At 67.1% G+C, this 57,671-nt stretch carries 51 protein-coding genes (1 of these 51 cut by a window edge); 29 read left to right on the top strand and 22 right to left on the bottom strand.

The genetic code is table 11. The features are described 5' to 3' along the window. The first annotated feature begins 21 nt into the window (after positions 1-21). The 7 genes from IEW24_RS10375 to IEW24_RS10405 all read left to right on the top strand — a co-directional run bounded on the left by IEW24_RS10375 (position 22) and on the right by IEW24_RS10405 (position 7,005). Positions 22-1,302, top strand: a complete 1,281-nt coding sequence (locus tag IEW24_RS10375) for a beta-ketoacyl-ACP synthase (RefSeq protein WP_188578156.1) — start codon at positions 22-24, stop codon at positions 1,300-1,302. Beyond that, the gene (locus IEW24_RS10380; protein ID WP_188578158.1) at positions 1,299-2,060 is read left to right on the top strand and encodes an SDR family oxidoreductase; all 762 of its coding nucleotides are present in this window, start codon (positions 1,299-1,301) and stop codon (positions 2,058-2,060) included. Before IEW24_RS10375 ends, IEW24_RS10380 begins: the two co-directional genes overlap by 4 nt. 15 nt (positions 2,061-2,075) lie before the next feature. Then, a complete protein-coding gene (locus IEW24_RS10385; protein WP_188578160.1) occupies positions 2,076-3,098 on the top strand; it encodes a zinc-binding dehydrogenase in 1,023 nt (340 codons plus the stop codon). A gap of 18 nt (positions 3,099-3,116) precedes the next feature. Then, positions 3,117-4,040: a lipid A biosynthesis lauroyl acyltransferase gene (locus IEW24_RS10390; RefSeq protein WP_188578162.1), complete on the top strand. Its 924-nt coding sequence runs from the start codon at positions 3,117-3,119 to the stop codon at positions 4,038-4,040. A 273-nt stretch (positions 4,041-4,313) separates the two neighbouring features. After that, positions 4,314-5,249: a GGDEF domain-containing response regulator gene (locus tag IEW24_RS10395; RefSeq protein ID WP_188578164.1), complete on the top strand. Its 936-nt coding sequence runs from the start codon at positions 4,314-4,316 to the stop codon at positions 5,247-5,249. A gap of 170 nt (positions 5,250-5,419) precedes the next feature. Further along, the gene (purE, locus tag IEW24_RS10400) at positions 5,420-5,902 is read left to right on the top strand and encodes a 5-(carboxyamino)imidazole ribonucleotide mutase (RefSeq protein ID WP_188578166.1); all 483 of its coding nucleotides are present in this window, start codon (positions 5,420-5,422) and stop codon (positions 5,900-5,902) included. Between the two features lie 2 nt (positions 5,903-5,904). After that, positions 5,905-7,005: a 5-(carboxyamino)imidazole ribonucleotide synthase gene (locus IEW24_RS10405; protein WP_188578168.1), complete on the top strand. Its 1,101-nt coding sequence runs from the start codon at positions 5,905-5,907 to the stop codon at positions 7,003-7,005. Positions 7,006-7,120: 115 nt separating this feature from the next. Here IEW24_RS10405 and IEW24_RS10410 read toward each other — a convergent pair whose 3' ends face one another. Together IEW24_RS10410 and IEW24_RS10415 are read right to left on the bottom strand one after the other, a co-directional pair. Next, positions 7,121-8,755 carry a methyl-accepting chemotaxis protein gene (locus tag IEW24_RS10410; RefSeq protein ID WP_188578170.1) on the bottom strand — a complete coding sequence of 545 codons (1,635 nt, stop codon included), beginning with the start codon at positions 8,753-8,755 and terminating at the stop codon, positions 7,121-7,123. 305 nt (positions 8,756-9,060) lie between these two features. Continuing rightward, a complete protein-coding gene (locus tag IEW24_RS10415) occupies positions 9,061-9,441 on the bottom strand; it encodes a DUF983 domain-containing protein (protein WP_188578171.1) in 381 nt (126 codons plus the stop codon). Positions 9,442-9,796: 355 nt separating this feature from the next. Here IEW24_RS10415 and IEW24_RS10420 point away from each other — a divergent pair, with 355 nt between their 5' ends. The 5 genes from IEW24_RS10420 to fabI all read left to right on the top strand — a co-directional run bounded on the left by IEW24_RS10420 (position 9,797) and on the right by fabI (position 14,952). Beyond that, entirely contained in the window at positions 9,797-10,459 is a 663-nt protein-coding gene (locus IEW24_RS10420; RefSeq protein ID WP_188578173.1) for a hypothetical protein, read from the top strand. Between the two features lie 121 nt (positions 10,460-10,580). Continuing rightward, the gene (locus tag IEW24_RS10425; protein ID WP_188578175.1) at positions 10,581-11,366 is read left to right on the top strand and encodes a DUF1217 domain-containing protein; all 786 of its coding nucleotides are present in this window, start codon (positions 10,581-10,583) and stop codon (positions 11,364-11,366) included. A 222-nt stretch (positions 11,367-11,588) separates the two neighbouring features. After that, positions 11,589-12,992, top strand: coding sequence for a bifunctional enoyl-CoA hydratase/phosphate acetyltransferase (locus IEW24_RS10430; protein WP_188578177.1), 1,404 nt, complete (start codon positions 11,589-11,591; stop codon positions 12,990-12,992). Beyond that, positions 12,989-14,182, top strand: coding sequence for an acetate/propionate family kinase (locus IEW24_RS10435; protein ID WP_188578179.1), 1,194 nt, complete (start codon positions 12,989-12,991; stop codon positions 14,180-14,182). Before IEW24_RS10430 ends, IEW24_RS10435 begins: the two co-directional genes overlap by 4 nt. Next, entirely contained in the window at positions 14,179-14,952 is a 774-nt protein-coding gene (gene fabI, locus IEW24_RS10440; protein ID WP_188578180.1) for an enoyl-ACP reductase FabI, read from the top strand. The genes IEW24_RS10435 and fabI overlap by 4 nt, the downstream gene beginning before the upstream one ends. A gap of 117 nt (positions 14,953-15,069) precedes the next feature. Here fabI and IEW24_RS10445 read toward each other — a convergent pair whose 3' ends face one another. From IEW24_RS10445 to IEW24_RS10465, 5 genes are all read right to left on the bottom strand, one after another. After that, positions 15,070-15,393 (bottom strand): hypothetical protein, encoded by a 324-nt coding sequence (locus IEW24_RS10445; RefSeq protein WP_188578182.1) that lies wholly within the window; start codon positions 15,391-15,393, stop codon positions 15,070-15,072. A 20-nt stretch (positions 15,394-15,413) separates the two neighbouring features. Continuing rightward, positions 15,414-15,908, bottom strand: coding sequence for a hypothetical protein (locus IEW24_RS10450; RefSeq protein WP_188578184.1), 495 nt, complete (start codon positions 15,906-15,908; stop codon positions 15,414-15,416). Positions 15,909-16,005: 97 nt separating this feature from the next. Then, positions 16,006-17,847 (bottom strand): phosphogluconate dehydratase, encoded by a 1,842-nt coding sequence (gene edd, locus IEW24_RS10455; RefSeq protein ID WP_188578186.1) that lies wholly within the window; start codon positions 17,845-17,847, stop codon positions 16,006-16,008. 273 nt (positions 17,848-18,120) lie between these two features. After that, positions 18,121-21,258, bottom strand: coding sequence for a multidrug efflux RND transporter permease subunit (locus tag IEW24_RS10460; protein WP_188578187.1), 3,138 nt, complete (start codon positions 21,256-21,258; stop codon positions 18,121-18,123). Then, positions 21,255-22,436, bottom strand: coding sequence for an efflux RND transporter periplasmic adaptor subunit (locus IEW24_RS10465; protein WP_188578189.1), 1,182 nt, complete (start codon positions 22,434-22,436; stop codon positions 21,255-21,257). Before IEW24_RS10465 ends, IEW24_RS10460 begins: the two co-directional genes overlap by 4 nt. Before the next feature lie 357 nt (positions 22,437-22,793). Between IEW24_RS10465 and IEW24_RS10470 the strand changes: the two genes are divergently transcribed. From IEW24_RS10470 to IEW24_RS10500, 7 genes are all read left to right on the top strand, one after another. Beyond that, positions 22,794-23,360: a sigma-70 family RNA polymerase sigma factor gene (locus IEW24_RS10470; protein ID WP_188578191.1), complete on the top strand. Its 567-nt coding sequence runs from the start codon at positions 22,794-22,796 to the stop codon at positions 23,358-23,360. A 3-nt stretch (positions 23,361-23,363) separates the two neighbouring features. Then, positions 23,364-23,876 carry a hypothetical protein gene (locus tag IEW24_RS10475; RefSeq protein ID WP_188578193.1) on the top strand — a complete coding sequence of 171 codons (513 nt, stop codon included), beginning with the start codon at positions 23,364-23,366 and terminating at the stop codon, positions 23,874-23,876. Continuing rightward, entirely contained in the window at positions 23,873-24,382 is a 510-nt protein-coding gene (locus tag IEW24_RS10480; protein WP_188578195.1) for a periplasmic heavy metal sensor, read from the top strand. Before IEW24_RS10475 ends, IEW24_RS10480 begins: the two co-directional genes overlap by 4 nt. Positions 24,383-24,409: 27 nt before the next feature. Then, positions 24,410-25,708, top strand: a complete 1,299-nt coding sequence (locus IEW24_RS10485) for an MdtA/MuxA family multidrug efflux RND transporter periplasmic adaptor subunit (protein ID WP_188578198.1) — start codon at positions 24,410-24,412, stop codon at positions 25,706-25,708. Beyond that, positions 25,705-28,800, top strand: a complete 3,096-nt coding sequence (locus IEW24_RS10490) for an MdtB/MuxB family multidrug efflux RND transporter permease subunit (RefSeq protein ID WP_188578200.1) — start codon at positions 25,705-25,707, stop codon at positions 28,798-28,800. Before IEW24_RS10485 ends, IEW24_RS10490 begins: the two co-directional genes overlap by 4 nt. Beyond that, entirely contained in the window at positions 28,797-32,045 is a 3,249-nt protein-coding gene (locus IEW24_RS10495) for an efflux RND transporter permease subunit (protein ID WP_188578202.1), read from the top strand. The genes IEW24_RS10490 and IEW24_RS10495 overlap by 4 nt, the downstream gene beginning before the upstream one ends. A gap of 390 nt (positions 32,046-32,435) precedes the next feature. Next, entirely contained in the window at positions 32,436-33,818 is a 1,383-nt protein-coding gene (locus tag IEW24_RS10500; RefSeq protein WP_188578205.1) for an MFS transporter, read from the top strand. Between the two features lie 27 nt (positions 33,819-33,845). Here the strand turns inward: IEW24_RS10500 and IEW24_RS10505 are convergent, their stop codons facing one another. Beyond that, the gene (locus tag IEW24_RS10505; RefSeq protein WP_244644294.1) at positions 33,846-34,367 is read right to left on the bottom strand and encodes a TspO/MBR family protein; all 522 of its coding nucleotides are present in this window, start codon (positions 34,365-34,367) and stop codon (positions 33,846-33,848) included. A gap of 104 nt (positions 34,368-34,471) precedes the next feature. Here IEW24_RS10505 and IEW24_RS10510 point away from each other — a divergent pair, with 104 nt between their 5' ends. Further along, a complete protein-coding gene (locus IEW24_RS10510) occupies positions 34,472-34,876 on the top strand; it encodes a DUF2177 family protein (RefSeq protein ID WP_188578207.1) in 405 nt (134 codons plus the stop codon). A gap of 9 nt (positions 34,877-34,885) precedes the next feature. Here IEW24_RS10510 and IEW24_RS10515 read toward each other — a convergent pair whose 3' ends face one another. Both IEW24_RS10515 and IEW24_RS10520 read right to left on the bottom strand, forming a co-directional pair. Beyond that, positions 34,886-35,686, bottom strand: a complete 801-nt coding sequence (locus tag IEW24_RS10515; protein ID WP_244644295.1) for a DUF1295 domain-containing protein — start codon at positions 35,684-35,686, stop codon at positions 34,886-34,888. Positions 35,687-35,790: 104 nt separating this feature from the next. After that, complete coding sequence (locus tag IEW24_RS10520; RefSeq protein WP_188578210.1) at positions 35,791-36,513, bottom strand: ChrR family anti-sigma-E factor; 723 nt, start codon at positions 36,511-36,513, stop codon at positions 35,791-35,793. Positions 36,514-36,708: 195 nt separating this feature from the next. Between IEW24_RS10520 and IEW24_RS10525 the strand changes: the two genes are divergently transcribed. The 3 genes from IEW24_RS10525 (at position 36,709) to IEW24_RS10535 (ending at position 40,192) form a co-directional block, all read left to right on the top strand. Then, complete coding sequence (locus IEW24_RS10525; RefSeq protein ID WP_188578214.1) at positions 36,709-38,097, top strand: NAD(P)/FAD-dependent oxidoreductase; 1,389 nt, start codon at positions 36,709-36,711, stop codon at positions 38,095-38,097. Beyond that, positions 38,094-38,894: a DUF1365 domain-containing protein gene (locus IEW24_RS10530; RefSeq protein ID WP_188578216.1), complete on the top strand. Its 801-nt coding sequence runs from the start codon at positions 38,094-38,096 to the stop codon at positions 38,892-38,894. The genes IEW24_RS10525 and IEW24_RS10530 overlap by 4 nt, the downstream gene beginning before the upstream one ends. An 86-nt stretch (positions 38,895-38,980) precedes the next feature. Next, on the top strand, positions 38,981-40,192 hold the full coding sequence (locus IEW24_RS10535; RefSeq protein WP_244644296.1) for an SAM-dependent methyltransferase: 1,212 nt from the start codon (positions 38,981-38,983) through the stop codon (positions 40,190-40,192). A 208-nt stretch (positions 40,193-40,400) separates the two neighbouring features. On the opposite strand, the gene IEW24_RS10540 is transcribed toward IEW24_RS10535, so the two are convergent. The 6 genes from IEW24_RS10540 to IEW24_RS10565 all read right to left on the bottom strand — a co-directional run bounded on the left by IEW24_RS10540 (position 40,401) and on the right by IEW24_RS10565 (position 46,518). Then, the gene (locus tag IEW24_RS10540; RefSeq protein ID WP_188578218.1) at positions 40,401-41,354 is read right to left on the bottom strand and encodes a cupin domain-containing protein; all 954 of its coding nucleotides are present in this window, start codon (positions 41,352-41,354) and stop codon (positions 40,401-40,403) included. 14 nt (positions 41,355-41,368) lie between these two features. Further along, a complete protein-coding gene (locus IEW24_RS10545) occupies positions 41,369-42,619 on the bottom strand; it encodes a Zn-dependent hydrolase (RefSeq protein ID WP_188578220.1) in 1,251 nt (416 codons plus the stop codon). Positions 42,620-42,626: 7 nt separating this feature from the next. Then, complete coding sequence (locus tag IEW24_RS10550) at positions 42,627-43,505, bottom strand: alpha/beta fold hydrolase (RefSeq protein WP_188578222.1); 879 nt, start codon at positions 43,503-43,505, stop codon at positions 42,627-42,629. A gap of 17 nt (positions 43,506-43,522) precedes the next feature. Further along, positions 43,523-44,656: a pyridoxal phosphate-dependent aminotransferase gene (locus tag IEW24_RS10555; RefSeq protein ID WP_188578224.1), complete on the bottom strand. Its 1,134-nt coding sequence runs from the start codon at positions 44,654-44,656 to the stop codon at positions 43,523-43,525. A gap of 87 nt (positions 44,657-44,743) precedes the next feature. Then, positions 44,744-45,523, bottom strand: coding sequence for an SDR family oxidoreductase (locus IEW24_RS10560; protein WP_188578226.1), 780 nt, complete (start codon positions 45,521-45,523; stop codon positions 44,744-44,746). 281 nt (positions 45,524-45,804) lie between these two features. Further along, positions 45,805-46,518 carry a GntR family transcriptional regulator gene (locus tag IEW24_RS10565; RefSeq protein ID WP_188578228.1) on the bottom strand — a complete coding sequence of 238 codons (714 nt, stop codon included), beginning with the start codon at positions 46,516-46,518 and terminating at the stop codon, positions 45,805-45,807. 274 nt (positions 46,519-46,792) lie between these two features. Between IEW24_RS10565 and IEW24_RS10570 the strand changes: the two genes are divergently transcribed. From IEW24_RS10570 to IEW24_RS10595, 6 genes are all read left to right on the top strand, one after another. After that, positions 46,793-47,689 (top strand): ABC transporter ATP-binding protein, encoded by an 897-nt coding sequence (locus tag IEW24_RS10570; protein WP_188578230.1) that lies wholly within the window; start codon positions 46,793-46,795, stop codon positions 47,687-47,689. A gap of 4 nt (positions 47,690-47,693) precedes the next feature. Then, positions 47,694-48,470 carry a class II aldolase/adducin family protein gene (locus IEW24_RS10575; RefSeq protein ID WP_188578232.1) on the top strand — a complete coding sequence of 259 codons (777 nt, stop codon included), beginning with the start codon at positions 47,694-47,696 and terminating at the stop codon, positions 48,468-48,470. An 85-nt stretch (positions 48,471-48,555) separates the two neighbouring features. Further along, positions 48,556-49,617, top strand: coding sequence for an ABC transporter substrate-binding protein (locus IEW24_RS10580; protein WP_188578235.1), 1,062 nt, complete (start codon positions 48,556-48,558; stop codon positions 49,615-49,617). After that, entirely contained in the window at positions 49,614-50,429 is an 816-nt protein-coding gene (locus IEW24_RS10585) for an ABC transporter permease (protein WP_188578237.1), read from the top strand. Before IEW24_RS10580 ends, IEW24_RS10585 begins: the two co-directional genes overlap by 4 nt. Beyond that, entirely contained in the window at positions 50,426-51,208 is a 783-nt protein-coding gene (locus IEW24_RS10590; protein WP_188578239.1) for an ABC transporter permease, read from the top strand. Before IEW24_RS10585 ends, IEW24_RS10590 begins: the two co-directional genes overlap by 4 nt. 4 nt (positions 51,209-51,212) lie before the next feature. Continuing rightward, a complete protein-coding gene (locus IEW24_RS10595) occupies positions 51,213-52,520 on the top strand; it encodes an LLM class flavin-dependent oxidoreductase (RefSeq protein ID WP_188578241.1) in 1,308 nt (435 codons plus the stop codon). Between the two features lie 9 nt (positions 52,521-52,529). Here the strand turns inward: IEW24_RS10595 and IEW24_RS10600 are convergent, their stop codons facing one another. The 6 genes from IEW24_RS10600 to IEW24_RS10625 all read right to left on the bottom strand — a co-directional run. Next, entirely contained in the window at positions 52,530-53,330 is an 801-nt protein-coding gene (locus tag IEW24_RS10600) for a VOC family protein (RefSeq protein WP_188578243.1), read from the bottom strand. 107 nt (positions 53,331-53,437) lie between these two features. Next, positions 53,438-54,238 (bottom strand): ABC transporter permease, encoded by an 801-nt coding sequence (locus IEW24_RS10605; protein WP_188578244.1) that lies wholly within the window; start codon positions 54,236-54,238, stop codon positions 53,438-53,440. Next, complete coding sequence (locus tag IEW24_RS10610) at positions 54,235-55,002, bottom strand: ABC transporter permease (RefSeq protein ID WP_188578246.1); 768 nt, start codon at positions 55,000-55,002, stop codon at positions 54,235-54,237. The genes IEW24_RS10605 and IEW24_RS10610 overlap by 4 nt, the downstream gene beginning before the upstream one ends. Next, positions 54,999-55,856, bottom strand: a complete 858-nt coding sequence (locus tag IEW24_RS10615; RefSeq protein ID WP_188578248.1) for an ABC transporter ATP-binding protein — start codon at positions 55,854-55,856, stop codon at positions 54,999-55,001. Before IEW24_RS10615 ends, IEW24_RS10610 begins: the two co-directional genes overlap by 4 nt. Before the next feature lie 10 nt (positions 55,857-55,866). After that, positions 55,867-56,883 (bottom strand): ABC transporter substrate-binding protein, encoded by a 1,017-nt coding sequence (locus tag IEW24_RS10620; protein WP_188578251.1) that lies wholly within the window; start codon positions 56,881-56,883, stop codon positions 55,867-55,869. Positions 56,884-56,983: 100 nt separating this feature from the next. Next, on the bottom strand, positions 56,984-57,671 hold the 3' portion of the coding sequence (locus tag IEW24_RS10625) for a CaiB/BaiF CoA transferase family protein (protein WP_188578253.1). It continues 512 nt past the right edge of the window; 688 of the gene's 1,200 nt are visible here — the last part of the coding sequence; the start codon falls outside the window, past its right edge; its stop codon occupies positions 56,984-56,986.

Genomic DNA, 57,671 nt, shown 5'->3' on the forward strand with positions numbered 1-57,671 from the left:
TGCTCAGATCAGGAGGCGCCTGTGGCGCAGATCCATAACGACAAGTCCGGCCGTCCCATCGTGGTCGTCACCGGCATCGGCATCGTCACTTCGCTCGGCCAGGGCAAGGCCGAGAACTGGAAGAAGCTGACGGCGGGCGAGTCCGGCATCCACCGCATCACCCGCTTCCCCATCGAGGGCATGCGCACCACCATCGCCGGCACGGTGGACTTCCTGTTCGACGAGCGCGTTGCCGCCCCGAACCTGTCGGAGAAGCTCGCCACCCTCGCCATCGAGGAAGCCATTTCGGAAGCCGGCATCGGCGGCAATGGCGATTTCCCCGGCCCGCTGTTCGCAGCCGTGCCGCCGGTGGAGATCGAATGGCCGGAGCGCAAGCAGCTCGCCGAGCAGGTGCCGAACCGTCCCCTCGTCTATCATGACCTGCTGGGCGCCGCCGCCACCGGCAAGTTCCGCCCGTGGCACCAGCGCTTCCTGTTCGGCTCCGTGGCCGATGCGCTGGCCGACCGCTTCGGCACGCGCGGCCAGCCGATCTCGCTGTCCACCGCCTGCGCGTCGGGCGCCACCGCCATCCAGCTCGGCGTGGAAGCCATCCGGCGCGGCGAATGCGACGTGGCGCTGGCCACCGGCACCGACGGCTCGGTGCATCCGGAAGCGCTGATCCGCTTCTCGCTGCTCTCGGCGCTCACCACCGCCAACGACAATCCGGCGGAGGCCTCCAAGCCCTTCGCCAAGAATCGCGACGGCTTCGTCATGGCCGAGGGCGCTGCCGCCCTCGTGCTGGAGAGCTATGAGCACGCCCGTGCGCGCGGCGCCAAGATCCTCGGCGTGCTGGAAGGCGCGGGCGAGATGGCGGACAATTTCCACCGCACCCGCTCCAGCCCCGATGCCAAGCCGATCATCGGCTGCATCAACCGGGCGCTGTCGGATGCCGGCGTCACCGTCGCCGACGTGGACTATATCAACGCCCACGGCACCTCCACGCCGGAGAACGACCGCATGGAGCATGTGGGCTTCGCGGCGGTGTTCGGCGATCATCTGAAGAACGTGCCGATCTCCTCCAACAAGTCGATGATCGGCCATACGCTGACCGCCGCCGGCGCCATCGAGGCCGCCGTGTCGCTGCTGACCATCCAGAACGGCCGCATCCCGCCGACCATCAATTACAACATCCCCGACCCGGCCCTGCCGCTGGACGTGGTGCCCAACGTCGCCCGCGATGCGCAGGTGAACCGAGTGATCTCGTCCTCCTTCGGCTTCGGCGGCCAGAATGTGTGCCTCGTGGTGGCGGGTGAGCCCGCGTGAGTGATGCCGTGAAGCGCGTTCTCGTCACCGGCGGCGGGCGTGGCCTCGGTGCGGCCATCGTCCGCACGCTGGCCCGCGCCGGCTTCGCCGTGACCTTCACCTATCGCAGCGCCGCCGCCGAGGCGGAGACGCTGATCGGCGAGGTGAAAGCCGCGCATCCGGATGCGGACGTGACCGCGCGCGCCGTCGATCTGGCGGACCGTGCCGCCGTCGAGGCGCTGGCGACCGATCTGGAGAATGGCGAGACCTTCTTCGGCTTCTGCCACAATGCCGGGGCGTCCTACGACACGCTCGCCGCCATGGTGGATCAGGACAAGGCCGAGGCGGTGATGCAGGTGAATCACCATGCCTTCGTGCGCCTGTCGCGCGCTCTGGTGCGGCCCATGACGCGGGCGAAGGCCGGCCGGATCGTCGCCATCGGCTCGGTGGCCGCCCTTCAGGCCAATCCCGGCAACGTGGCCTATGCCGCCTCCAAGGCGGCCCTGCTCGCCCATGTGCGCGGGCTGGCGGTGGAGACGGCGCGGCGTGGCGTGACCGTCAATTACATCGCCCCCGGCTTCATCGACACCGCCATGCTGGCCAAGTTCGCGGACTATCGCGAGCGCATGGAAAGCCAGATCCCCGCCGGCCGCTTCGCCCAGCCCGAGGACGTGGCTGAGGTTGCGGGCTTCCTCTTTTCGCCCGGAGCGAGCTATATCACCGGCGCCGTGATCCCGGTGGACGGCGGACTTTCCGCCCAGCTCGCCGCCCATCGCTGACCTGTCAGGACCAAAATGCGCGCCCTTCAACTCGTTTCCGACCGCAACCTCCAGATCGTCGACATGCCCGAGCCCGACGCCCCCGGCGCCGGCGAGGTGCAGGTGCGCGTGAAGGCGCTGGCGCTGAACCACATCGACGTGTGGGGCTGGCGCGGCATGGCCTTCGCCAAGCGCAAGATGCCGCTGGTGGTAGGCGCGGAAGCGGCCGGCGAGATCGTGGCGCTGGGCGCCGACGTGCGCGGCCTGAAAGTCGGCCAGACGGTGGCCATGTATGGCGCGCTGACTTGCGGACATTGCTCCAACTGCCTGAAGGGCCGTGACAATCTCTGCGAGAAGGTGGGCGGCGTGCTCGGCTTCCACGTGGACGGCTTCGCCCGCGACGTGCTGAACATGCCGGAGCGTCTGGTGATCCCGGCCCCCGAGGGCGTGTCCTTCGAGGACGCGGGCTGCGCCGGCATCACCTTCTCCACCGTCGAGCACATGCTGTTCGACAATGCCAAGCTGGAGAAGGGCGAGACCGTGCTGGTGCATGCCGGCGGCTCGGGCATCGGCTCGGCGGCCATCCGCCTCGCCAAGGACGTGGGCGCCACCGTCATCACCACCGTGGGCGATGACGAGAAGCATGCCAAGGCGGTTGCTCTGGGTGCGGACCACGTCATCAACTACAAGACCGACCGTTTCGAGCACGAGGTCCGCAAGATCACCAAGAAGGTGGGCGTGGACGTGGTGTTCGAGCATGTGGGCGTGGATACCTGGCAGGGCTCGCTGCTCTCCATGAAGCCCGGCGGCCGCCTCGTCACCTGCGGCTCCACCTCGGGCGTCTCCACGCAGATGAACCTGATGCAGCTCTTCCAGCGCCAGTACAAGATTTTCGGCTCCTTCGGCGCCACCATCAAGAACGTGGCCGATGGCCTCGAGAAGATGGGCCGCGGCGTGAAGCCGGTCATCGACACCGTGGTGCCGCTGGAGCGCTTCAACGAGGGCCTCGAGCGCCTCGAAAGCCGCAAGGTGTTCGGCAAGATCGTCGTGAAGTTCTGAGCCAGAACACCGACTGATATGGGGACCGCCAAACGGATATGGCGGCGCGTCATGCGCCGCATGCAGCCGGCGTTCGACACGTTCGTCGCCGGTTACGTGCGCGTCTCCATCTGGTGGATGCGGCTGTTTCCGGCCTCGTGGTCGTCCAACATCATCGGCAACCTCGGCCGCTGGTTCGGGCCGTGGTTCCTGGTGAGCAAGGTGGCGCGGTGCAACCTGCGCGCCGCCTTCCCCGAGAAGAGTCCGCGCGAGATCGAGGCGATTGTGGCCGGCTGCTGGGAGAATCTCGCCCGCATGGCCGGCGAGTTCGCCGTTCTGGACCGCATCTGGGATTATGACCCGGCCAATCCCGGCAAGGGCACCATCGAACTGGTGGGCGCCGACATCATGGCCCGGCTGCGTGACGACGGCCGACCGGCCTTGTTCTTCACCGCCCATACCGGCAACTGGGAGCTGAACGCCATCACCGGCGAGAAGCTCGGTGTACGCGGCGGCGTGCTCTATCGCGCGCCGAACAACCAGAAGGCCGCCGAAGTGGTGCTCGCCATGCGCGAGAAGACCATGCCCGGCCTGATCCGCGCCGGCCGCGCCGCCGGCCGGCAGATGGCGCAGATGCTAGAAGACGGACAGCACCTCGGCATGCTGGTGGACCAGCACTGGGGACAGGGCGTGACCGTCCAGTTCTTCGGCCGCCCCGCCGCCACCAACCCGACGCTGGCCCGCCTCGCCCGGCAGTTCGACTGCCCGGTGCACGGCATGCGCGTCATCCGCCTGCCGAAGAATCGATTCCGTATCGAGATCACCGAGGAAGTGCACCTGCCCCGCGATGCCGAGGGCAAGATCGACGTTCAGGACGCCATGCAGACGGTCTCCTCGGTGATCGAGGACTGGGTGCGCGAATATCCGGAACAGTGGCTCTGGCTGCACCGCCGCTGGCGGTGACGCACTCACTCTCCCGGACCCCTCAGCGCCGTCGCGATTCATCCACGGCAATGCTTTCCCGGCTACCGTTGATTGTGCACAGTCCGATGGAACAGCGTCAGGAAACCGCAGTTCCGCATGGTGTAGTACCAGCCTAAAATCCGACAATCGGCAGCTTTTTTCTTTGGTCTGAAGGCTGACAGTCCTGTCATGGGATTGCCATTACAGCCTCGCGCAAGCCCGGCACGGCAAAAGTTGCTCTAACGTCAAGCTCTTGTCGGTAATGAGGGACCAATGCGCATCGTTCTGGTGGATGCCAGCCGCGTCACGCTGAAGCTGATGACCAAAATGCTCACGGACAGCGGGCATGAGGTCGTGTCGTTCAGCGACGGCGCCGAAGCGCTGACCTACATGCACGAAGGCGACGAGTTCGACCTGCTGATCACCAGCTTCGAAGTCCCCAGCGTGCCCGGCATCCAGCTGTGCTGGGAAGGCCGCCTGATCACCAACGGCGGCCGCCCGATCTACGTGATCGCCATGTCGTCCAACAACGATGCCGACCATCTGGCCGAAGCGCTGGACAGCGGCGCCGACGACTTCATCCGCAAGCCGCCCTCCGCCGTGGAGCTGGAAGCGCGCCTGCGCGCCGCCGAGCGCCTCAATCAGGCCCGCCGCGAACTGGTGCGCATGGCGCTGCGCGACGGCCTCACCGATCTCGCCAACCGCCGCGCCTTCTTCGCCCAGGCATCGGACATGGTGCACAACGGCGTCCCGGCCTCGGTGGTGTTGTTCGACCTCGACTACTTCAAGAAGATCAACGACACCCACGGCCACGATGGCGGCGATCAGGCGCTGATCACGGTCGCCCGCGTGCTTGCCCGCTATTCCGGCCGCGCCGCCCGCGTGGGCGGCGAGGAATTCGCCATCCTGCTCCCCGGTGTGAGCGAGGCGGACGCCTATGAGGAAGCCGAGCACCTGCGCTGGACCCTCGCCGATACCGCCGTCGAGCTGAACAACGGCAAGGTGATCAATCTCACCGCCTCGCTGGGCGTCGCCGAGCGCAAGCCGGACGACACCGTGGACGAGTGGATGAAGAGCGCCGACGTCGCCCTCTATGCGGCCAAGAACGGTGGCCGCAACCGCGTGGTGATGTCGGAAGACGTGGACAGCGAGGCGCCCGCCATGGGCATCACCCGCACCGGCGGCGGCCGCGCCAAGGCGCCAATCTGACAGAGCCGGACCGGGTCGGAGTTTCGATCCGGTCCGTGGCTCCGCCTCCAGAAATTCGATAGCGAACGTCTTGCGGCTTTGGACAGGCTGGACGGGTTCGGGGCGCTTTCCCCTTGCCCCGGCACGGCTGATCCGATAAAGCCGCGCTTTCCTTTTGCGGGGATGATCCGATGGGACAACGGCCGGTGGCCGTCATCATGGGCAGCCAGTCCGACTGGGACACCATGCGCCATGCCGTGGAAACGCTTGAAACGCTCGGCGTCGGCTGCGACGTGCGCATCGTCTCCGCGCACCGTACGCCCGATCGCATGTATGCGTTCGCGAAAGCGGCGAAAGGCGAAGGCATCAAGGTGATCATTGCCGGCGCCGGCGGTGCCGCGCACCTGCCCGGCATGGTGGCCGCGCTCACGCCCCTGCCCGTTTTCGGCGTGCCCGTCGAATCGAAGGCGCTCCAGGGCGTGGACAGCCTGCATTCCATCGTCCAGATGCCGGCCGGCATTCCGGTGGGCACGCTGGCCATCGGCAAGGCCGGCGCCACCAATGCGGCGCTGCTGGCCGCCGCCGTGCTGGCCCTCGGCGACGACGACCTTGCAGACCGCCTCGATGCCTGGCGCGCCGCCCGCACCGATGCCGTCGCGGAGCGCCCTTCCTGATCATGCTGAAACCCGGTTCGACGATCGGCATCCTCGGCGGCGGACAGCTCGGCCGGATGATTGCCCTGGCCGCTGCCCCGCTCGGGCTGCGCACCCACATCTTCTGCCCCTATGAAGACAGCCCGGCCTTCCAGGTCAGCGACGCCTTCACCTGCGCCGCCTATGACGACATGGACGCGCTGGACCGCTTCGCCGCCAGCGTGGATGTGGTGACATACGAATTCGAGAACGTGCCTCTGGCCACCGCCGAGCGCCTCGCCCGGCACGTGCCCGTGCGGCCCGGCGCCAAGGCGCTCGCCATCACGCAGGACCGCCTCGCCGAGAAGACCTTTGTCCGCGATCTCGGTATCGGCACCGCGCCGTTCGCCGCCGTGGACGATTTGCCCGGCCTTGAGGCTGCGGTGACGCAGATCGGCCTGCCGGCGGTGCTGAAGACCCGGCGTTTCGGCTATGACGGCAAGGGACAGATAACCATCCGCCCCGGCGACGACCTCGCCGCCGCGTGGGAGACCATCGGCCGCCAGAGCGCCATTCTGGAGGGCTTCATCGCCTTCGAGCGGGAAGTCTCGATCGTCGCCGCCCGGCGCGAGGACGATGCCTTCGCGGCCTTTGATGTGACCGAGAACGTCCACCGCAACCACATCCTGCACCGCTCCAGCGTGCCCGCCACGCTGGCGCCGGAGGCCGCCCGCACTGCGCGCAGCATTGCCTGCCGCATCGCCTCGGCGCTGGATTATGTGGGCGTGTTCGCGGTGGAGCTGTTCGTCACCAAGGACGCGAACGGCGAGACCGTGATCGTCAACGAGATCGCCCCGCGCGTGCACAATTCCGGCCACTGGACGCAGGACGGTGCCGTGACCTCGCAGTTCGAACAGCATGTGCGCGCGGTGGCCGGCTGGCCGCTGGGCGATGCGGCGCGCCTCGGCCGGGCCGAGATGATCAACCTGATCGGCGATGACGTGGACCAGTGGCTGCCGCTGCTGGCCGAGCCCGGCGCCCATCTGCATCTCTACGGCAAGGGCGAAGCCCGCCCAGGCCGCAAGATGGGCCATGTGAACCGGCTGTGGCTGGACGAGAGCAAGGACGGCGGCAACTGCGGCTGAACACCCTGCTGCCCATCCTCCCCTGACATAAAAACACCCGCCGGCCCTTCGGGCACGGCGGGTGTTTTCGTTTCCGAGGGGCGCCACTCTCACGAGGGGCGCCCTTTTCGTTGCCTCAGGCGGCGCGCACCGTGGCGAGGAAGCGCTCGACTTCCTGCTTGAGGTGCAGGCCTTCCTGGCCAAGCGCACGGGCGGACTGGAGCACCTCGGAGGAGGACTCGCCGGTTTCGGCCGCACCGCGCGTCACTTCGGCGATGTTGCTGGAAACCTGCGCCGTGCCCATGGCCGCCTGCTGGATGTTGCGGCTGATCTCGGTGGTGGCCGCGCCCTGCTGCTCCACCGCCGCCGCGATCGCCTGCGCGATGCCGGAGATGCGGTTGATGGTGTCGCTGATCTCCTTCATGGCCGCGACGCAATCGCCCGTGGCCTGCTGGATCTGGCCGATCTGGCCGCCGATTTCCTCGGTGGCCTTGGCGGTCTGGTTGGCCAGTTCCTTCACTTCGGAGGCCACGACCGCGAAGCCCTTGCCTGCATCACCCGCACGCGCCGCCTCGATGGTGGCGTTCAGCGCCAGCAGATTGGTCTGCGAGGCGATGGCGGTGATCAGCGCCACCACGTCGCCGATGCGGCCGGCGGCCTGCGACAGCTCCGTGATGCGGCTGTCGGTGCGCTGGGCCTGCGAAACCGCCTCAGCGGCAATCTCGCTGGACGACTGCACCTGCCGGGCGATCTCGTGCACCGAGCTGGACAGTTCCTCGGCGGCGACGGCCACCGACTTCACATTGTTGGACGCATTGTCGGACGCCGAAGCCACTTCGTCGGAGAGCGAACGGGTAGTAGCCGCGGTGTTGGACAGCGAAGCCGCCGCGCCCTCCAGCCGGCCGGTGGCCGAGGAGACGGTGGTGACGATGCCGCCGACGGCGGTCTCGAACAGGGAGGCCAGCTCGGCCAGCTCCGCCTTGCGGCTCTGCTGGGCAGCCAGCTCCATCTCCTTCTGGCGACGCTCCATCTCGGCGGCGGCGACGGCCTTCTGCTTGAAGACGCTGAGCGCCTGCGCCATGGCGCCGACCTCGTCCTTGCGGTCCTCGCCCTCGACCTTCACCGACAGGTCGCCATCGGCCACCCTGTGCATGAGGTCGCCAAGGCGGCTGATGGGCCGGGCGATGGTGAACTGGCCGATGAGGAAGCCGAGGACGATGGCGAGCAGCGTGCTGCCGCCGATCAGCACATAGCTGGTGATACGAGCCGAGTCGGTGTCGGAGGTGAGCGCGTCGGAGGCGGCCAGAATGGTCTTGCCGGCCTTGTCGATCACCGGCGTGGAGCTGCGGCGGGCGGCGGCGATCTGAGGCACCGCGCTCTGCGCCAGCTTGCGCGCTTCCTCGATCTTGCCGGCCTTGGCCAGTTCGATGCCCTTCACCACGTCGGCGAACGGCTGGTCGAAGCTGCGGGCATAGCGGCTGTAGAAGTCCGCATTCTCGGGATCGAGCTTCACGGTGCTCGCGAGGATGTCGTCCACTTCCTTCTTGTAGGCATTCACCGTCTTGAGAAGGGCGTCGAAGTCCGGCTTCTCATAGGCAATGGCCTGAAGAATACCGGCCTCGAAATTGTTGGTGCGGATATTGGCGCGAACCAGAGCCAGCAACGCAGGCTGCTGATTTTCCGTCAGATAGGCATAGCGCGTGATAATTTCCGACGTGCGCGAATTGAGATAGGCCACCGCAGCGAGCGTAATGGCACCTACAACCGCCAATATAAGAGTAATCTTATATGCGATTTTGACGTTACTTATTTTCACGACCGAACCCCATGTGCAAACCACATGCCGGGGACGATATATCCTGCGACAAAAAATACCAAGACGAACTTTGGCAAATTTACAAATAACTCAAATTGACGTTACGGAAATTAAAGCACTAAACAATAGAAAAATCGATTACTTCAGACAATATACGCGCGATTTTTCTTATTTCATATTTAGCTTGTCTCAAGCTTGCACCGCAGCAAAGGCGCATATGATGACGTAATTCTCTGCGCGCACAGCCAGAGGGAGAGGACTCACCCTCCCTTTTCCACCAGACGCCCCTCCTCTGCCTTGTAGAAATACTGGCTGGCCACCAGCCATCCCTTGATCGGGCGCAGAGGAGGTATGCAGGTGATCAGCAGCAGCGGAAGCGTTGTCACCAGATGCACCCAGTAGGGCGCCTGATACGCCAGCTCCAGCCAGATCCCGAAGATCACCGAAGGCAGGCAGCCGAAGGTGATGACGAAGAATGCCGGACCATCGGCCGGATCTGCGAAACTGTAGTCGAGCCCGCACACGGTGCAGCTTGGTGCCAGGGTCAGGAAGCCGCGAAACAGGCGCCCTTCTCCGCAACGGGGGCAGCACCCGCGTATTCCGGTCTGGAGGGGAGACAGGGGCGGATAGCTGATGGCCATGACATACCTCACATGCAGTCAAATTGAATGCAGTCAATTTGCGTTTCGAATGCATACACTAAGGCATCAATCCGTTTTCGTGAAGGCGCAGTGACCAGAAGGCGCGATATCACGAAAATGTGATCGGAAGCCCAAGGCCTCCCGAACCGCGCAAAAAGACAACTTTTACATGATATTGCAGTGTATTAGACGTGAGCTGTGCAGTTTACGGAGCCCTGCCCGGCCGTTCGCACCGCTACGGCATGCGGCAACTCGCCGGTTAGAATGTGTCTCAAGGATCTTGCCCTGAAGGGCCGCTCAATCCTCAAGGCCGTGCGTGGGGCATCGGCACCGGATCGGGCGCGGAGACAGCGACATGTCCGTAACTCCCGTTACGCCCGTCGAAAGCACGAGCCAGCATGCGGTCGCAGCGCGGCAGAGCCGCGAAGCCGCCGAAGCCATGGCCGCTGCCGTGATGGCCGGCGATATGGCAGCCGCCCAGCGCTATCTCGTGATGATGCAGCTGCACGACATGAACCTGCCCGCAGCGCAGCGCAGCACCGCCAGCACGGAGGGTGTCGGCTCGGATCGCCACAGCGGTCTCGGCGCGCTGATCACGGCGGTGCAGTCCGGCAACATGGCACGCGCCCTCACCGCCATCGGCCGTGGCCGCGAGGGCAGCGATGAAGCCGCCGCCACCTCCCTCGCCACCCGCGCCGAGGAAATCGGCATCGCCGCGCCGAAGGTGATCGACAGCTCCAACGCGGGCGCGGTCCTCATCGACCTGTCCGCCCGCATCAATGCCGAGCTTTCCGGCGCGCGCAATCCGGTGCAGGTGGAAGCCGACAGGCGCAACACGTATGGCGTGGACGCGCCGCGCACCCAGGACACCACGGACAGGACCGGGGAAACCACGCTGCCCAACCGGCAGCACGTGCCGGGGCCGGGCGAGGAAGAGAACGGCAACACGCGCTTTTCGGAAGGCCGCGTTTCGCGAACACAGGTTCTGGAAAGCTACAGCCAGTATCTTGCCTTCTAACCGCGTTTCGGTCGCCACGGTGGTGGGACTGTGCTGACCCCAATGCGGCGGTGCCGGCGTAAGCCGTGCGCCGCCGTTTTGTTATGGGACGCGGCCAGACAACCCACACGTCAGGTGCGCCATGACCATAGATCTCGGCTCCACGTTCGCCACCTATAATTATCTCTCCAAGAATTTGACCACTTCTCTCGCGCAGGAAGCCGCCGATCCTGCCAACGCCCGTGCAACGGCGTATTTTGAAGAGAATATCGGCAAAATCACTTCCATCGATGACTTCGTGAACAACTATCAGTTGTTCAACTATGCCATGAGCGCCTTCGGCCTCGAGGACATGGCCTATGCCAAAGCCTATATGAAGAAGGTTTTGGAGAGCGACCTCACCGACACCAGCAGCTTCGCCAACAAGCTGAGCGACTCGCGCTTCGAGGCCTTCGCCACGGCCTTCGGCGGCCTGAAGGATGGCACCGCCGTCGACAGCACCACCATCACCACGACCGTCAATAACTACCTCCAGCAATCCATGGAGGACAATGCGGGCGAATCGGACCCCGGCGTGCAGCTCGCGCTCTATTTCGAGCGCAACGCGTCCGGCATCAAATCGGCCTATGACATCCTCGCCGACGAGGCCCTCACCGAAGTGGTGAAGACCTTCCTCGGCCTGCCCGACGAGATGGCCAATGCCGACATCGACGCGCAGGCCAAGGCCATCACCGAGCGCATCGACATCGCGGATCTTCAGGATCCCGACTATGTCAGCAAGGTACTGAAACAGTTCACCGTGCTCTACGACATCGAGAACAACTCATCGACCGATCCGGTGCTGATGCTGTTCGACAGCTCCAGCTCCGGCGAGATCAGCGACGACACGCTGGCGAGCCTGATGTCCCTCAAGTACGGCGGCGCCTGACGCGCGCCCCGTTTCCGCTTTTGAGAGGCCGCCCCCGGGCGGCCTCTTTTCGTTTGCGCAGCCTTGAAACCCGCACAAGCTACCGCCCGGCGGTAAGGCAATCCATTTGCCCGCGGAAATCGATTTTGCCCTAACGCAAGGCGAGCCCTTTCGCTTGCCTTCACAGCTGTGCAGCGCGCCAAATGGCATGTCGCCATGCAGCACCTGTCCATGTGAGGGGCCATGACCAGCAACGTTTTGCAGAACAAAACCTTCGAGGAACTGGCTCTCGGCGATGCAGCGTCCGTGACGCGCACGGTGGGTGATGACGACATCAAGCTGTTCGCCGCCGTCTCCGGCGATGTGAACCCGGCCCATCTCGATCCCGCCTACGCCGCCACCGACATCTTCGGCCATGTGATCGTCCACGGCATGTGGACCGGCGCCCTCATCTCCAGCGTGCTGGGCACGGAACTGCCCGGCCCCGGCACCATCTATCTGGAACAGAGCCTGCGCTTCCGCCGGCCCGTCTCGCCGGGCGACACCATCACCGCCACCGTCACCGTGCGGGAGAAGCGCGAGGACAAGAAGATCGTCATCCTCGAAACGCTCTGCATCAACCAGAGCGGCGTCGAGGTGCTGGCCGGCAGCGCCACCGTCATCGCCCCCACCGAAAAACTGCGCCTGCCGCGCATGGCGGTGCCGGAAGTCTCCGTGCGCCCGCAGGGCCGCTACGAGCGCTATATCGCCGAGGCCCGCGCTTTGCCCGCCACGGTCGTGGGCGTGGTGCATCCGTGCAGCGCCGAGGCCATTCAGGCTGCCATCGAGGCCCGTGACGAGGGCATGATCGAGCCGATCCTCATCGGCCCGGAGCGCAGGATCCAGGAGGCGGCCGAGAAGGCCGGCGTCTCGCTCGCCGGCCTCAGGATCGAGGATGTGGAGCACAGCCATGCCGCCGCCGCGCTGGGCGTGGAGCTGGCCACCTCCGGCAAGATCGAGGCCCTGATGAAGGGCAGCCTGCACACGGACGAACTGCTGGGCGCAGTGGTGGCCAAGGGCTCGGGCCTGCGCACCGATCGCCGCATCAGCCATGTCTATGCGCTGGACGTGCCCAATTATCCGAAATCGCTGATGGTGACGGACGCGGCCATCAACATCGCCCCCACCCTCGCCCAGAAGCGCGACATCTGCCAGAACGCCATCGACCTGCTGCACCGGCTGGGTACCCCCGAGCCGCTGGTGGCGGTGCTGGCGGCCGTGGAGACGGTGAATGCGGACATGCCCGCCACGCTGGATGCGGCGGCGCTCAGCATGATGGCCAGGCGCGGCCAGATCACCGGCGCCAAGGTCGACGGCCCGCTGGCCTTCGACAACGCCATCAGTTTTGCCGCCGCGCGCATCAAGGAGATCGTCTCGCCCGTCGCCGGGCAGGCGGACATATTGCTGGTGCCGAACCTCGAAGCCGGCAATCTGCTCGCCAAGCAGATGATCTATCTGGCGGGGGCGGACGCCGCCGGGCTCGTGCTCGGTGCACGGGTGCCGATCATCCTCACCAGCCGGGCGGACTCGCTGAAGGTGCGGCTCGCCTCGGTGGCGCTGGCCAAGCTCTCCATCGCCGGCGGGCAGAAAATGGCGGTGCCCGCATGAGCCGGCACATCCTGCTCACCTTCAATCCGGGCTCCTCCACGATCAAGCTCGGCCTGTTCGATGCCACCCCCGAGGCGGTCAAACGCATCGGCAAGGGCGTCATCGACCTGCGGCACAAGCCGCTGGTGCTGAACATCGTGGAGGGCCGCAGCACCGCCGAGATCCCGCTGAAAGCCCACGTCACCGAAGACCTGCACGAGGTCATCGAGGAGACGCTGGACTGGCTCGCCCACCATTTCGAGGTGAGCGAGCTGACCGCCGTGGGCCACCGGGTGGTGCACGGCGGGGATACCTTCTCCGGTCCCGTGCGCATCACCCCCGAGGTGGAAAAGGCCATTGCCGGCTTCGTGCCGCTGGCGCCCCTGCACCAGCCCCACAGCGTGCGGCTGATCAACGCCATCGCCCGGCTGCGGCCCAGCCTGCCGCAGGTGGCCTCGTTCGACACCGCCTTCCATCGCACGCAGCCTGACCTCGTGCGCCGCTTCGCGCTGCCGCGCCATCTGTTCGATGCCGGCATCAAACGCTACGGCTTCCACGGCCTGTCCTACAAATACATCGCCTCCGCGCTTGGCCGCGTGGCGCCCGACGTGGCGGGCGGCAGGATCGTGGCGGCGCATCTGGGCTCCGGCGCCAGCCTCTGCGCGCTGAAGGACGGGCAGAGCGCCGACACCAGCATGGGCTTCTCCACCATCGATGGCATCCCCATGGCCACCCGCTGCGGCGCGCTGGACCCCGGCGTGCTGCTGCACCTTCAGACGCAGGCCGGCATGCCGCTCTCGGCGGTGGAGGACCTGGTCTACCACCGCTCCGGCCTGCTCGGCCTCTCCGGCATCAGCGCCGACAGCCGCGACCTGCTGGCGAGCGAGGCGCCGGAAGCGCGCGAGGCTATCGCCATCTTCGCCTTCCGCATCGCGCGGGAAATGGCGGCGCTGGCCACCTCCATCGGCGGGCTCGATGCCCTCGTCTTCACCGCCGGCATCGGCGAGCACCAGCCGCGCGTGCGCGCCGAGGCGTGCGCGCATCTGCACTGGCTGGGGGTCAAGCTGGACGATGCCGCCAATGGCGCGAACGCCGCGCGCATCAGCGCCCCGGACAGTCGCGTGGGGGTGTTCGTCATCCCCACGGATGAAGAACAGGTCATTGCCGACGAAGCCTTTGGTGTCCTTCATATGGGAGACGTGTACGCATGAGCGCCGTTGTTGATCTTGCAGGCAAGCGTGGACTCATCATCGGCATCGCCAATGAAAGCTCCATCGCCTATGGCAGCGCGCAGGTGATGCGCGATGCCGGCGCGGAGCTGGCCATCACCTATCTGAATGCCAAGGCCGAGCCCCATGTGCGCCCGCTGGCGGAAGGCCTCGGCGCCCCGCTCATCCTGCCCTGCGACGTGCGCGAGCCGGGCCAGCTGGAAGCCGTGTTCGCGGCAATCGGCGAGACGTGGGGCAAGCTGGATTTCGTCCTGCACTCCATCGCGTTTGCCCCGCGCGAGGATCTGCACGGCCATCTGGTGGACTGCTCGGCCGAAGGCTTCGCGCAGGCCATGGACGTGTCCTGCCATTCCTTCATCCGCGTGGCGAAACTGGCCGCCCCGCTCATGACCGAGGGCGGCAGCCTCCAGACGGTGAGCTTCTACGGCGCCGACCGTGTGGTGGAGCATTACAATCTCATGGGGCCGGTCAAGGCCGCGCTGGAAGCGGTGGTGCGCACGCTGGCCGTGGATCTCGCCCCGCAGGGCATCCGCGTGCATGCGCTCTCCGCCGGTCCGGTGAAGACGCGGGCCGCTTCGGGCATCGACCGTTTCGACGAACTGCTCAACAAGGTGCAGGAGCGTACACCGGCGCATCACCTGCTCACTGTTGAGCAGGTGGGCCGGGTGGCGGCCGTGCTGGCCAGCGAGGCGGGCGCCCCGCTCACCGGCTCCGTGACCTATGCGGACCACGGGTTCCACATCACGGCGTGAGACGTTGGCGGCCATCCATGCAGCAGAACACCCTCATCCCCGGATCAAGTCCGGGGATGAGGGTCTATTGGAATGATACGCCGCTCAACAATAGACATCGTTCGGCAACAGCCTCGCCTACTCGATCTTCCGCTCATAGGGGGCCAGCGCGCGCATGACGGCGCGGTTGGTGGCGTAGGACAGGCGCAGCCGGGCGAGCTGGGCATCGGTGCCGGTGCACAGCTTCTTCAGCTGGGTATTGATTTCCTTGGCGCGCTCGGGGTCGGTGGGTTCCTCGCCGCGAAAATGATCGCAGCCGTCCCGTCGCTTGATGAAGGCCCGCACATCGGCCGGCAGCGCGGCCAGTTCCGCCCCCGTCAGTCCCTGCGCCGGAGCGGACGTTGGCAGTGCCGAACCGATAAAGGCCGCACACAGCGCTGCGGCAATCCAGAACCGTCCCATCCCGTCCGCCCCCTGCCCGATCAAAAATCCGCCTGCAGCGCCAGCGTCTTCGCCACGCCCTCATAATGGCGGGCAGAGGCGGCGTTGTTCTGCACCTTGTAGCTCGCGCTCACCGCCAGCGCGGCCTTGGCGGCGGTGGTGAAGCCATTGATGCGGTCATTGGGCTCCACCTCGCCCTGCCCGATGTCGCCATCCTTGAACTGCCCGACCACAAAGCCGCCGTCCAGGTCGATGGCGCCGATCTTCGGCACGCCGGCCTGCATGTCGCCATAGAAAGCGGGGCCGGGCGTGTTGCCGTCACGCCGCCGCAGCATGCCGAGGCCGGTGGCGAGGCCATCCTTGCAGGTGCCGGTCCAGAAGGTCGGCCCGGCGGTCAGCGACTTCGGCGCAGTGAAGCGGCAGCCGGACGACGGATCCTGCGACCAGCTCGCGCCGGCAGGCGCCGGTTGGGCCACGGCAGGCAGAACCAGAACAGGCGCAGCCAGCAGCACGGCCAGCAAGGCGGCAGAACGCATTCCTTACCTCCACCTCGGCGCCCCCACCGGGGCCGGGAGGCGGACCATGGCACGCGGGCGATAGCAGAACCACTGCCGTCTGCCCGCGTGGGTAGGATCAGGCCGCCGTGCGGTCAAAAATGCTGGCACCGCGATCCGCAGCGCCCACCGCCGCCCGCAGCGGGGCGAACAATTCACGGCCGACGCCCACATGCGAAGAGGACAGATCGTGCGTGGCGAGCGGACGGGCGGCCCATTCGGCCTCGTCCACCAGCACGGTCAGGTGGCCGTTCACGCCATCCAGCCGCACCATATCGCCATCCCTGATTTTGGCGATGGCACCGCCATTGGCGGCTTCCGGCGTCACATGGATGGCCGAGGGCACCTTTCCGGAGGCGCCCGACATGCGCCCGTCGGTGACGAGCGCCACCTTCTGCCCGCGATCCTGCAACACGCCGAGCGGCGGCATCAGCTTGTGCAGTTCCGGCATGCCATTGGCCTTCGGCCCCTGGAAGCGCACCACGGCGATGAAGTCGCCGGTGAGGCTGCCGGCCTTGAACGCCGCCTGAAGCTCCTCCTGCGAATGGAACACCTTGGCCGGGGCCTCGATGATGTGGCGCTCAGGCGCCACCGCCGAGGTCTTGGTGACGGCGCGGCCGAGATTGCCGTCCAGCACCTTCAGGCCGCCCGTGGCCTGGAAGGGGTTGCCCGCCGGGCGCAGCAGCGCCTCGTCGCCGGAGGCCGCCGCGCCGTCGCGCCACGCCAGATTGCCCTTGCCGTCCAGCATGGGTTCGGCGGTGTAGCCGGACAGGCCCGTGCCCCAGACCGTCTCCACATTCTCATGCAGCAGGCCGGCGCCGAGCAGTTCGCGGATCACGAAGGCCATGCCGCCGGCGGCGTGGAAGTGGTTCACGTCCGCCTTGCCGTTGGGATAGACGCGCGCCAGCAGCGGCACCACGTCGGCGAGGTCCGAAAAATCGTCCCAGGTCAGGGTGATGCCCGCTGCCGCCGCCATGGCGACGATGTGCAGCGTGTGGTTGGTGGAGCCGCCCGTGGCGTGCAGGCCGACGACGCCGTTCACGAACGCCTTCTCGTCCAGCATGCGGCCGAGGGGCGTGTAGTGGTTGCCGAGCGCGCTGATGGCCAGCGCGCGCTTGGCGCCTTCGCGGGTCAGCGCATCGCGGAGCGGCGTGTTGGGGTTGATGAAGGAGGCACCGGGCAGATGCACGCCCATGATCTCCATCATCATCTGGTTGGTGTTGGCGGTGCCGTAGAAGGTGCAGGTGCCGGGGCCGTGGTAGGACTGGGACTCGGCTTCCAGCAGCGCCGCGCGGTCCACCTTGCCTTCCGCGAACAGCTGGCGGATGCGGGTCTTCTCGTCGTTCGGCAGCCCCGAGGTCATGGGGCCGCTCGGCAAAAACACCGCCGGCAGATGGCCGAAGGACAAGGCGCCGATCACGAGGCCGGGCACGATCTTGTCGCAGATGCCCAGATAAACCGAGCTATCGAAGGTCTGGTGCGAAAGCGCCACCGCCGTGGAGAGGGCGATCACCTCGCGGGAGAAGAGCGACAGCTCCATGCCCGCCTCGCCCTGCGTGACGCCATCGCACATGGCGGGCACGCCGCCGGCCACCTGCGCCACGCCGCCGGCCTCGCGGGCGGCGGTGCGGATCAGCTCGGGGAAGCGCTCATAGGGCTGATGGGCGCTGAGCATGTCGTTGTACGCGGTGACGATGGCCAGATTCCCGCCATCGCCCGCGCGCAACTCCAGTTTGTCCGTGGGGCCGCAGGCAGCGAAGCCGTGGGCCTGGTTGGCGCAGCCGAGGCCCCGGCGCTTCGGCCCCGACTCGCTGGCCGCCGCGATGAGGTCGAGATAGCGCCGGCGGGCGTCCTGACTGCGCTGCCGGATGCGCTCCGTGACTTCACCGACGCGGGCATTGAGAGCGGCTTGGACGGCCATAGGCGTGCCTCCTGGCGAATAGGATTCGGCCGAACCTAATCCGCCTCGGGCCACCGGGCTAGCTTGGTATGGTTCAAATTCAAACGATTTGAAACATGTAGCCAACCAAGCACCGGGAGCGGCAGGGCCGGGCTTTCGCTTCTCATGTCGGTATTTGGGCGCGGGATCGCAACCGGGCCGGAGGGTTAGCCATTCTCCTTTGGACCACCATGCAGCAGAGCAACGTCATGGCCGGGCTTGTCCCGGCCATCCACGCCGGGCCGCCCCCCTCGCCTATTCCGCCGCCCGCGCATGGGCCGGCGGCTCCACCACGTGGGGCGGTGTCCCGCGCTTGCGCCAGCGGCCAATGGAGCGGCTCACCCGGCCCATGGCGAGATAGACCACGGGCGTCGTGTAGAGGGTGAGGATCTGGCTCACCGCGAGGCCACCGACGATGGCATAGCCCAAGGGCTGGCGCAGCTCCGAGCCGGTGCCGTGGCCGAGCATCAGCGGCACGCCGCCGAGCAGCGCCGCCATGGTGGTCATCATGATCGGCCGGAAACGGGTGAGGCAGGCCTCATAGATGGCCTGCTCCGGCGCCATGCCCTCCTCGCGCTCCCGCTGGAGCGCGAAGTCGATCATCATGATGGCGTTCTTCTTCACGATGCCGATCAGCAAGAGGATGCCGATGAGCGCGATGACCGAGAGGTCATAGCCGCAGACATAGAGGATCAGCAGCGCCCCGAGCCCCGCCGACGGCAGCGTCGAGAGGATGGTCAGCGGGTGGATGAAGCTCTCGTAGAGAATGCCGAGGATGATGTAGACGGCGATGATCGCCGCCGCGATCAGATAGGGCTGGGTGCGCAGCGAGTCCTGGAAGGCCTGCGCCGTGCCCTGGAAGGTGCCGATGAGGGTGATGGGCTTGCCCATCTCAAGCTCGGCCTTCTGCACGGCCGCCACCGCCTGCCCCAGCGCCGTGCCCGGCGTCAGGTTGAAGCTCAGCGTCACCGCCGGGAACTGGCCCTGATGGCTGATGGAGAGATAGGCGGTCTTCGATGTGTCCACCTTCACGAAGGCGGACAGTGGGATCATTTCCGAGGTGCGCGGCGACTTTACATAGATCTTGTCCAGCGAGGTGGCGTCCTGCTGGAGTTTGGGGTCCACCTCCAGCACCACATGATATTGCGAGAGCTGGGTGAAATACTGCGCCACCTGCCGCTGGCCGAAGGCGTCATAGAGCGTGTCGTCGATCACCTGCGGCTGGATGCCGAAGCGCGCGGCGGTGTCGCGGTCGATGGTCAGCGAAACGGTGGGCGCGCTGGTCTGCTGGTCGGTGGCCACATCCTGCAGTTCGGGCAGCGACTTCAGCTTGGCGAGGATGCGCGGCGCCCAGTCGTTCAGCTCGGCGAGGTTCGCGTCCTGCAACGTGTACTGATACTGGGTGCGGGAGGCTCTACCGCCCACATTGATGTCCTGCGCCGCCTGCATGAACAGGTTCACGCCCACCACCTTCTGGGCCTGCGGGCGGATGCGGTTGATGACCTGCGTGGCGCTCACGTCGCGTTCGTCGCGCGGCTTGAGGTTGATCCAGAGCCGCCCGGTGCTCACCGTCTGCGAGCCGCCGGTGGCGCCCACCGAGCCGGACACGCTCTCCACCGCCGGATCCCTGGCGATGATCGCCATCAGTTCCTGCTGCTTCTCGCCCATGGCACCGAAGGAGATGTCCTGCGCGGCCTCCGTGAAGCCGGTGATGAAGCCCACGTCCTGCTGCGGGAAGAAGCCTTTCGGGATCATCACATAGAGCGTGCCGGTGGCGCAGATGGTCAGGCCCAGCACCACGAGGGTCGCCGCCTGATGGCGCAGCACGACCTTCAGTCCCTTCTCATAGAGCTTCAGCATGCCCTCGAAGAAGGCTTCCATCGCCATGTAGGCGCGGCCGTGCTTCACCCCGTGCTCGTTCTTCAGGAACAGCGAGCACATCATGGGGGTCAGCGTCAGCGACACCACCACGGACACCAGAATGGTGATGGTGACGGTGACGGCGAACTCGCGCAGCAGGCGCCCCACGATGCCGCCCATGAGCAGCACCGGGATGAACACCGCGATCAGCGATACCGAGATGGAGATGATGGTGAAACCGATCTCCCCCGCGCCCTTCAGCGCGGCATCCATGGGGGAGAGCCCCTCCTCGATGTGCCGGTAGATGTTCTCCAGCATCACGATGGCATCGTCCACCACGAAGCCCACCGCGATGGTGAGGCCCATGAGCGAGAGATTGTCGAGGCTGTAGCCCAGCAGGTACATGACCGCGAAGGTGCCGATCAGCGCCATGGGCACGGTGATGCTGGGAATGACGGTCGCCCACACATTGCGCAGGAAGGCGAAGATCACCGCCACCACGAGGCCGATGGTGAGCAGCATGGTCATCTGCACATCGTCCACCGAGGCGCGGATGGTCTGCGTGCGGTCGGTGATGATGTCGACGTTGATGCCCGGCGGCAGCGAGGCCTCAAGGCGCGGGATCATGCCGCTGACGCGATCCACGGTGTCGATCACATTGGCGCCCGGCTGCTTGAAGACGATGAGCTGAATGCCGCGCTTGCCCTTCTGCCAGGAGGCGAGGCGCTGGTTCTCCGGCCCGTCCACCGCCTGCCCGATGTCGCGGATGCGCACCGGCGCGCCGGCCCGATAGGCGATGATCACGTCGTTCCACGGCTGCGAGGCCAGAAGCTGATCATCCGCATAGATGGTGAAGCTCTGCGCCGGCCCATCGAACGAGCCCTTGGGCGAGTCCACCGTGGCGGCGGCGAGCACCGCGCGCACATCCTCAAGGCTCATGCCCAGCGCTGCGAGCTTGGCCGGGTCCACCTGCACCCGCACCGCCGGCTTCTGCTCGCCCGTGATCGCCACCTGCGCGATGCCGGGGATCTGGCTGATCTGCTGCGCCAGCATGGTGTCGGCCACGTCATCCAGCTTGGTCAGCGGATAGAGGTCGGACTGCACGGAGAGGATCAGGATGGGCGAGTCCGCCGGGTTCACTTTCCGAAAGGTCGGCGGGCTGGGGAGGTTCTTGGGCAACTGGCCGGAGGCGGCGGTGATGGCCGACTGCACGTCCTGCGCCGCCGCGTCGATATTGCGGTTGAGGTCGAACTGGATGGTGATGGACACCACGCCCAGCGCGCTGGAAGACGTCATCTGCGTGACGCCGGCGATCTGGCTGAACTGGCGCTCAAGGGGCGTCGCCACCGAGGAGGCCATGGTCTCCGGGCTGGCACCCGGCAGGCTGGCGGAGACCTGGATGGTGGGGAAATCCACCTGCGGCAGCGGCGCCACCGGCAGCAGCGGATAGGCGACGAGGCCGATCAGCACCATGGCCACCATGAGCAGCGTGGTAGCGATGGGACGCTGGATGAAGGGGGTCGAGATGCTCATGCGCGCTTCTCGTCCGTGCCGGCCACCGTCTCGGCGGGTTTTTCACCCGCCCCGCCTTTGGGGGGCACCACATTGACCCGCGCGCCCGGCGTCAGTCGCAGCTGGCCATCCACCACCACCCGCTCGCCGGCCTTCAGGCCGCTGGTGATGACGGTGGTCGGCCCGAGCGCCGAGGCGACCGTCACGGTGCGCTTCTCCACCGTGTTGCCGGTCGTCACCACATAGAGATAGAGCCCGTCCGGCCCGCGCTGCACCACCTGCGAGGGCACGGTCACGGCGTCATGGATCGTGTTCACCCGCACCTTCACGTTCACGAAGGCACCCGGCCACAGCTTCAGCCCGTCATTGGGAAAGGTGGCCTTGATACGCAGGGTGCCGGTGTCGGCGCTGATCTGGTTGTCGATGAGCGCCACCTGCCCTTCGCCCAGCAAGGTGGTGCCGTCGCGGCGGAAAGCTTCCACCGCAACCGGGCCGCGCGCCATGGCATCGCGCACCTCGTCGAGCCGCTCCTGCGGCAGAGCGAAGATCACCGAGATGGGTTTCAGCTGGGTGATGACCACGAGGCCGGTGGTGTCGGTGGTGCGCACGATGTTGCCCTCGTCCACCAGCCGCACGCCGGTGCGGCCGGAGATGGGGGCCTTGATGGTGGTGAAGCCGAGCTGCACCTGCGCATTGTCGATGGCCGCCTGATCGCCCTGCACCGCCGCCTGATACTGGGCGACCAGCGCCTTCTGGGTGTCCAGCGACTGCTGGGAGGCGGCGTTCTTGTCCACCAGCGTCTGGTAGCGGGCGAGATCCAGCCTGGCGTTGGCGAGCAAGGCTTCATCCTTCGCCTTGGTGGCCTCAGCCTGCGCGAGGGCCGCCTTGTAGGTGCGTGGATCAATCTGGGCGATCACCTCGCCCTGCTTGACCTCCTGCCCCTCCTTGAACAGCACCTCATGCAGTTCGCCGTCCACCCGCACTTTCACGGTCACGGAATTGTAGGCCTGCACCGCGCCGATGCCGCTGGCATAGACGGGCATGTCCTGCGCCTTGGCCGGCTCGGCCACCACGGGAATGGCAGGCGCCTGCGGCTTCGCGCTCGGCGCGGGCTGCTCCTGCGCCGACACCCCGACACGCCACATAACGCCACCGGCAATCGCCACCACGGCAGCCACAACCCACAGAACACGGCGCATCAGGTCGACCCTTGATCGGGGAGGAAGTCCAACCCTTGAACCCGCGCGCGGACGGAACCCTGCGGCGTGATTTCGCACCTCACGGAACCGTGAACACAATCTGTTACACGCGCGAAATACCCCGCTCACGCTTGGTTGCGAGGGTTGGCAGCCGGTGAGGACGGCAGATCGGACCGATCCGGCGCGCCCGAGCGCAGGGTTTCGTCAGGTCACGGGTTAAAGGTCCGTGGGCGGATGAAAACCGGCCCCCTGAAGAGTCGCCCGGCGGGCTCCCCTAAGGGGCGCCGGAGCGAACGGGATTGAGGAGGAATGCGCGGTGGTGCCATTCTGGACAGAGGAGCGGTGCCGAGTCCCCGGATGCGAGAGCCAGACGACGATCGCGACCAGACCCGCGACGAAGACCTCATGGCCCGCGTCGCCCAGGGGAACGAGGCCGCGTTCCGCACCCTGTGCGACCGCCATCTCGTGCGCGCTGTCGCCCTCGCCCGCCGCACGCTCGGCAATGACGCCGACGCCGAGGAGGTGGTGCAGGAAGCCTTCCTGCGCGTCTGGCGCGCCGCGCCGCGCTGGGAGCCCACGGCGGCCTTCAGCACATGGCTGCATCGCATCGTGGTCAATCTCTGCCTCAACCACAAACGCCGCGTTCCCCACGCCCCGCTCGACGCAGCCGGCGATCCCGCCGATCCCGCGCCCGATGCCGAGGCGCAGCTGGAAAGCCGGGCCGAGCGCGCCCGTCTCGCCGGTGCCATCGGCACTCTGCCCGCCCGGCAGCGGGCAGCGGTCCTGCTCACCTATTGGGAAGGGCTGTCCAACAACCGGACGGCCCAGATCATGGGCACCACGGTGGGTGGCGTCGAAACTCTTCTGGTCCGCGCCCGCAAGGCGCTCAGGGCCAGGCTCATCCCGTCATCGGACGAGGGCTGACACATGAAAGCGCCTATCCCCGCTCTTTCCCTGTCCCATCTGGAAGACGCCCTCGCCCTCCATGGCCCCGACCTCGCGGCATGGCCGGAAGACCTGCGCATGGGCGCCCAAGCGCTGATGGCCGCCGATCCGGCGGCCCGCGCCCTGCATGGGCAGGCGATGGAACTGGAGCGCCTGCTCACCACCGCCCTCGACGGCCAGCCGACCGCGGAGGACGAAGCGATCGCACGCCGGGTCGCCACACGCCTGCGCGCCGCCCCCCTGCCCACGCAGCCCCGCCCCTGGCGGGAGCGGGCGGAAAACTGGCTCGCCGCGCTCGGCCTGCGCCCGGCATGGCCGGGCGTCGCGGCGCTGGCCGGCATGGCCATGCTCGGCTTCCTGCTCGGCGGGCATCTGGTGGAGATGGGCGGGGTCTATGGCTTCTCCCTCTCCAGTCCCGCGCCCACCCGCCTCGCCGATGCCGATGTGAGCGGCATCATGTTCGATCCCGATCCCCTGGCGGAGAATGGCCTGTGAGTGACACCGCCCGTCCAGCCCCCACCCGCGCGCCCCGGCGGGTGCTGCTGATCGCATCGCTGGCGCTGAACCTGTTCTTCATCGGCATTGCTGTCGCCGTTGCCGTGCATATGGGCGGGAAACACGGCCCATCGCCGCTGGATCGCAGCCCGAATGCGCGCATCGACAGACTTGCCGCGAGTTTGCCGCAACAGGATGCAAAGGAAGTTTTGGCACAGTTCAAAACTGTGCAGCCGACCATCGAGGCAGGGCGGGCTGCCTCACGCACGGCGCAGGAAGAGGTGCGCCGCGCATTGCAGGCCGAGCCCTTCGATCCGGTCGCGGCGGATCAGGCGCTTAACGCCCTGCGCGATGCCCGGCGGGGCATCTGGGCGGCGCTTCACGGCGCCGTTCTGAAGGCCGCCGCGAAGATGTCCCCGGAAGGCCGGGCGCGTCTCGCGGACTGGATTCCGCCAGACGACCCCGAGCGCCAGCGCCCCCGGTACCGCACCCAGACAGAACGCTGAGCCAAACGCAGGATCAGGATCCAGGCCATGAACGACCCGCGCCCGCTCCGGGATTTGCAGGGAGAACCGATTACCCTTGAGGAAGGCCGCATCGCCCCTCAGGAGGTCAAGCCGCGCCGCCGCTTCCCGTGGTCGGCCGTGATCTGCACGGCGCTGGTGCTGCTGGTGGCCGCCGGCTGGTGGATCCGCCCGCAGGAGAGCGCCGCCCCCACCGGCCGCCGCAGCTTCACCGGCCCCATTCCCGTCGCCACCGCCACCGCCCAGACCGGCGCTCTGCCGGTGACGCTCACCGCGCTCGGCACGGTGACGCCGCTGACCACCGTGACCGTGCGCACGCAGATTTCCGGCCGCCTGACCAACATCTATTTCAAGGAAGGCCAGGAGGTGAAGGCCGGCGATCCGCTCGCGCAGGTGGACCCCCGCCCCTATGAGGCGGCGCTGAAGCAGGCGCAGGGCCAGCTCGCCCGCGATCAGGCGCAGTTGCGCAACGCCCAGCTGGACCTTGCCCGCTCGCAGACTCTGGTGGCCCGCAATGCCGCTTCGCAGCAGACCGTGGATACCCAGACCGCCCTCGTGCAGCAATATCAGGGCACGGTGGAGATGGACGAGGCGCAGGTCCGCACGGCGGAACTGAACCTTGAATATTGCCACATCGTCGCCCCCGTCTCCGGCCGCCTCGGCATCCGCCTGGTGGACGTGGGCAATTACGTGCAGGGCGGGGACGCCACCGGCCTCGTGGTCATCACCCAGATGAAGCCGATCACGGTGGTGTTCTCGCTGCCGGAGGACGTGGTGCCCGCCGTCATGCGCCGCCTCAACAGCGGCACGGAGCTTGCGGTCTCGGTCTATGACCGCAACCGCCGGGCCAAGATCGCCACCGGCAAGCTCGTCACCGTGGACAATCAGGTGGACGTCACCACCGGCACGGTGAAGCTGAAGGCCGAATTCCCCAATGAGGACGGCAGCCTGTTCCCCAACCAGTTCGTGAACGTGGACCTGCTGGTGAACACGCTGGAGAACATCGTCGTCATCCCCACCGCCGCCGTGCAGCGCGGGGTGCCGGGCACCTATGTCTACCTCGTCGGCGCCGACAATGCGGTGAGCGTGCGCAAGGTGACGCTCGGTCCCTCGGCCAATGACAAGGTGGCCATCAGCGAGGGCCTCAAGCCCGGCGACAAGGTGGTTGTCGATGGTGCCGATCGCCTGCGCGAAGGCTCGAAGATCACCGAGCCGGACGCGCCGGGGGCGCAGGCGGCTCCCGCCCGCCCGCAGCAGGAAGGGCCGGGCGAAGGCGCCCGCCGCGCGCCGCCGGTGCGCACGCCGTGAACCCCTCCGCACCCTTTATCGAGCGGCCGGTCGCCACTTCGCTTTTGATGGCGGCGCTGCTGCTGGTGGGCATCGTCGCCTTCCGCTTCCTGCCGCTCTCGGCGCTGCCGGAGGTGGACTATCCCACCATCGCGGTCCGCACCTTCTATCCGGGCGCGAGCCCGGAGGTGATGACCTCCGCCGTCACCGCGCCGCTGGAACGCCAGCTCGGGCAGATGCCGAACCTCAAGCAGATGAGTTCGGTCTCCTCCGCAGGCGCCTCCATCATCACCCTGCAATTCGGCCTCGACCTCACCCTGGACGTGGCCGAGCAGGAGGTGCAGGCGGCCATCAATGCGGCGGGCAACCTGCTGCCCAACGATCTGCCCGCCCCACCCATCTATGCCAAGGTAAACCCGGCGGACGCGCCCATCCTGACGCTGGCCGTCACCTCGCCCACGCTGAAACTCTCCGATCTGGAGGATCTGGCCGACACCCGCATCGCCCAGAAGCTGTCTCAGGTGCAAGGGGTGGGACTCGTTAGCCTCGGCGGCGGGCAGCGTCCGGCCGTGCGCATCCGCGCCAATCTGTCGGCGCTGGCGGCCTATGGGCTGAATATCGACGACCTGCGCTCAAGCATCGCCAATGCCAACGTCAATACGCCCAAGGGCAGTTTCGACGGCCCCATGCGCGCCTACACGGTGAGCGCCAACGACCAGATCAAGGATCCGGCGGTCTACCGTGATCTCGTCATCGCCTATCGCAAGGGCGCGCCCGTGCGGCTCTCCCAGGTGGCCGAAGTTACCGACGGGGCGGAAAACGAGAAGCTCGCCGCGTGGATGAACACCACGCCCGCCATCATTCTCAACGTGCAGCGCCAGCCGGGAGCGAACGTCATTGCGGTCGCCAACGACATCAAGGCGCTGCTGCCGGAGCTGACCTCGAACCTGCCCGCCGCCGTGCATGTGGACGTGCTGATCGACCGCACGACCACCATCCGCGCCTCGGTGATCGACACCGAGATCGAGCTGGTGTTTGCGGTGCTACTCGTGGTGGCGGTGATCTTCGTGTTCCTGCGCAGCGTGCCGGCCACCATCATCCCGAGCCTGTCGGTGCCGCTCTCCATCGTCGGCACGTTCGCGGTCATGTATCTGGCCGGCTTCAGCCTGAACAACCTCTCGCTCATGGCGCTCACCATCGCCACCGGCTTCGTGGTGGATGACGCCATCGTCATGATCGAGAACATCTCGCGCTACGTGGAAGAGGGCATGGAGCCCTTCGCGGCGGCGCTGAAGGGCTCGCAGCAGATCGGCTTCACCATCGTCTCGCTGACCGTGTCGCTGATCGCGGTGCTGATCCCGCTGCTGTTCATGGCCGATGTGGTGGGCCGCCTGTTCCGCGAGTTCGCCATCACGCTCTCCGTCACCATCCTCATCTCGGCGGTGGTGTCGCTGACGCTGGTGCCCATGATGTGCGCCCGCATGCTGAAAGCCCGCCCGCACGCCGCCCCCGGCAAGCCGCGCAAGGCCGGCTGGTTCGACCGCATGGTGGCGGTCTATGGCCGCATGCTCACCGTGGTGCTGCGTCATCAGGCGGCGACACTCATCATCGCCGTCGCCACGCTGGCGCTGACCGCCGCGCTTTATGTGGCGATCCCCAAGGGCTTCTTCCCCATTCAGGACACCGGCCTCATCCAGGGCGTTACCGAGGCCTCGCAGTCCACCTCGTTTGCCGCCATCTCCGAGCGCCAGACCGCGCTGGTGGAAACGCTGCTGAAGGACAAGGATGTCGCCAGCGTCACCTCCTTCGTGGGCGCGGACGGCACCAATGCCACGCTCTCCAGCGGGCGGTTGCAGATCGCGCTGAAACCTCGCGACGAGCGTTCCGGCGGCGTGCTGGAGGTGATGCAGCGGCTCAATGCGGAAGCCGCGAAGGTGCGCGGCATCGCGCTCTACATGCAGCCGGTGCAGGATCTGACCGTGGACGCCACCATCGGGCGCGGCCAGTATCAGTTCATCCTTTCCTCCACCGATCCCGACGATCTGTCCAAATGGGTGCCGCGCCTCACCGATGCGCTCAGCCAGCGTCCGGAACTGGCTGATGTGTCCAGCAACCTGCTCGACAAGGGCCTCGCGGTGGACATCACCATCGACCGCGACACCGCCGCCCGCTTCGGCGTCACCACCGCCACCATCGACAATGCGCTCTATGACTCATTCGGCCAGCGCATCATCTCCACCATCTTCACCCAGACCAACCAGTACCGGGTGATCCTGGAAGCCGATCCGCGCCTTCAGGCCAGCATCCAGTCGCTGGAGAATGTCTATGTGCCCGCCTCCGGCGGCGGGCAGGTGCCGCTCTCCGCGCTCGCCACCTTCACCGAGCGCAGCGCGCCCTTGCAGGTGAGCCATCTCAGCCAGTTCCCGGCCATCACCGTGTCCTTCAACCTCGCTCCCGGCGTGTCGCTCGGGGCAGCGGTGACGGCGGTGCAGGATGTGGAGCGCGAGATCGGCATGCCCGCCAGCATCACCACCTCCTTCCAAGGGGCGGCGCTGGCTTTCCAGGGCGCGCTCTCGAACCAGCTGCTGCTGATCCTCGCGGCGCTGGTGACGGTCTATGTGGTGCTGGGCGTGCTCTATGAGAGCTACATCCACCCGATCACCATCCTCTCCACCCTGCCGTCTGCGGGCATCGGCGCACTGCTGGCGCTGATGATGACGGGGCGCGACCTCGACATCATCGGGATCATCGGCATCATTCTGCTGATCGGCATCGTGAAGAAGAATGCGATCATGATGATCGACTTCGCGCTGGATGCCGAGCGCACCGAGGGCATGAGCCCGCGCGAGGCCATCTATCAGGCCTGCCTGCTGCGCTTCCGGCCCATCCTCATGACCACCATGGCGGCGCTGCTGGGCGCGGTGCCGCTGGTGCTGGGCGCGGGCGAAGGCTCGGAGCTGCGCGCGCCGCTGGGCGCCGCCATCATCGGCGGCCTCATCGTCAGTCAGGTGCTCACTTTGTTCACCACGCCGGTGATCTACCTCGCCTTCGACGGCCTCGCCCGGCGCGTCTCGCGCTTCGCGGGCCTCAAGCCCGGACAGGCGCTGCGGTGAACATCTCCGCCCCCTTCATCCGCCGCTCGGTGGCGACCACGCTGCTCACGCTGGGGCTGGCGCTGGCGGGGGCGCTTGCCTTCTTCCGGCTGCCGGTGGCCCCGCTGCCGCAGGTGGACATTCCCACCATCGTGGTCAGCGCCTCCATGCCCGGCGCGAGCCCGGACACCATGGCGGCGACGGTGGCGACGCCGCTGGAACGGCATCTCGGCCAGATCGCCGGCATCAGCGAGATCACCTCGACCAGTTCGCTCGGCTCCACCCGCGTCATCCTGCAATTCGATTTGAGCCGGGATGCGGACGGGGCCGCCCGCGACGTGCAGGCGGCCATCAACGCCGCGCGCGCCGATCTGCCGGTGGCCCTGCGCTCAAATCCCACCTATCGGAAGGTGAACCCGGCGGACGCGCCCATCCTCGTGCTGGCGCTCTCCTCCAACACGCTCACGCGCGGCCAGCTTTATGACAGCGCCGCCACCGTGCTCCAGCAGAAGCTCTCACAGGTGAAGGGCGTCGGGCAGGTGAACATCGGCGGCGCCTCGCTGCCGGCGGTGCGGGTGGAGATCAATCCGCACGCGCTGGCGCAATATGGCATCGGGCTGGAGGACGTGCGCGCCGCGCTCTCCGCCGCCAATGCCAATGCGCCCAAGGGCGCCATCGAGGCGGGCGAAAAGCGCTGGCAGATCTACACCAACGATCAGGCCAAGGAGGCGGCGGCCTATCGCTCGCTCATCATCGCCTATCGCAACAATGCCGCCGTGCGCCTCTCCGACGTGGCCGACGTGGTGGACGGGGTGGAGAACATCCGCAACGAGGGCCTCGCGGACGGGCGTCCCTCGGTGCTGATCATGATCTCGCGCGAGCCCGGCGCGAACATCATCGAGACCGTGGACCGCATCCGCGCCCTGCTGCCGGAGCTGAAAGCCTCCATCCCCTCCGACATCGAGGTGACGCTGGCGCAGGACCGCACCGCCACCATCCGCGCCTCGGTGGCGGACGTGGAGCATGCGCTCATCCTGGCCGTGGTGCTGGTGGTGGTGGTCGTGTTCGCCTTCCTGCGCGATGCGCGGGCGGCGGTCATTCCCTGCGTGGCGGTGCCGGTGTCGCTGCTGGGCAGCTTCGCGGCCATGTATCTGCTGGGTTACAGCCTCGACAACTTTTCCCTCATGGCGCTCACCATCGCCACCGGCTTCGTGGTGGATGACGCCATCGTGGTGCTGGAGAATGTCACCCGCCATATCGAGGCCGGCAAATCCCGCATGGAGGCGGCGCTGATCGGCGCGAAGGAGGTGGGATTTACCGTCCTCTCCATGACCATTTCGCTGATCGCGGTGTTCCTGCCCCTGCTGCTCATGGGCGGCATCGTGGGGCGCTTCTTCCGCGAATTCTCGGTGACGCTCTCCGTCACCATTCTGGTGTCGCTGCTGGTCTCGCTCACCACGACACCCATGATGTGCGCCTATCTGCTGCGCGAGCGGAAGGACGAGAAGCCCCCGGGCCGCTTCGCCCGCATGTCCGAGCGCATCTTCGCGGCGGTGATGAAGGGCTATGAGGTGTCGCTGGACTGGTCGCTCCGGCACGCGCTTTTCATCCTGCTGCTGCTCGGCGGCATCATCGCGCTCAACGTGCATCTGTTCACGGTGGTGCCGAAGGGCTTCATGCCCCAGCAGGACACCGGCCAGCTCGTGGGCGGCATTCAGGCCGACCAGAGCATCTCCTTCCAGCTCATGAAGCAGAAGCTTGCCCGCTTCGTGGACATCATCAAGGCCGATCCCGCCGTGGACAGCGTGGTGGGCTATACGGGCGGTGGCCAGACCAATTCCGGCTATGTCTTCGTGTCCCTGAAGCCGCTGGAGGAACGCAAGGCCAGCGCCGATCAGGTGATCGCGCGGCTACGCGGAAAGCTCTCCAGCGTGCCCGGCGCGGTGCTCTATCTGCAGGCCATGCAGGACGTGCGCGCGGGCGGGCGGCAATCGAACGCGCAATACCAGTTCACCCTCCAGAGCGATGATCTGGAGGCCCTGCGCGAATGGACGCCCAAGATCACCGAGGCGCTGCGGCGCATCCCGCAGATCGCCGACGTGAACTCCGACACGCAGGAGAAGGGACTGGAAGTGGAGCTGAACATCGACCGCGACACGGCGGCGAAGCTCGGCCTCTCCATGAGCCAGATCAGCAACACCCTGTATGACGCCTTCGGGCAGCGGCAGGTGTCCACCATCTATGCGCCGCTGAACCAGTATCACGTGGTGATGGAGGTGGCCCCGGCCTATTGGCAGGACCCGCGCACGCTGGACGACATCCGCGTCTCCACCACCGGCGGCGCGCTGGCGGGCAGCGCCTCCACCGCCGCCATCGCCTCGACGCTGGCGGGATCGGATGCGGCCACCGACGCCATCCGCAACGCCAACACCAACCGCATCGCCAATACCACCCGCTCGGGCACATCCACGGGCGCGGCGGTGAGCACGCGCTTTTCGCCCTCCGTGCCGCTGTCCGCCTTCGCCACCTTCGGGCCGGGCTCGACGCCGCTGTCGGTGAACCATCAGGGCCTGTTCGCGGCCACCACCATCTCGTTCAACCTGCCCGAGGGCCGCTCGCTCAGCGATGCGACGGACGCCATCCATCGCACCATGATGGAGATCGGCGTGCCGGCGAACGTGCACGGCACCTTCCAGGGCACGGCGCAGCTGTTCCAGAAGTCGCTCTCCACCATGCCGCTGCTCATCCTGCTGGCGCTGGCCACGGTCTATATCGTGCTCGGCATCCTCTATGAGAGCTTCGTCCACCCCATCACCATCCTCTCCACCCTGCCCTCGGCAGGACTGGGAGCGTTTCTGGCGCTGATCGTCTGCCGCACGGAATTCAGCCTGATCGCGCTCATCGGCGTGATCCTGCTCATCGGCATCGTGAAGAAGAACGCCATCATGATGGTGGACTTCGCGCTGGAGGCCGAGCGCGGCCGGGGGCTCGCCCCCCGCGAGGCCATCCGCGAAGCCTGCCTCCAGCGCTTCAGGCCGATCCTGATGACCACGCTCGCCGCCATCTTCGGCGCGCTGCCACTGGCGCTGGCCAACGGCACGGGCGCGGAGATGCGCCAGCCTTTGGGCATCTCCATCATCGGCGGGCTGCTGGTGAGCCAGCTGCTGACGCTCTATTCGACGCCGGTGGTCTATCTCTGGCTCGACCGCCTGCGCCGCCGCGACCGCCAGCCCCGCCTCTTCCGCCGCCCGCAGCCGGCGGAGTGAGGGGGACCCGGACGGCTCGACATTCAGCGTGCGCTTTTTTCCAAAGAACGCCGTCATGCCCGGGCTTGTCCCGGGTATCCACGCGGCGCCGCACGAAACAGGCTTCAGAGGTCTGCACAGTCGGCACGGCATGGATACCCGGGACAAGCCCGGGCATGACGATCATTTGCTTCATCAATGTCGCGTTTGAATGTCGATCGGTCCCGCAAGCTCCACGCTTCCTTTGCGGTATACAAGATGCAAGGAAAGGTGATCGGACGATCACACGGACGCGGGGCTGCGTCCTCCCTTGTCGGAAGGGCTGGGCATGGACATTGGGCTGGTGGACGCTCTGCGTCCCTTAGAGATTTCGCGTCTCCAGATCATCTCGCGCCCCCCGAGGGCCGCGCCATGAGCTTCGCGACCACGCCCGGCACCCTGGGCATCGCGGCGCCCGAACCCGGCGTCCTCTCCATCGCCGAGCGCATCGACCGCCTGCCCGTCACCGGCCTGCACGTGGCGATCATCGCCGCCTGCACCATCGGCCTGTTCGCGGACATCGCCGAAGTGGCGCTCGCCAATGCGCTCTCCGCCGTGTTCCTCTCCCCGCCGCACAATATGGCGCGGGGCGATCTGGCGCTGCTGTTGTCCTCCATCTTCGCCGGAGGCGTCATCGGCGCGCCCCTGTTCGGCGCGGTGGGCGACCGCTTCGGCCGCCGCCGGGCGTTGCAGATCGCGCTTGCCGTGATCGCGCTCGGCTCGCTGGCCGCTGCCGCAAGCCCGGGCCTTGCCTCCCTCACCTTCTGCCGCTTCCTGTCCGGCATCGGCATCGGCGGCTATCCCGCGCTCTCGGCGGCCTATGTCTCCGACCTCGTGCCGCCGAAGCAGCGCGGGCGGGCGATGATGCTGAGCGCCGGCGTCGGTTGCCTCGGCGCGCCCGCCATCCTGCTGCTGATCGGCGCTCTGACGCCCCTCCAGCCCCTCGGCATCGAGGCGTGGCGCTGGGCCATCGGCAGCGGCGGCGTGCTGGCGCTCCTGTGCGCCGCCGCCTTCAGCCTGCTGCCGGATTCCCCGCGCTGGCTGGCCTCCGTCGGCCGCGACGCCGAAGCGGAGGAGGCCTGCCGCCGGCTGGAACGCTCCGCAGGCGCGGAACATCCCCGCACCCTGCCGGGCGGCGTCGTGGCCGGCCAGGTGGCGGTGGGCTTCCGCGCACTCCTCGCCTCACCCGCCGGGATGCAGCGCACGGCCCTGATCACCGGCCTGTTCGCCCTCGCCTCATGGGCGACGGTGGGCTTTCCGCTGCTCAGCGGCGCCGTCCTGCTCCAGAAGGGATTCACGCTCCAGCAGTCGCTGCTGTTCGTGACGCTCAGCATGCTCGGCCCGGCGCTCGGCAGCTTCAGCATGGCACTGATCGTGGACTTCATGGGCCGGCGCCTGTGCCTTGCCGCCTGCACGCTGGCCATGGCCGGCGTGGGGATCACCTTCGCCCTGAGCGACAATCTGACGGTGCTCACCCTGTGCGGCATCGCGTTTACCACCGCATCCGCCATCTATGTGGGCCTGCTTTCCATCTACAGCACCGAGCTGCTGCCCACGCCCACGCGGGCGTCCTCGCTGGCGCTGGCCTGGATGGCGGGGCGCATCGCCTCCACATGCGCGCCGCTGGTGCTGCTGCCGCTGTTGCAGGGCTATGGCCCCACGGCCATGTTCGCCGTCATCACCGCCACGCTGGCCGCAAGCCTCGCCCTCGTGCTGGTGGGGCCGAGCGGGCTGACCGGAAAACCCGTGGCCTGAAGAAGTCCGTCACCTGGGACAGACGGCTTAGCCGTTGAGCCTCCACAGCCAGAAGTTCAGCACGCTGGCGAAGCCCACCCAGCCCGCCAGCGGCACGAGGCACCAGGCCGTGCCCTTGTCCACCCATCGGAAGGCGATGATGGCGGCGATGATGGCGCACCACTGGGGCACGATGTTGATGAGCCCCAGCAGCGGGCTTTGCAGGTGGAAGAACATCCACGACCACGCCGCATTCAGCAGCAGCTGGGCGAAGAACCATGTCAGCGCCGTGCCCCGGCCGGGCGTCTCCTCCGGCAGCCGCAGGATGCGCCATGCGGCAAACGCCATGAGCGCATAGAGCAGGGTCCACACCGGGCCGAACAGCCAGTTCGGCGGATTGAACGCGGGCTTGGCAAGGCCCGCGTACCATGGCGCCAGATTGGCGAAGGTGGCCCACTGGCCCAGAACCAGTGCCGCGACCACCGGCAGCACCGCCAGCGCCAGCGCGCGCAGGCCGGCGCCGGAGAACATGGGGGCGGGCGCGGGGGAGGAATGGGTATCGCTCAGCATCGCTCAAGTCTCCTTGGCAGTAGGAACGCCCGAAACCCTCCGCTTGATCCAGCGGGGGGTGCCGCGCGTAAAGGATGAGGTCCGCCATCCGCCGGAGACGACGCATGTTGCCTTACGCGCTCGCCTATGGGACCGCCGCCCTTGCCTTTCTGGCGCTCGATGCGGTCTGGCTTACCGCCATGGGAGACCGCTTCTACAAGCCGCTCATGGGGGGCATGGCACTGGAAGGCTTCCGGCTGGCGCCGGCCATCGCCTTCTATCTGATCTATGTGACAGGCATTCTCGTCTTCGCCATCCAGCCCGCCTTCGGCACCGGACGCTGGACCACCGCCCTTCTTTACGGCGCGGCCTTCGGCTTCTGCGCCTATGCCACCTATGACCTCACCAATCAGGCCACGCTGAAGGCGTGGCCGCTGGCGCTGACGCTGGTGGATCTGGCCTGGGGCACGGTGCTGACCGCCTGCGCCGCCACGGCGGGCTTTCTCGGCGCCCGTGCGCTGGCTGGCTAGAGAAACGCTCTAGCGCCGCGGTCCGGGAAAAAAGGCGTTCACCCGTGCCTGATAGGCGCGGAAGGCATCGCCCCGGGCGCGCAGCATGTGAGCCTCCAGCGGCGGAATGCCGGAGAGATGCACCAGCAGCACATACATGATGACCGGCCCGCTCAGGGCTACGAGGCCCCACGGATAGGTCTCCACGCCGTTGAGCCCGATCAGCGCATAGCCGAGCCAGCCCAGCCACTGGAAGAAATAGTTGGGATGGCGCGAACGGCCCCACAGGCCCCAGTCGCACACCTTGCCCCGGTTGGCGGGATCGGCGCGGAAGGCGTTGAGCTGCTCGTCCGCCACACCTTCGCCGATGACCGCGAGCAGCAGCACCAGCGCGCCGGCAAGATCGAACCAGCCCAGCTCCGGCGCCGGATTGCGCGCCGCCGCCAGCACGCTCAGCATCAGCAGGAAGGCGAAGAAAGCCTGGATCTGGAGGAAGAGGAACAGCTTTCCACGGGCCTGATCGCCCCAATCGGCCTTCATCTTGGCATAGCGCGGATCGTCGCCGCCACCATGCGTGCGCCGGGCGATGTGCAGGCCGAGGCGCAGCGCCCATAGCCCCACCATGGCCGCCACCAGCATCTGCCGCGTGCTCATGGTGTCCGCGCCCGCCACGGGCAGCAGCGCCGCCAGCACGCCGACGACGCCCAGCGACAGCGACCAGATGCTGTCGATCCAGCCCGACTGCCCGGTGCGTTCCGCGATCGCCCAGGCTCCCGCCATCACATCCACCAGGATCATGGCGAGGAGCAGCAACAGCAGCGTATAGGTCAAGCGAGCTCCGTCATACTATAGCTATTGATCATCTGATTAACGCTTCCGGGCCAGGGAGGTTCCTTGAAACCTCCACCCAAGCCAGTGCGGCCCACCCGAGCGGGCTAGAACATGCCCAGAGGATTGAGCAGCCGGCCGAGCAGCCCGTTGAACCGCAACGCCCCCTCCTGCGCGGTGACGCAGACGCAGCCCGTCAGCGGATCGCTCACCGGCTGGTGCTCCACATCGTCATCGGCCTCGGAAAAGTCACCGACGCCATAGCGGTGGAAGCCGTCGAAATAGGCGCCGTGGATCACCTGCGTATATTCGATGCCCGTATGGCCGTGCTCCGGCATGCGCACGTTGGGCGCGATGCGCATGATGCGCGCATTGGCCTTCGGCTGGCCGGGCACGATGATCTTGCAGAATTTCACACCGGGCGCCATCCAGGTCCAGCGGCCCAGCGCATAGGCCTGGAGCGTGGCAGGCAGTTGCACCCCCTCCAGATGGCGGGGTCGCTCCGGATGTGGCGCGGGCCTTTCCTGGGCCACCGCCCCGCGCAGCGCGGGGGCGAGATCCAGACCGGCCAGCTCCATGCTGGCGATGGTGCGGGAAAAGGCTTCAGGCGTCATGTCCGCCGGCGGCAGATCCTCCAGAACGGCGCCACCCGTGGCCCGCAGCGAGGCGAGACGCGCGCGGCAGGGCGGACAGGAGCTGAGATGGCTCTCGGTCACGACTGCCGGGCCGGCACTGAGTGTGCCGGCAGCATAGCCGAGTAAAGTTTCCTCGCTCGGATGATGATGGCTTGCGGTGATACGTTCCCGTACCGCCCCGGCAAGTTGGCTCATGGTGCCCCTACGCTTCCCCGCCATGGAACGACTGCCCGTTTCCGGTGCAGACGTGACCTCTTACGCAATTGGTGCCGGTTCGGATCAATAAGGCTTGCCATGATCCACGAGGAGTGACGGATCGTAAGAGAATCCAGCACATCGTTCATCCACGCGATGCGTTTTCCCTCGGCACTGGATTACAAAGGTTCCGGCATGGCGTCGTCCGTCCTCCCCCCTCCCGCCGCCGGTGCCCAGAGGATTGCCGTGATCGGCAGCGGGATTTCCGGCCTGTCCGCCGCATGGCTCCTGTCGCAACGCCACGCCGTCACCCTGTTCGAGGCCGAAGACCGGCTCGGCGGGCACAGCAACACGGTGGACACCGAGGCCGGCCCCATCGACACCGGCTTCATCGTCTATAACGAGGCCACCTATCCCAATCTGACCGCGCTGTTCGCGCATCTGCGCGTGCCCACCAAGCCCTCGGACATGTCGCTCGGCGTGTCGCTGGACGGCGGGCGGCTGGAATATTCCGGCGACAGCCTCTCCAGCCTCTATGCCCAGCCGCGCAACCTGCTGAGCATCCGCTTCTGGTCCATGCTGCGCGATCTGTTCCGCTTCTATCGCGAGGCCCCCGGCCATGCGGGCGCGCTGGAGGAAGTGTCGCTGCACGATTATCTCAGCGCGCAGGACTATGGCGCGGCGTTCCGCGACGACCATCTCTATCCCATGGCGGCCGCCATCTGGTCCACGCCCGCCGCCGAGATCGGCGCCTATCCCGCCGCCGCCTTCATCCGGTTCTGCGCCAATCACGGCCTGCTTCAGCTGCGCGACCGCCCGCTCTGGCGCACCGTGGACGGCGGCAGCCGGGCCTATGTGGAGCGCCTCGCAGCCGCCTTCCAGGGCGAATTCCATCTCGGCCGCGCCGTGCGCTCCGTGCGCCGGCCCACCAGGGGAAACACGGGAGGTGGCGTCGAGATCATCGACGGCACCGGCCGGATGGAGCGCTTCGACCATGTGGTGCTCGCCACCCATGCCGATCAGGCGCTCAACATGCTCTCCGACCCCACGGAAGAGGAACGCGCCCTGCTCGGCGCCTTCCGCTACACGGTGAACGATGCGGTGCTGCACACCGACGTCTCGCTGATGCCCCGCCGCCGCCGGGTGTGGTCGAGCTGGAACTATCTCTCCCGCCAGGATGGCGATCGCCGCCGCCTCTCCGTCACCTACTGGATGAACCGGCTTCAGGACATTCCCGGCCGCACGCCCTATCTGGTCACGCTCAACCCGCTGCACGATCCGCGACCGGACTCGGTGATCCACCGCGCGCGCTACACACATCCGCGCTTCGACATGGCGGCTCTGGCCGCCCAGAAGCGACTGTGGTCGCTGCAGGGCCGCAACGATACCTGGTATTGCGGCGCTCATTTCGGGGCCGGGTTCCATGAGGACGGGCTTCAGGCGGGGCTCGCGGTCGCCGAGGCGCTCGGCGGGGTGCGCCGGCCATGGCAGGTGCGTGAGGAATCCGGCCGCATCGCGCTCGCGCCCCTGCCCGTCCTTCCGGCCCGCACCGCCGCCGCTCTCGATCTGGATCTTGCCTCATGAGCGATCCGGCTCCCCCGCGCCCCACCGCGTCCGCGCTCTATGACGGCACGGTGGTGCATCATCGGCTGAAGCCGCGGGTCCACCGGCTCAGCTACCGCATCTTCCAGCTGCTGTTCGACCTCGACGAGATCGACGCCCTCGACGCCCGGCTCAGCCTGTTCTCCCGCAATCGCTTCAACCTCTTCAGCTTCCGCGACGCCGATTATGGCGACCGCTCCGGCGCGTCCCTGCGCGGGCAGGTGGAGGGGCATCTGGCGGCGGCGGGGCTGGAGGCGCAGGGCGGCGCCATTCACCTGCTCACCATGCCGCGCGTGCTGGGCTATGGCTTCAATCCGCTCAGCGTCTATTTCTGCCATCGTCGCGACGGCACGCTGCACGCCATCCTCTATGAGGTCAGCAACACCTTCGGCGAGCGCCACAGCTATCTGATTCCGGTGGATGATCCGGACATGCTGCCGATCCGCCAGAGCACCGAAAAGTGCTTCTATGTCTCGCCCTTCATGGACATGGCGCTGACCTATGCCTTTCGCGTGGTGCCGCCCGCCGACAGGGTCGGCATCGCCATCGCCGCCCGCGACGAGGCGGGCACGGTGCTCACCGCCACCCTGTCCTCACGGCGCCGGAAACTGGACGACAGGGCCCTGCTGCGCGCTTTCGTTGCAATTCCGCTCCTTACTCTTAAGGTTATCGTAGGCATCCACTGGGAAGCTCTGAAAATCGCACTTAAAGGTATCCATCTCCGGCACCGTCCCGCCCCGCCCAACCAGCCCGTGACCATCTACCGTTCCGAGTCCTGAATCCGGATCGGTTCGAATTGCCCGATCCGACACTCTGCCTTTCGATTGTTCCCAGGATTGCCCAGCCCATGCCCGCCGAGAGCCACATGCCCGATTTCACGATGGCGGAGAGCCCGCCCATTCAGGCCCGCGGCATCGGCCCTTATGTGCTCCGCAAGCTTCTGTCCCGGCTGGAGCGCGGGCGTCTGACGGTGGTGTTTCCCTCCGGTGCGCGGCTTGACCATCGCTCCGCCACGCCCGGCCCCGAGGCGACGCTGGTGCTCAACAGCTGGCGTCCGCTGCATCGCCTGCTGAAGCGCGGCGGCGTCGGCTTCGGCGAGGCCTATATGGCCGGCGAATGGACCACGCCCGATCTCAGCGCCCTGCTGACGCTGCTGGCGGAGAACGTGGCGCGGCTGGAAGCCACCATGGCGGGGCTGCTGCCGGTGCGCCTTGGGCGGCGCGTCGGCCACATGCTGCGGGCCAATTCCAGACGCGGCGCGCGCAAGAACATCACCTTCCACTATGATCTCGGCAACGAATTCTACCGGCTGTGGCTCGACCGCACGCTGACCTATTCCAGCGCCCTCTACGCCCGCCCCGACATGACGCTGGAGGAAGCCCAGCAGGCCAAGCTCGACCGCGTGGCGGAACTGCTGGAGCTGGATCGGGCAGACCTGAAGCTGCTGGAGATCGGCTGCGGCTGGGGCGCGCTCGCCGTCCGCCTCGCCCATGCGGGCGCCCACGTCACCGGCCTCACCCTCTCCACCGAGCAGAAGACCCGCGCGCAGGCGCTGGCGGCGGAGGAGAAGCTGAGCGAGCGGATCGAGATCCGGCTGGAAGACTATCGCGACGTCGAGGGCACGTTCGATCGCCTCGTTTCCATCGAGATGCTGGAGGCGGTGGGCGAGCAATACTGGCCCGTCTATTTCTCCACCCTGAAGCAGCGCCTCGCGCCCGGCGGCATCGCGGTGCTGCAGGCCATCACCATCGACGAGGCCCGTTTCGAGGCCTATCGCGCCGATCCGGACTTCATCCAGCACTATATCTTTCCCGGCGGCATGCTGCCCACCAAGGAACATATGGGGCGCCTTGCCCGCGAGGCGGGTCTGCGGCTGGAGACGGTGGAGCCGTTCGGCCAGAGCTATGCCGAGACGCTGGCGGAATGGCGGCATCGGCTGGATGCCTCATGGCCGGTGATCGAGAAGCTGGGCTTCGACCAGACCTTCCACCGCATGTGGGATTATTACCTCGCCTATTGCGAGGCCGGCTTCCGCGCCGGCGTCATCGACGTGGCCTTCTACAAGCTATCGGCTTGAGTGGGGGCTGATCCGCAGATCAATCATTTCGCACCCCGGAGACCGGGTGCGGAAAGCCCTCTCCCGCTTGCGGGGGAGGGTTGGGAGGGGGCCGCGCGCAGCGCGTAAACCGCGCCGCCAGCCGACCCCATCCGTCCCGCCATGCCCCCTCCCCAGCCCTCCCCCGCAAGCGGGAGAGGGAGCCGGTCGCGCCAGCAAGCGCCTGCCATCACTCCAGAAACTGAAACCCCATGGTGCGGGCGTGATAGTGCAGCCCGCCATCCTGCACGATCAGGAACAGCGCGCGCGTGTCGCCGCCATTGTGATGCGAGTGCGGAGCGCCAGGGGGCGTGACCAGCGTGGCATAGTCCGACCACGGGCAGCGCACGCCATCCACCATGGAATAGCTGTCCGTGCCGTGCAGCACGAGCGTGATGGCCGCTGAATTGTGCCTGTGGGCGCCCTGATGGCTGGCCGGCGGCAGCGTATTGAGCGAGAGCGTCAGCGTCGGCAGGATGTTGCGCGCCGCCTGCTGCCGGTCGGACGAGAAGATCAGCGCGATGCCCGACTGCCCTTTCGCCGGCTGGTGCTCGTAGATGATCTCGATCTGCCGGGCGATCTCGGCGGCGGGATAATGGACCATGTCCACCGGGCGGCGGGCGTCATCGGGCGGCAGATCGCCATCGAAGGCGAGCTGCGGCTCGTTCGAAACCACCCACAGCACCGTGCGCTCGGACGCGTTCAGCACCGCCGCCGTGCCGGTGAGCAGGAAGACGTCGCCGGTGGCGAACGAGATCGCCTCCGCGCCCTGCTTCGCCTCGCCCTTACCGGAGATGACGTACCAGATGGAGCCGGTGGCGCAGAGATCGGCGGGCAGGCTCTCGCCGGCCGCGATCACCGCATAGCGCGTGAGCATGAGCGGCGAGGTGGCCGGAAACGGGCAGCCCATGGCCGCCGACTGGTCGCACACTATGTATCCGGTGGGCGCATCGGGGGAGAGCGCCTGCTTCGGCTGCTCGGCGAACACCCCGCCCGGCACCGGCGGCAGCTTGATGTTGAAGGCATTGCCCGAATTGAAATAGCGGGCGCGGCTTTCGGCCTGAGTGGCCGGGTTCAGGGCTTCCTGCGCGGGCAGATCTGCCATGTCCGGACGGGTGGAGGCGATCTTTGCGGGTGCGCTCATGAAACAGGCTCCTCTCAGGCGTTCGGCATGTGTTCGGCGGCGAGCAGGCCGGCCAGCACATCGCTGAGCACCTGCGCACCCGCCGCCACATGGGCGGGCTCCGCCCACTCGCTTTCCGCGTGGCTGATGCCGTCGCGGCACGGAATGAAGATCATCGCCGCCGGGGCGAGGCGGGCCAGATAGCGGCTGTCATGCCCCGCGAACGACAGGATCGGCATGGCCGGAAAGCCGTGCCGATCCGCGGACGCTGCGATCGCCTCTTGCAGCGCGGGGGAAAAATCATTGGAAGGCTCGTTTACCAATGCCTCAAGCGTCACCGCGCACGGGGCGGCGGCGGCGCAGAGAGCGCAGATGCGGCCGTCGAGCTTTTCCAGCACCGCATTGTCGGGGTGGCGCATGTCGATGCTGAAGGTCACTTTGGCGGGGATGACGGAGGGCGCGTTCGGCTCCACCTGCACCCGCCCGATGGTGAACTTGATGGCCGGGTCATGCCCGCCCACCTCGGCATTGAGCGCCACCACAAGTTGCGCGAAGGCGGCCAGCGCATCGCGCCGCTCGGCCATGGCCAGCGTGCCGGCATGGCCTTCCGCGCCCGACACGGTGACGCGATAGGTGCGCTTGCCCTGCATGCCGGTGACGATGCCGATCACCTTCCCGGCGGCCTCAAGCTGAGGCCCCTGCTCGATATGCAGCTCCACATGCACACCCACGGGAAAGCCCAGCGGGCGCAGCGGCACCTCAGGGAATTCCCCATCCAGCCGGTCGAGTTCTTCGCCCATGGTGATGCCGGCAAGGTCCGTGCGACCACGGATGTCCGCCAGCGTGCGCGAGCCGGAAAACGCCTCCGAGCCGGTCATGCCCGGCGCGAAGCGGCAGCCTTCCTCATTCATCCACGCCACCACCACGAGGTCGCGCCTGCGCGGGACGCCAGCGGCGGCCAGCGTCTGCGCCGCCTCGAAAGCGGTGAGCACGCCCGCCGCACCATCGAACTTTCCGCCCGTGGGCTGGGTGTCCATGTGGCTGCCCGCCACCACCGGCGGCAGGCTCCGGTCCTCACCCGGCAGGGTCAGGAACAGATTGCCGGCGGCATCGCGGGAGGGTTCGAAGCCGAGTTCGGAGGCCCAGCCCAACACCAGCCGCCAGCCATCCGCCTCGCCTGCGGTGAGGGCCTGCCGGTCGACGCCCCCGTGGGAGAGGGCACCGATTTCGGCGAGGTGCATGAGCCGGCCCCAGACGCGCTGGGGGTTAATGAGCGGGGAGATCATCGCCCGCTCAGCTCGTGCGCATGATCTGGCCGGGAATGGCGCGCGGGTCACGCACCAGCCATTTCCCCGCCTCCACCTGCGCGATGAATTCCGCCAGCTGGGCGTTGAACAGTGCCGGCTCCTCGAGGTTCAGCGTATGGCCGGCCTTGGGGAAGACCGAGAGGCCGCAGGCGGGGATGGTCTTCTTCAGGTAGATGCCCGGCTGGAGGCAGTGGTCGTCCTCGTCGCCCACCATCACGAGGGTGGGCACCATCATGGCTTTCAGGCCCTCTTCCAGATCCCAGAAGGAGGGGCGGCGGGCCTGCACGCCACGCATGGTCATGGCCGCGCCGATATCCGAATGGGTGGCGAGACGGTCGGAAAATTCCTTCCAGCCGCGCGGATCCTTGTTCTGGAACTGCACCCGGCTGGCGCCCAGCCCATAGATCTTGGAGAATTCCTTCGCGCCCACGCGCTCGAAATTATCAGCCACATCGCGCGAGACGCCGCGGAAATACTCCTCGAATTCCTTCTCGCAGCCATAGCCGGCACCGGCGACGGTGAGCGAGAGCGCGCGCTCGGGCGTGCGCAGGCCGAAATGCACGGTGCAGAAGCCGCCCATGGAGAGGCCGACGATATGCGCCTTCTCGATGCCGAGCCCGTCCAGCACCGCAACCGCGTCATCCGCCGCAATGCTCTGCGAATACTGCTCCATGTCGGTGGGGATGTCGGAGGGCGCATAGCCGCGCGCGGCATAGGTGATGCAGCGGTGGCGGCGGGCGAAGAAGCGCATCTGCGGCTCCCAGCTCGCGTGATTGCCGCCGAATTCGTGGATGAACAGGATGGGCGTCCCCTCGCCCGCTTCCTCCACATAGAGGCGAATGCCGTCCTTGGTGGTCACATGCATGATTGGACTCCCGATAATCAGAACTGCGCGCCGACGTCGTTCAGCGTGCGGGCGGTATCCACCAGCGCCGGCAGGCGCTCGCAGAAGATGTCCACCCAGCCCTCGGGCACGGAGGTGGAGACCTTCACGAAGCGGTCGCCGAAGCGCTCGGTGTGGTAGGTGCCCTGACGGATCATCATGTCCTGCCGCCGCGCCGCCTCCACCAGAGCCTCGGGCTTGATGCCCACACCGATGGTTTCCAGCACCAGGAAATTGCCGTGCGAGGGAGTGACCGGCAAGGCGAAACCGGGGATGGCCTCGGCGGCCGCCTTGATCTTTGCCTTGTTGCCCCGGTCGATGCGGCGCACCTCGGCCATCCACTCGGGCTTCACGCTCAGGCCTGCCTGCGCGGCGCGCTGGGCGATGACGCTGGCACCGAGCACGCTGGTGGCCCGCTCCGCGCACTTGTCGAGGATCTCCGGGCAGGCGACGAGCGCGCCGATGCGCAGGCCGGCAAGACCCAGCCACTTGGAAAAGGAGAGCGACACTACCGCGCCTTCGGGCGACGCATGGAGCGCGGGATAATGGCCGTCGGCGAAATCGCGATAGGTGCAGTCATGCACCAGCAGCGCGCCGCAGTCGCGGGCGATGGCGGCAAAAGCCTCGATCTCGTCCTGCGTATAGCGGATGCCGAGCGGATTGTTGGGGTCTACCAGATAGATGATGGCCGTGCGCTCATCCACATTCGCCTTCAGCGCCTCGGCGGTGAGGCGATAGTTGCAGGCGGCGTCATAGATGGGAATCTCGATCACTTCCGCGCCCGCCTGCCGCGCGAACATGCAGGGCCACTTCCAGGTCGGGTCCGTGGTCACGAAGGTGGTGCCCGGCTTGCAATAGGCGCGGCACACCATGGCCAGCGCCGACACGCCGCCTTCCGTCACCAGCGCTTCCGCGCCCGGTGTGCCGAGATCGTCCACGATGGCGGCGCGCAGGGCCTCGAAGCCCAGCGGCGGGGCATAGGCATTGAACTCGCCCGCCTCGACGGAGCGGATCATGGCGGCGGTGACGGCAGGATGGGTGGGAATGTGGTTGGTGTTCTGCCCCATCCACATGAGGCCGGGCGTGGTGGAGAGCGCATCGAAATAGCGATTGCGCAGGCGTGCGGAGGACATGAGCGGTTTCCCGGGCGTTTCTGGAAGGCGATAAGCGGGCCGGCCGGCGTGCGGGCGCCGGCCGGGAACGGGCTCGGATCAGGAGGTTCAGATCACCGAGCCACGGGCGGAGATGCCGCCGTCGATGGTGACATTGGTGCCGGTGATGTAGGCGGCGCGCGGCGAGGCGAGGAAGGCCACGAGATCGGCCACCTCCTCCGAGGTCGCGGGGCGCTTGCCGGGATACTTGTCGAACAGCTCTTCCCAGCGGCCCTCGTCGCCCAGCATGTCGATGGCCTTGCGCTTCATGATCTTGAGCATGCGGTCAGTCGCCACCGGGCCGGGGTTCACGCCCACCACGCGCACGCCGTCATTCAGGCTGGCGCCGCCCAGCGCCTTGGTGAAGGACATCAGCGCCGCATTGCCGGTGGAGCCGGCGATGTAAGAGGCGTCCCAGTTCTCGCCGGAGTTGCCGATGACATTGACGATCACGCCGTCCTTGCCGCGCATCTTCTTGTAGAAGGCGCGGGCGAGCGTGATGTAGCCGAAGACCTTCAGGTCGAACCCCTGCCGCCAGGCGGCATCATCAACCACTTCCAGCGAGCCGGCGGGAATGTCGCCGGCATTGTTCACCAGAATGTCGATATGGCCGACGTCCTGCGCCAGCTTCTCCATGGCCTCCGTGCTGGAGAGGTCGAGGGCGTGCACGGTGACGCTCACCTTGTAGGCGGCTTCCAGCTCGCGCTTGGCCTCTTCCATGGCCGCGCCGTTGCGGGCGGCAAGATGCAGATGGCAGCCCTCGGCGGCGAACACCTGCGCCACGGCAAGGCCGATGCCCTTGGATGCGCCGGTGATGAGCGCGGTCTTGTTCGTGAGGTCCAGCTTCAAGGCGTGTCTCCAGAGGAATACGGTCAGGCGAGTTCGATATACAAATGCTAGCAATTTGCATACCAACTCGCCGAAGCCGTCTCCGGAGACCCCGGTTTAAGGCCAATCGCGGGCCCCTTCTCGCTCGTCATGGCCGGACTTGATCCGGCCATCCACGTCGGGCCGACAGTGCCGACCTCGATGGTTCAGCCTGGCCCAACCACGTGGATGCCCGGATCAAGTCCGGGCATGACGAAACACTGCTGCATCAATGCCTTGCGGTCAGATCAAACGACCGCCCCTCACCCGAACGCGGCGAGGAAATCCAGCAGGTTGTCGCCCAAGAGGCTCACATGGTCGCGCATGGCCTTGTGGGCCAGTTCCGCATCATGGGCCTCGATGGCCTCGATGACGGTGAGATGCTCGCGCAGCGTATCGGAAATGCGCGTGGGCATGCGGGTGACGCGGCGCCGATAGGCCGCCACCTGATTGCGCAGGCGCCGGGTCTGGTCGGCCAGAAAGGCGTTGTGGGAGGCCTCGTAAATGGCCTCGTGGAACTCCTGGTTCACGTCATAGAAGACGTCCACGTCGCGCAGCGGCGCCACCTGCTCCAGCTTGGCGTGGATGGCGCGGATCTTCTCCAGTTGCTCGGGCGTGGCGCGCCGCGCGGCGAGGCGCGCGCACAGGCCCTCCAGCTCCGCCATCACCTGAAACATCTCGATCAGCGCATGGGCGCCGATGGTGCGCACCACCGCCCCCTGCCGCCCGCGCAGCTCCACCAGACCGCTCGCAGCGAGCAGCCGGAAGGCTTCGCGCACGGGGGTGCGGGAGACGCCGTAGCGCACGGCGATCTCCTGCTCGTCCAGCCGGCTGCCGGGCTCCAGACGGCCGGCGGAAATCGCCGCCTCCAGATCCCGCCGCAACCGCTCCGCCAGCGTCAGCCCGCCGCCCCGTCCGGCCGCTTCCTGCTCAATCGTCGAGCACTCTGCCTCGCCTTGTGCACGGAAAGTGTCCATACGCGCACCCAATTCCATTCTCGGTATACATGGAAGCGCGCCCTACGGCGAACACGCCTCCGTTCCATCCGGTGACATTGCAAGTCGCGGGCCGCTGATCAACCGTCCTTTGGCTCGCGCTTTGCCGCACCCTATTCCCCGCCCCGTACCACCTTTTACGGCTCGCGTCGCGCGCTTGGCACGGCCATTGCTTTGAATAGCCCACCATATCCGCCCCGCGACGCATACGCGTGCCGGCTCTGATTATACATGCTGGGAAGGATCACGTTTGATCATGGGACACAGGGACCAGAGCGGGGCGCTGTTGCGGGCCGCTTCTGAGACTGCCTCCTCCACGGCTCCCGCGCCGGTTTCCGCGCAGCCGCCCCTGCTGGAGATGAAGGCGCTCTCCAAGCGCTTCGGGCCGGTGACGGCGGTGGACGGCTTCGAGGCCGCCATCGCGCCGGGCGAATTCGTCACCGTGGTCGGCCCCTCGGGCTGCGGCAAGAGCACGCTGTTCAACATCGTGGCCGGCCTTGAGGAGCCGGACGCCGGCTCCATCCTGCGCTTCGAGGGCCGGAGCTGCCATGCCCACGAGCTGCTGGGCAAGGTGTCCTTCATGCCCCAGCGCGACCTGCTGCTGCCGTGGCGCACGGTGATCGACAACGCCATCATCCCCATGGAGATCGAAGGCCAGCCCCGAAAGGCCTCCCGCGCGCTGGCCCGCGAGATGCTGCCCGAGTTCGGCCTCGCCGGCTTCGGCGACCAGTATCCGCACCAGCTCTCCGGCGGCATGCGCCAGCGTGTGGCGCTCATGCGCACCTTCATGTTCAAGCGCGAGCTGATGCTGCTGGACGAGCCGTTCGGCGCGCTCGACGCCCTCACCCGCACCATGATGCAGCGCTGGCTGCTGGAGGTGTGGCGCAGGCACAAGCGCACCATCCTGTTCATCACCCACGATGTGGACGAGGCCCTGTTCCTTGGTGATCGGGTGATCGTCATGTCCGCCCGCCCCGGCCGCGTGAAGCTGGAACTGAAGGTGGACCTGCCGCGCCCGCGCCATGCGGACCTCGTCACCTCGCCCGAATTCATCGGCCTCAAGCGCATCGTGCTGGAGGCCATCGAGGAGGAGGCCATGAAGTCCTTCCTCGCCCCCGGCGCCACAGCGCCGCAGACCGACACCCCGGAGTGATGCCATGACCGCAGCCGCCAAAATCCCCGCCGCGATGGATCCCGCCGAGTGGGACGCGCGCGTGAAACTGGCCGCCTGCTATCGCATGGTGGCGAAGCTCGGGCTGGATGATCTCATCTACAACCACATCTCCGCCCGCGTGCCGGGCAAGGATGATCAGTTCCTCATCAATCCCTACGGCCTGCTGTTCAGCGAGATCACCGCCTCCTCGCTGGTGAAGATCGACACGCAGGGCCGCAAGCTCGACAACACGCCCTATGAGGTGAATCTGGCCGCCTTCGTCATCCATGCGGCGATCCACAAGACCTCGCACGATGCGGCCTGCGTGCTGCACACCCATTCGGATGCCAGCGTCGCCGTCTCCGGTCAGGAGAAGGGCCTGCTGCCGCTCTCGCAGTTCGCCATGCGCTTTTACGACCGGCAGGCCTTCCATGATTATGAGGGCGTCGCCATCGACATGGACGAGCAGGAGCGTCTCGTCGCGGATCTCGGCGCTCACAAGGTGATGCTGATGCGCAACCACGGCATTCTCACCGTGGGCCGCACGCCGGGCGAAGCCTTCATGCTACTCTATTATTTCGAGCGCGCGGCCAAGATCCAGCTTGCCATGCAGGCCGCCTGCGCCTCCGGCATCGCGCTGGTGATCCCGCCGCACGAGGTGTGCGAGCGCGCCGCCCAGCAGTTCTGGGAGCTGAAGGGCGACATCCTCGTGCCCGGCGAGCGCGAATGGCCCGCCCTCATGCGCCAGCTCGACCGCGAGGACCCGTCCTACCGCAACTGAGCGCCAGCGTTTCCAACCCGCCGTTCCAGAAGACGCTCCCAAGAGCGCTCGTCCCCAAAATCTCATCCTTCCGGAGATCAGACGCATGACCGACAGAGTTGATGTGACACGCGACAGGAAGACCTCTTCTGGCGCCACCCGCCGCAAGGTGCTCGCCGGCCTCGCCGCCGGTCTCGCCCTTCTCGGCAGCGCCAGCCTGCCGGCGGCGGCCGCCGATCTCACCAAGGCGACGCTGCGCCTGAAGTGGCTGCCGCAGACCCAGTTCGCCGGCTTCTACGTCGCGGTGGCGAAGGGCTATTACAAGGACGAGGGCATTGATCTCACCATCAATCCCGGCGGCCCGAACCTCTTGGCGGAAAACCTCGTCGCCACCGGCGCCGACACCTTCGGCCTCTCGGGCGGCCTCGACAGCGTGTTCGCGGCGCGCGACAAGAACCTGCCCATCGTCTGCATCGGCGTCGCCCATCAGCTGACGCCCTTCGTCTTCGTCGCCCGCGCCGACGGGCCGGTGAAGACCATCCAGGACTTCAAGGGCAAGACCGTCACCACCTGGTTCACGGGTGCCAATCACGTGCTCAACGCCATCCTCACCAAGAATGGCATCGACCCGGCGCTGGTGACGATCCAGCCGCAGCAGGTGAGCGTGACCCCGTTCGTGGACGGGCAGGTGGATGTCATCACCGCCACCCGCTACAACGAGTTCTACACCATCAAGACCCGCATGGGCGAAGAGAAGCTGCGCACCTTCGTGGCCGAAGACAGCGGCATCACCTTCCCGCGCGACACGCTGATCGTCTCCGAGACCACCGCCAAGGAGAAGCCCGACCTCGTGAAGGGCTTTTTGCGCGCCTCGATCAAGGGGTGGAAGGACGCCTTCGCCGATCCCAAGGGCGCCGTAGACACGGTGATGGCGCTGGCCCCGACGCTGGACCGCGCCCATCAGGAGTTCCAGCTCGCCGAGGCCAAGAAGCTCATGGTGGCCGGCAAGGTGCCGGAGAAGGGCCTGTTCAACATCGACATGGACGCGGTGAAGATCACGCAGGATCTGTTCGTGAACGCCAAGGTCATCTCCAAGCCGGTTGATCTGGCCGCCACCTTCAACAGCTCCTTCCTCGACGCCATCCCGCTGGCGGACCGCAAGCCGTGAGCGCTTCCACCCTCTCCCACCCGGCGTCCGCGCCGGGTGGGTCTTCCTCCCTGAAACTCCTCCTGCCGCTGCTGCGCCTCCTGCGCGGGCTGGCCATCCTCGTGGCCGTGTTCGCGCTGTGGGAAGCCCTCGTCGTCGTCTTCGCCATCCGCCCCTATTATCTGCCCCGGCCGAGCGTCATCTTCGCCGCCCTCTGGCAGACCCCCGCCCCCTATGTGCAGGGCTTTCTGCGCACGCTGACGGAGACCCTCATCGGCTTTGCCTCCGGCGCTGCCTTCGGCATCGGCATCGGGCTGGTCTTCTTCCGCCTGCGCGCGCTGCGCGAGCTGGTGTTCCCGCTGTTCATCGTCTCGCAGACCATCCCGGTCATCGCCTTCGGCGCGCTGGTGGTGCTGTGGTTCGGCAACACGCTGTTCGCGAAAGCCGCCATCGCCTTCTACCTCACCTTCTTCCCGGTGACGGTGAACACCCTGCTCGGCCTTGAGAGCGTCGATCCCCGGCAGGAGGCGCTGCTGCGCTCGTTCGGCGCCTCGCCGCGCCAGCTCATGATGCGCCTGCAATTCCCCACCGCGCTGCCGCAGATCTTCGTGGCGCTGCGCCTTGCCTCCTCGCTGGCGCTGGTGGGCGCCATCGTCGGCGAGTGGTTCGGCGACACGGTGGGCCTCGGCGTGCTGCTGCTGCAGGGCATGTATACGGAGAATGTGGTGAGCATCTGGGCGACCCTTTTGGTCTCCGCCTTCCTCGGCACCACCTTCTATGCGGTGGTGGCCGGTGCCGAGCGCCTGTTCGTCTTCTGGGGAGCCGAGCAATGAGCGGCAGCGCACCCGACACCGTCATCGCCGCCCCCCGCGCCAACAGCCGCACCCTCCAGCGCGGCGTGCTGGGCATCGTGCTGTTCATTCTGGCGTGGGAGGGCATCGCCCGTGGCTTCCATCTGCCGGCCTATACGCTGCCGGCGGTGAGCGACATTCTCGCCAGCATCTGGACCAAGCGGCAGATCCTCCTCACCGCCGCCGGCTTCACCATCACCGAGGCGGTGGTGGGCTATGTGATCGGCGCCCTCATCGGCGTCGCGCTGGCGGTGGTCATCACGCTTGTTCCGATGACCCGCGCGGTGCTGCTGCCCGCCGCCACCGCCATCAACTCGGTGCCGGTGGTGGCCTATTCGCCGCTGATCCTGCTGTGGTTCGGCATCGGCATGCCGTCGAAATTCGTCATGGTGGCGCTGGCGGTGAGCTTCACCGTCTTCCTCTCCACGCTGGCCGGCTTCGACCGCGTGGACCGCCGTTCCGTGGACCTGCTGCGCTCCTTCGGCGCCGGGCGTCTCGCCATTCTCTGGCGGCTACGCCTGCCCACCGCCTTGCCGCTGATGGCGGCGGGGCTGCGGGTCTCCACCGTGCGCTCCATCATCGTCGCCATCGTCACCGAGATGCTGGGCGCCTATGGCGGGCTCGGCTGGGTGATCTATCAGGCGGTGTTGCAGATCGATTTCGTGCAGGTGTGGGGCGCCATCTTCGTGGCCTCCGCCGCCAGCCTCGCCTTCTTCGGCCTCATCGGCTTTGCCGAGCGGCGGATCATTTTCTGGAAATAGAGCCATGACACGGCAGATGCATCTCGGCCTGTTCCTCCTCGGCACGGGCAGCCACATTGCGGGCTGGCGCATGGACGGCGCCATCGACAGCTTTCAGGACATCCATGCGGTCTGCGAAGTCGCCCGCATCGCCGAGCGCGGCAAATTCGACTTCATCTTCATGGGCGACAATCTCAATGCCGATCCCGGCGCCCATCCCTCCTACACCGCCCGCCTCGAACCCCTGACCCTGCTCTCGGCGGTAGCCATGGCGACCAGCCATATCGGCCTCGCCGCCACCGTCTCCACCACCTACTCGGACCCGTTCACGGTCGCCCGCGCCTTCGCCTCGCTGGATCACATCAGCAAGGGCCGCGCGGCGTGGAATGCCGTCACCACCGCCGCGCCTGCCGCCGCCGCCAATTTCGGCACGCTGCATCCCGACCATGCCAAGCGCTACGAGATCGCGGGCGAGTTCCTCGATGTGGTGAAGGGCCTGTGGGACTGCTGGGCGGACGATGCCTTCCCGAAGGATCGCGCCAGCGGCCTCTATATCGACCCGGCCAAGGTGAAGCCGCTCGACCATGACGGCACCCATTTCAAGGTGAAGGGGCCGGTGAACATCGGCCGTGCGCCGCAGGGCCATCCCATCATCTCGCAGGCGGGCGGCTCCGAGCCCGGCCAGCAGCTCGCCGCCCGCACCGCCGACGTGGTGTTCGCCGTGGTGCAGGACATCGACGAGGCCCGCACCGGCTACAAGGCCCTGAAGGACCGCCTGCCCGCCCTTGGCCGCAAGCCCGAGGACGTGTGCGTGCTGCCGGGCGTGATGCCGGTGGTGGGCCGCACCGACAAGGAGGCGCGCGAAAAGCTCGCCGCGCTCATGGCGCATGTGAATTCCAGCAATGCGCTGGGCATGCTGTCCGAGCGCTTCGGCGTGGACATGAGCGGCTACGACCTCGACGGCCCCATCCCCGAGATGCCCAAGGCCGACACCTATCACTCCTTCACCGGCGTGATGCTGGCGAAGGCCAAGCGCGAGGGCATGACGCTCCGCGATCTCTACAATCTGGTGGCCGCCGCGCGCGGACACTGGGTGCTGTGCGGATCCGCCGAGAGCGTCGCCGATACGTTGCAGGACTGGTTCGAGACCGGGGCGGCGGACGGCTTCAACATCATGCCCGCCTACCTGCCGGACGGACTGACCGACTTCGTGGATCTGGTGGTGCCCATCCTCCAGCAGCGCGGCCTCTACCGGCAGGATTACGCGGGCACGACCCTGCGCGAAAACCTCGGGCTGGCGCGCCCCGCCAACCCGAACTTTTCAGCGGGCTGAGCCCCGGCCTCAGGCCGCCGTCGCATCCCCGCAGCCGGTGGCGCCGGCGGGCGGGGCCACCACGGCGAACATGGCGCCCTGCGGGTCCATGGCCTGCACGATGAAGGCGCCGCCCGGCACCTCCATGGGTCCGTTCAGGATCTTGCCGCCGCAGTCCTTGATGACGGCGATGGCCGCATCGATGGAAGGCACCTTGGCGTAATAGAGCCAGAAGGGCGCGGGCATCTCCGGCGGGCGGTTGAACATGCCGCCGATGGACTGGCCGTCATGGTCGAACAACTGGTAGATGCCCATGGGGCCCATATCCACCGGCTCGCCCTTGGTCCAGCCGAACAGCGCCGCATAGAAGGGGAACACCGCCTCCCAGTCGGTGGCCGCCAGCTCGTGCCAGCCGACGGCACCCATGGTGCCGCGCGGCGTCACCGGCGGGGAGAGGCCCTCGATCCAGTGGAACAGGGCCAACATGGCGCCCTGCGGGTCGGCGATCACCGCGAAGCGGCCCACGCCCGGTACATCGGCCGGCTGCGCAAAGACCGCCCCGCCCAGCTCCGACGCCTTCTTCACCGTGGCGTCCACATCGTCCACCTCGACGAAACCGGCCCAGTGCGGCGGCACGCCGGCCTGCGCCTGCTCGGGCATCAGCGGCATGACGCCGCCCATGTCGGAGCCCTCGGCGGCGAGCACGATGTAGGAGAAATCCGGCATCGCCACGACCCGGCTGCTCCAGCTGAGCAGGCCCTCATAGAAGGCGCGGGCGGCGTCCGTGTCGGTGGTGGCGAGCTGGTACCAGGCAAACCGTCCGTGGGGCATGGGCTTCCTCCTCTGCTGACGCGCGCTTTTTCCCGCAGTCTCTCACAGGACGCGCGCCGCAGCCCCATTCCGACACGGTTCCATGGAGTTTTTGCGAAAGTCTCCCCTCAGGCGTGCTCCGGCGTGGCGGACGGGCCCCCGAAGCGCCTGTGCAGCCACAGCAGCAGCCCGTTGGCGGCGAGCGCGAACAGCACGATCACGAGGATCATGCCCGTGGTCATGGGCACGTTGTGCAAATTGATGCCGTTGACGATGAGAAAACCCAGCCCCCGCTGGGAGGCGAACATCTCGCCGATGAGCACCCCGAGGAAGGTGAGCGAGAAGCCGATGCGCAGGCCGGTGAGGATTTCCGGCAGCACGGCGGGCACCAGCACCTCCAGCGCCGTCTGGCGGCGGGTGAGGCGCATGGCGCGGGCGGCGCGCAGCAGCACCGGGCTGATGGTCTTCACCGCCCCCATGGTGAACAGGATGATGGGGATGATGCCGTGGATCACCCCGAACGCCACCTTGGCCGACATGCCCAGCCCGAAGATCAGCAGGATCATGGGATAGAGCGTCACCTTCGGGATGGCGTAGAGACCGGCGAGGATGGGTTCGGCCACGTCGCCCGCAAAGCGCCGCTCGCCCAGCACGAGGCCGATGACGATGCCCCCCACCGCCCCGATCAGCAGCGCCCAGCCGAAGGCGGCGAGCGTGGCGGCGAAATGCCCCCAGAACACCGGCCCGCGCAGGAATCCGGCGAGGAAGGTGAGCGTCTTGACCGGCGAGGCCAGCGCCGCCTCGCCCACATAGAGATGCATGCCCTGCCAGGCGAGAAGCGCCAGCACGAGCAGGATCAGCCCATCCCAGCTGCCGCTTCGGCGGCGGGCGGGCGTGGTGCGGGCGGGAACGTCTGCGGTTGCGCTCATGCCCGTGCCCTGCGCTTGGCCAGCCGCGTCTCATAGGCGTGCAGGCTCATGTTGATCACCGTGACCACCACCAGAACCAGCAGCATCAGCGCGTACATGGTGTTGTTGTCGAAGCCCTCATAGGCATAGGCGATGGCATGGCCGATGCCGCTGCTGGCCATGATGAACTCGCCCGCGATGACGCCGATGAAGGTGTAGGCGAGCGCGAGGCGCATGCCCGTGAACAGATAGGGCGCGGCGCTCGGCAGCACGATCTGCCGCACCGTCTCCACCCGGCTCAGGCGATGGGCGCGGGCCACCCGCAGCAGCACGCGCGGAATGCGGTCGAGCCCGGCCATGGTGGACATCATCATGGCGGGCGCGGCGAAGGCCATGCCCAGCACCACGAGGGGAAAGGCATTGAGGCCGAAGATGGCCACCAGCAGCGGATAAAAGATGAAGAAGGGCACCGAATAATAGGAGGCCAGCAGCGGATCGAGCGCGCGCCGCACGCGCGGCAGCGCATGCACCAGAACGCCCAGCCCGAAGCCCAGCGCGATGGAGAGCACCAGCGCCGCGCCGATGGTGCCGGCGGTGAAGGCCATATCGTGCGCGATCTGCCCCGAGGCGAGGAGGCCGAAGAGGTCCGCTGCCATGCGGCTCGGCGGCAGCAGGGTGAGCGGATTGATGACACCGGACCGGCACAGCGCCTCCACCAGCAGCACGGCGCCGCCGATCACGCCGAGACGGGCCAGAGTGAGGGCGTGTTCGCGCTTCAGCTTCATCGCCCGCCCCCCGGCCCTTGCGCCCCCATGGCGCGCAGGGATTCCGCGCGCAGACGCGACCACAGCCGCGCGGTGATCTCGCCGAAGCGCGGATCGGAGACGATGCTGCTGTCCCGCTCGCGCGGCCAGCCGGTCTCCACCATATCGATGAAGCGCCCCGGCCGCGCCGACATCACCCCCACCCGGTCGGACAGCATGGCCGCCTCGTCCAGTGCGTGGGTGATCAGCAGGATGGTGGCGCCCGTCTCCCGCCACAGCCGCAGCAGTTCGTCGCCCATCAGCAGACGCGTCTGCTGGTCCAGCGCGCCGAAGGGCTCATCCAGCAGGATCAGGCTCGGCCGCGTCACCAATGTGCGGGCGATGCACACCCGCTGGCGCATGCCGCCCGACAGCTGGGCGGGATAGGCGCCGGCAAAGTCGGCCAGCCCCATGAAGCGCAACGCATGGTCCACCCGCCGTTGGCTCTCATCCGCCGGAACCGTGCTGTGCTTCAGGCCGAAGGCCACATTGTCCCGCACGGTGAGCCACGGGAAGGAGGCATCCTCCTGAAACACGATGCCCACCCCCTCCGGCACCACCCCATCCACCGCCTGCCCGTTGAAGGTCACGGTGCCGGAGGTGGGCCGGCCGAGGCCGGAGAGCACGTCCAGCAGCGTGGACTTGCCGCAGCCGGACGGCCCCACCACGGAGAAGAACTCGCCGGGGTTGAGGTCGAGGTCGGTGGGGGCGAGCGCCTCCACCGGCTTCACGCCCGGATAGACGCGGGTGACGGCGCGCAGGCTCACCACGGGCGGCGGCCCTACCGCCTCGGCCAAGGTGTCATCCATGCGCGCACGCTGCACGAGAGCCGTCATGTCGCGCCCCTCACCGCTGCGCCGGGGCGGGCGCGGGCAGGAAGCTTTCGTCCGCCATGGCCTTCCAGTCCACCTTGCCCTTCAGGCGGCCCACCAGCTCCATGCCGCCGGCCATGCGGTCGAGATTGGGATAGATCAGCCGGCCGTCGCCGAAATAATTCATGGCGACGAGATTGCGGAACACCTCGCGATAGAGCTTGGGATCGCCGTTATAAGCCTTGGCGACGATGTCGGCCGCCTCGTCCGGATTGGCCTTGATGAAGTCCACCCCCTCCTTGCGCGCGGCCACGATGGCCTTGAGCTTGTCGGCGCCGGACGTGGCGAAATCGGTGGTGGTCACGCCCACCGTCTGGGTGATGTTCACATCCGTGCAGTCCTTCGCCTGGAAGGCCAGCTTCACCTTGGTCTTGTTCTGCGACCAAAGCGGCTCGTTGGTGAATGCCGCATCGACAGCCCCATTCAGCACGGCCGAGAGATTGGCGCCGATGTCGCCCGCCGCGATAGTCTGCACCGCCTTCGGGTCAAGACCGGCCTTCTGCAGGCACATGAGCAGGATCATGTTGCTGACCGAGCCCGCCGACGTGTAGGCGATCTTCTTGCCCTTCACGTCCGCGAGCCCTGCGATGGGCGTATCGGGCTTGGCGACCCAGGTGATATCACCCACGCTCTCCACGCCGCCCGAGATGATCTTGATGGGCTGGCCCGCCTGAATGGCCAGCACGGCGGCGGGCAGCGCCACTTCGCCGAAGGGCAGATCGCCGGCCAGCATGTTGCGCACCGAGGTGCCGCCGCCGGCCGAGGTGAGGAAGCCGGTGATGTCCACCCCGTGCTTCTTGAAGAAGCCCTTCTCCAGCGCCACCGCATAGGGCGCGCCGTAGAAAGCCGAGCCCCAGTGGGTGACGGTGATGGTCTCGGCGCTCGCCGGCACTGTGATGCCGACCGCCAGCAGGGCGGCTGCCCCCACGCCGCGCGCGGCGCGGAACTGGCTGAGACAGGCGATGGTGGCACGGAATGCGTGTCCGATCATTGGCGTTTCCCCTTGATATTATTGATGGGCACGGGCCGCCTGCGGCTGTTACCGTCAGGCTGACCCGGAACGCGGTACCCGAAAGGCTCTCCCTCAAAAATCAGGCGATGGCGCCGCTCTGGCGCAGCGCGTCGATGCGGTGGGGCGCATAGCCCATGATCTGGGCCAGCACATCCTGTGTATCGTTCCCCAGTTCCGGCGGCGGGGTGAAACGATCCGGCGCGGCACCGGAGAATTTCATCGGATTGCCCGGCATGCGCACCGAGCCACCCTGCGCCAGTTCCACCTCCACCACCATATCGCGGGCCACCACCTGCGGGTCCGCCAGCGCCTGCGCGAAATCATTCACCGGCCCGCACGGCACCCGCGCCTCGCGCAGGCGCGTCAGCCAATAAGCGGCGGGCTGCTTCACCAGTTCGGCCGTGACGATGGCCTCGATCTCCGCCTTCGCCGCATAGCGCCCCGGCTGGGTGGCATATTCGGGCCGCCGCAGGTCCTCGTGCGGCAGCACGGTGAGGAAACGCTCAAAGAAGGCATCGCCGATGCAGGCAATGATGATGTAGCCGTCCGCGCAGGGGAAGGCATTGTAGGGCACATGCACGAAATGGCCGTTGCCCATGGTCTCCGGCACATTTCCGGACATGAGATACATGGTGGCCATGTAGTTGAGCATGGAAATCTGCGCATCCAGCATGGACACATCCACGTGCCGGCCAAGGCCGGTCTGGGTACGCTCATTGAGCGCCGCCAGCACGCCCATGGCGCCGAAGATGCCCCCGGCCAGATCG

It is taken from the genome of Azorhizobium oxalatiphilum (assembly GCF_014635325.1).
GTDB lineage: Bacteria > Pseudomonadota > Alphaproteobacteria > Rhizobiales > Xanthobacteraceae > Azorhizobium > Azorhizobium oxalatiphilum.

Coding starts and splice junctions, on each gene's coding strand:
- IEW24_RS10510 (WP_188578207.1), top strand. CDS start 34,472: ATGTTGCCTTACGCGCTCGCCTATGGGACCGCCGCCCTTGCCTTTCTG.
- IEW24_RS10530 (WP_188578216.1), top strand. CDS start 38,094: ATGAGCGATCCGGCTCCCCCGCGCCCCACCGCGTCCGCGCTCTATGAC.
- IEW24_RS10475 (WP_188578193.1), top strand. CDS start 23,364: ATGAAAGCGCCTATCCCCGCTCTTTCCCTGTCCCATCTGGAAGACGCC.
- purE (WP_188578166.1), top strand. CDS start 5,420: ATGGGACAACGGCCGGTGGCCGTCATCATGGGCAGCCAGTCCGACTGG.
- IEW24_RS10425 (WP_188578175.1), top strand. CDS start 10,581: ATGACCATAGATCTCGGCTCCACGTTCGCCACCTATAATTATCTCTCC.
- IEW24_RS10420 (WP_188578173.1), top strand. CDS start 9,797: ATGTCCGTAACTCCCGTTACGCCCGTCGAAAGCACGAGCCAGCATGCG.
- IEW24_RS10500 (WP_188578205.1), top strand. CDS start 32,436: ATGAGCTTCGCGACCACGCCCGGCACCCTGGGCATCGCGGCGCCCGAA.
- IEW24_RS10535 (WP_244644296.1), top strand. CDS start 38,981: ATGCCCGATTTCACGATGGCGGAGAGCCCGCCCATTCAGGCCCGCGGC.
- IEW24_RS10600 (WP_188578243.1), bottom strand. CDS start 53,330: ATGCCCCACGGACGGTTTGCCTGGTACCAGCTCGCCACCACCGACACG.
- fabI (WP_188578180.1), top strand. CDS start 14,179: ATGAGCGCCGTTGTTGATCTTGCAGGCAAGCGTGGACTCATCATCGGC.
- IEW24_RS10520 (WP_188578210.1), bottom strand. CDS start 36,513: ATGAGCCAACTTGCCGGGGCGGTACGGGAACGTATCACCGCAAGCCAT.
- IEW24_RS10610 (WP_188578246.1), bottom strand. CDS start 55,002: ATGAAGCTGAAGCGCGAACACGCCCTCACTCTGGCCCGTCTCGGCGTG.
- IEW24_RS10505 (WP_244644294.1), bottom strand. CDS start 34,367: ATGCTGAGCGATACCCATTCCTCCCCCGCGCCCGCCCCCATGTTCTCC.
- IEW24_RS10390 (WP_188578162.1), top strand. CDS start 3,117: ATGGGGACCGCCAAACGGATATGGCGGCGCGTCATGCGCCGCATGCAG.
- IEW24_RS10595 (WP_188578241.1), top strand. CDS start 51,213: ATGACACGGCAGATGCATCTCGGCCTGTTCCTCCTCGGCACGGGCAGC.
- IEW24_RS10545 (WP_188578220.1), bottom strand. CDS start 42,619: ATGATCTCCCCGCTCATTAACCCCCAGCGCGTCTGGGGCCGGCTCATG.
- IEW24_RS10445 (WP_188578182.1), bottom strand. CDS start 15,393: ATGGGACGGTTCTGGATTGCCGCAGCGCTGTGTGCGGCCTTTATCGGT.
- IEW24_RS10485 (WP_188578198.1), top strand. CDS start 24,410: ATGAACGACCCGCGCCCGCTCCGGGATTTGCAGGGAGAACCGATTACC.
- IEW24_RS10465 (WP_188578189.1), bottom strand. CDS start 22,436: ATGCGCCGTGTTCTGTGGGTTGTGGCTGCCGTGGTGGCGATTGCCGGT.
- IEW24_RS10435 (WP_188578179.1), top strand. CDS start 12,989: ATGAGCCGGCACATCCTGCTCACCTTCAATCCGGGCTCCTCCACGATC.
- IEW24_RS10460 (WP_188578187.1), bottom strand. CDS start 21,258: ATGAGCATCTCGACCCCCTTCATCCAGCGTCCCATCGCTACCACGCTG.
- IEW24_RS10555 (WP_188578224.1), bottom strand. CDS start 44,656: ATGTCCTCCGCACGCCTGCGCAATCGCTATTTCGATGCGCTCTCCACC.
- IEW24_RS10470 (WP_188578191.1), top strand. CDS start 22,794: ATGCGAGAGCCAGACGACGATCGCGACCAGACCCGCGACGAAGACCTC.
- IEW24_RS10580 (WP_188578235.1), top strand. CDS start 48,556: ATGACCGACAGAGTTGATGTGACACGCGACAGGAAGACCTCTTCTGGC.
- IEW24_RS10570 (WP_188578230.1), top strand. CDS start 46,793: ATGGGACACAGGGACCAGAGCGGGGCGCTGTTGCGGGCCGCTTCTGAG.
- IEW24_RS10620 (WP_188578251.1), bottom strand. CDS start 56,883: ATGATCGGACACGCATTCCGTGCCACCATCGCCTGTCTCAGCCAGTTC.
- IEW24_RS10540 (WP_188578218.1), bottom strand. CDS start 41,354: ATGAGCGCACCCGCAAAGATCGCCTCCACCCGTCCGGACATGGCAGAT.
- IEW24_RS10605 (WP_188578244.1), bottom strand. CDS start 54,238: ATGAGCGCAACCGCAGACGTTCCCGCCCGCACCACGCCCGCCCGCCGC.
- IEW24_RS10405 (WP_188578168.1), top strand. CDS start 5,905: ATGCTGAAACCCGGTTCGACGATCGGCATCCTCGGCGGCGGACAGCTC.
- IEW24_RS10395 (WP_188578164.1), top strand. CDS start 4,314: ATGCGCATCGTTCTGGTGGATGCCAGCCGCGTCACGCTGAAGCTGATG.
- IEW24_RS10615 (WP_188578248.1), bottom strand. CDS start 55,856: ATGACGGCTCTCGTGCAGCGTGCGCGCATGGATGACACCTTGGCCGAG.
- IEW24_RS10430 (WP_188578177.1), top strand. CDS start 11,589: ATGACCAGCAACGTTTTGCAGAACAAAACCTTCGAGGAACTGGCTCTC.
- IEW24_RS10565 (WP_188578228.1), bottom strand. CDS start 46,518: ATGGACACTTTCCGTGCACAAGGCGAGGCAGAGTGCTCGACGATTGAG.
- IEW24_RS10415 (WP_188578171.1), bottom strand. CDS start 9,441: ATGGCCATCAGCTATCCGCCCCTGTCTCCCCTCCAGACCGGAATACGC.
- IEW24_RS10450 (WP_188578184.1), bottom strand. CDS start 15,908: ATGCGTTCTGCCGCCTTGCTGGCCGTGCTGCTGGCTGCGCCTGTTCTG.
- IEW24_RS10575 (WP_188578232.1), top strand. CDS start 47,694: ATGACCGCAGCCGCCAAAATCCCCGCCGCGATGGATCCCGCCGAGTGG.
- IEW24_RS10590 (WP_188578239.1), top strand. CDS start 50,426: ATGAGCGGCAGCGCACCCGACACCGTCATCGCCGCCCCCCGCGCCAAC.
- IEW24_RS10525 (WP_188578214.1), top strand. CDS start 36,709: ATGGCGTCGTCCGTCCTCCCCCCTCCCGCCGCCGGTGCCCAGAGGATT.
- edd (WP_188578186.1), bottom strand. CDS start 17,847: ATGGCCGTCCAAGCCGCTCTCAATGCCCGCGTCGGTGAAGTCACGGAG.
- IEW24_RS10385 (WP_188578160.1), top strand. CDS start 2,076: ATGCGCGCCCTTCAACTCGTTTCCGACCGCAACCTCCAGATCGTCGAC.
- IEW24_RS10550 (WP_188578222.1), bottom strand. CDS start 43,505: ATGCATGTGACCACCAAGGACGGCATTCGCCTCTATGTGGAGGAAGCG.